This window comes from Nostocoides sp. HKS02, from assembly GCF_009707485.1.
Lineage (GTDB): Bacteria > Actinomycetota > Actinomycetes > Actinomycetales > Dermatophilaceae > Pedococcus.
Genome location: NZ_CP046121.1, coordinates 2,788,033 through 2,843,935, shown reverse-complemented (window position 1 = coordinate 2,843,935; position 55,903 = coordinate 2,788,033). Strand labels below are relative to the sequence as shown.

The window sequence follows — 55,903 nt, the reverse complement described above, 5'->3', positions numbered from 1 at the left end:
TCCTGCGGGGTGGAGTAGAGCTTCTCGTCGATCTTGCCCTCGACGCCGTCCTCCTCGCCGCCGACGACCCCGACCTCGATCTCGAGGACCACCCGCGCCGCCTGACAGGCCTCGAGCAGTTCGCGCGCGATGACGAGGTTCTCCTCCAGCGGCACCGCCGAGCCGTCCCACATGTGCGACTGGAACCACGGCGTCCCACCGGCCTTCACCCGCTCGGTGCTCGCCGCGAGCAGCGGCCGGACGAAACCGTCGAGCTTGTCCTTGGGGCAGTGGTCGGTGTGCAGGGCGATGTTCACGTCGTACTTCTTGGCCACCTCGTGGGCGTATGCCGCGAGGGCCAGCGACCCCGAGACCATGTCCTTCACGGTCGGGCCGGAGAGGTACTCGGCCCCACCCGTGGAGACCTGGACGATGCCGTCGCTACCGGCCTCGGCGAACCCCCGGATCGCGGCGTTGAGCGTCTGGGAGGACGAGACGTTGATGGCCGGGTACGCGAAGGAGCCAGCCTTCGCGCGATCGAGCATGTCGGCATACACCTCAGGGGTGGCGATGGGCATGGAAGTCTCCTTCGACTGGTCCGTGGCGTCGCCGCCGATCCTTCCATGCCCGTCGCGTCCGTGGACACCCACGTCTCAGGGCGTCAGGACGAAAGGAGTCGTCGTGGCCACCTGGTGCAGCCCGAGCCGCTGCAGGATCGGCCGGGAGTTCGGCGACGCGTCGACCCGCACGTACCTCGCGCCGCGGGCGAGCGCCAGGCGCGCGCGGTACCCGACGCTGGCCCGGTAGAGCCCTCGCCTGCGGTAGGACTCGAGGGTCGAGCCGCCCCAGAGGCCGCAGAACTGCGTCTCCGGGGTGAGCCGCACCCAGCTCGCCGTCACCACCACGCCGTCGTCCACGCGCTCGACGAGGCACCCCTGCATGTGGTCGGGGTCGGCGGCGAGCTCACCGAAGTGCTTGCCGGTGACCCACGAGCTGCCAGCACCCCAGATGCTGTCCTGGAACTGCGCCACGCGCGGCAGGTCGTCGGCGACGATGGCGCGCAGCCGCAGGCCGTCGGGCACCGACTCGGCGAGGTCGGCGAGCACCTCGAGCTCCCCGAGGATCAGCGCCTCCACCTCCTCCGCCTCGAACCCGGCCGCCGCAAGCCGGGCCGGGAGATCGGCCGGCTCGTCGTAGGAGTACGTCTTCCACTCGACGCTCTGCCCCCGCTCGGCGAAGAAGGTCCGCTGCGCCGCGATGACCGCACCCGGGTCGTCACCGAGACCCTCTGGCGACTCGATCATCGCGCCGCGCTCGGCGGGGTCACGCGGGTAGTTCCGGTGCACGAGCCCGTCGCGCTCGACCACGTGCCCGGTCTCGGCGTCGCGGTCGGCAAGCCGGATCTGGGCGTGGAACGTGGCAAGGAGCTCGTCAGGGGTCACGGGGCGATTGGACCCGACGCAGCGCTCGGCGTCCACCGGATTACCGCGGTCAGCCGGAGCCGACCGACTGGCCGAACACGTGCCGGCGCACCCACGCGTGCATCGCCACCGCGGCCGCGGCACCTGCGTTGATCGAGCGGGTCGACCCGAACTGCTCGATGTGGAGCACGACGTCGCAGGCTGCGCGCATGTCCTCGGACAGCCCCGGCCCCTCCTGGCCGAACACCAGGACGCACTCGCGGGGCAGGTCGTAGGTCTCCAGCGGGCGCGAGCCCGGCAGGTTGTCGATCCCGATGAGCGGTATGCCGTGGCCCTCCCTTCCCGCGGAGGCCGCCCAGGCGACGAGGTCGGCCACCTCGGCGTGGTGGTGCTCGTGCTGGTAGCGGTCAGTCACCATCGCACCGCGACGGTTCCACCGGCGCTTGCCGACGATGTGGAAGGCCTTGGCGTTGAAGGCGTTGGCGGTGCGGATCACCGAGCCGATGTTGAAGTCGTGGCCCCAGTTCTCCACCGCGACGTGGAAGTCGTGTCGCCGGGTGTCGAGGTCGGCGACGATCGCCTCGTGGCGCCAGTACCGGTACCGGTCCACGACGTTGCGGCGGTCGCCGTCGCGCAGCAGCTCGGGGTCCCAGTGGTCACCGACCGGCCAGTCCCCCTGCCCACTCGGCTGCCCGTTTCCCGGCCAAGGACCCACGCCGACCTGCTCGTTCACGACGGTCACCCTACGGCGGCCTCGACAGCGCGCCCTCAGGCGCCGCTCAGGCCGAGCGGACCCACACGGCATACGCTGGGTGGGTGATGCACTCCCTGAGCACCAACTGGATGGACCCTCAGTGGCTCCTGACCCACTTCGGCAGCCAGTTCTTCTGGGTCGCTGCCGCGATCGTCTTCGTGGAGTGCGGGCTGCTGTTCCCGCTGCTGCCCGGCGACTCGCTGTTGTTCGCGATCGGGCTGTTCATCAGCACCGGTGACTTCAGCATGAACCTCGTGCTCGCCATGGTGCTGCTGAGCATCGCCGCCTTCGCGGGCAACGTCGTCGGCTACGAGATCGGGCGGGCGGTCGGCACGCCGCTCTATCAGCGCGACGGCCGCGTGCTCAAGAAGAAGTACTTCGACCAGAGCCACGCCTTCTTCGAGAAGCACGGCGCCAAGGCCCTGGTGATCGGCCGGTTCGTGCCCGTCGTGCGCACCTTCATCACCCTGGTCGCCGGCGTGAGCCGGATGGACCGTCGGCACTTCCTCGTCTGGAGTGCCGTCGGCGCCGTCGGCTGGGTGTGGGCCGTCACCCTGCTGGGGTACTTCCTCGGCAAGTCCTTCCCCGCCCTGAAGGACCACCTCGAGCTGGCGATCCTGGGCATCGTCCTGCTGTCCCTGGTGCCGATGGTCGTCGAGGTCGTCCGTGCCCGGCGGTCCGGGTCCGAGGCTGAGACCCTCGCGGACGAGCGCCCCGCCCCCGAAGAGGTCGGCGACGGGCGGGCGTAGCCCCGCTCCTCGCGCGCGCAGCCACGCGCCGGGCGGGAGCGCGGGTCAGGTCGTGCCGCGTCGGGTCCAGCGGAACGTCGTCGCGCACAGCACGAGCCCAGCCAGGCACCAGGCCCCGAGGACCAGCGCCGTGCGCCCCGGTTCCCACGCCCGAGCCATCTCCTGGGTGCGCCAGTCGTCTGGATAGAACACCGAGCGCATGCCCTGGGCGATCCACTTGAGCGGGAACACCGAGGCGACCTGCTTGAGCCACACCGGCAGGTCCCGGAACGCGAAGTAGACCCCGGAGATGAACTGCAGGATCAGCATGGGCGCGATGACGATGGCCCCCGCTGAGCGCGCCGACGACGCCAGCGAGGAGTAGGCGATCCCCAGCACGGTGCCGGTCGCGACGCCCAGCAGGAACACCCACGCGAAGCGCAGCCAGTGCGCGCCGTCGGACGGCAGGTGCACCCCGAACGCCGCCGCGGCCAGCCCGACCAGCAGGGCGAACTGTGCGAGCGAGGTGATCGCGACCAGCCCGACCTTGCCGAGGAAGTAGGACAGCGGCGGCATCGGGGTGGCGCGTAGGCGCTTGAGGGTGCCGTCGTCGCGCTCGGCGGACACGCTCAGCGCCATCGACTGGAAGCTCGTCAGCATGACGCCCGCCGCGGTCATCCCGGGCAGGAAGAACCGCGCGGCGTTGACGTCGCGTGAGTCCGTGAAGGAGTTGCCGAAGATGGTGGCGAACATCGCCAGCATGAGGATGGGGAAGACGAACGAGAAGAACACCGCCTCCTTCTCGCGGAAGTACATCTTCAGCTCCAGGCGGGTCCGGTCCCAGCCGATCGCGACGACGTTCACGCGACGACCTCGTGCGGGGCGATGAGGGCGAGGTAGGTGTCCTCCAGCGACGGCCTGGTGACGGTGAGCTTGGGGACCTCACCACCCAGCTGCGCAGCCAGCGTGGCGACCAGCCGGGTGGGCGACGTCGTCCGCTCGGTGTGGCGGATGCCGGCCCCGTCCTCCCAGCTCACCGTCGCCTCCGACGACGCGCGCCCGCCCAGGTTGGCGGGGGTGTCCACGGCGAGCATGCTCCCGGCCGCGATCACGCCGACCCGGTCGGCGAGATGTTCGGCCTCGTCGAGGTAGTGGGTCGTCAGCAGCATCGTGGTGCCCCCGTCGGCCAGGCCGCGGATGAGGTCCCAGAAGTCACGCCTGGCCTGGGGGTCGAAGCCGGTGGTCGGCTCGTCGAGGAACAGCAGCTCGGGCGCCCCGATGATGCCCAGCCCCACGTCGAGGCGGCGGCGTTGCCCGCCGCTGAGCTTCCCGACCCGGTCGTCGGCCTTGTCGCGCAGGCCGATCGCCGCGAGGACCTCGTCGACGTCGCGCGGGGTGCGGTAGACCTTCGCCGTGCTCGCGAGCGCCTCACGGGGCGTGATGAGGTCGAGGCCGGTCGAGGTCTGGAGCACGATGCCGATCCGGTTGCGCCAGTCGAGACCCCCGTCGTCGGGGTCGCGTCCGAGCACGCTGACGGTGCCGGCGTCACGCCGACGGAAGCCCTCGAGGATCTCGACGGTGGTCGTCTTGCCCGCACCGTTGGGGCCGAGCAGGGCGAAGATCTCGCCCGGCTCGATCTGCAGGTCGAGCCCGTCCACCGCCGGCCGCCCGGCATACGTCTTGCGCAGCCCGGTCACGCTGATCGGGGCGTCCACGGACCCACCTCCTCGCGCCACCCTTCGGCGACCGTATGCCGCGGGGCTCAGGCCCGCGGCGGTCCGCCCTGAGGGGTGAAGTCGACCTTCACCGGCTCGCGCTCCTCGCCCTCGGTCTCGAAGTACTCGGCGCGCCCTACGTGGAACAGGGAGGCCACGACGTTCGACGGCACGGTCTCGACCCGAGTGTTGAGCTCGCGCACAGTGGCGTTGTAGTACCGGCGGGCCGAGGCGATCCGGTCCTCGGTCGAGGTGAGCTCGCCCTGCAGGGCCAGGAAGTTCTGGTTCGCCTTGAGGTCGGGGTACGCCTCGGCCACGGCGATCAGGCGACCGAGTGCGGCCGAGAGCAGCCCCTCACTCTGGGCCTGCTGGGCGGGGCTCTGGCCACCAGCCATGGCCGCCGAGCGGGCCTTCATGACGTCCTCGAGGGTGCCGCGCTCGTGGGCGGCGTAGCCCTTGACCGTCTCGACGAGGTTGCCGATGAGGTCGTGGCGGCGCTTCAGCTCGACATCGATCTGCCGCCAGGCCTCCTGGACGAGGTTGCGCAGCCGGATCAGGCCGTTGTAGACCCCCACGGCCCAGAGCACGAGCAGCACGACCACCGCGCCGATGACGATCCACGCGATCATGGGACTCCCCCTGTCGTTGTCGGTCCTGTCGCTGTCGGTGCCGCCGATCCTAGTCGCGTCGGGTCAGGCGAGGCCGAGCTCGTCGAGACCGTAGACGAAGCGGTACTCGAATCCCGCCTCCGCGAACTTCTCGGCAGCGCCCGTCGCCCGGTCGGCGATGGTGGCCACGGCTACGACCTCGGCGCCGGCCTCGCGGGCGGCGTTGGCGGCCTCGAGGGGAGAGGCCCCGGTCGTCGAGGTGTCCTCCACGACCACGACGCGGCGCCCGGCGATCGAGGGGCCCTCGATGCGCTGCTGCAGCCCGTGGGCCTTGCCAGCCTTGCGGACCACGAACGCGTCGGTGCGCCCACCGGCTGCGGCACTCGCGTGCAGGATCGCCGTCGCCACGGGGTCGGCCCCCAGGGTGAGCCCGCCGACGGCATCGAACTCGAGGTCCTTGACCAGGTCGCGCATGACCACCCCGACCAGGGGCGCGGCCTCACCGTCGAGGGTGATGCGGCGCAGGTCGACGTAGTAGTCGGCCTCGCGACCTGAGGACAGCGTCACCCGGCCGTGCACGATGGCCTTGTCCTTGACGATCTCGAGCAGTCGGGCGCGGGCGGCGGCGGTTTCAGTCGCGATGTCAGTCACGGTCGGTCAGCCTAGACGAGCCCGCGGTGCGTATGCCGTGGCTCAGCCCTTGGGGCGGTGGACGGTGCGCGCCCGCTTGCGCACCACGGACCTGGGGAGCACGCGCAGGGCCGCGACGACCAGCTTGTACTGAGCGCCCGGTACGGACACGACCTTGCCCTTGGCCACGTCCGCAAGGCAGTCGCGGACCAGCCGGTCGGAGTTGAGCCACACGAATCCCGGCAGCCGCGACATGTTGAGACCTGCGCGGTCGTGGAACTCGGTGCGGGTGAACCCCGGGCACAACGCGGTGGCCGTCACGCCGGTGCCTGCGAGCTCACTGGACAGGCTTTCGGTGAAGACGGTGACGAACGACTTCTCGGCGGAGTACGGGCCCGCGGTGATGAAGGAGGCAACCGACGACACGTTGATGATGCCTCCGTGGCCGCGGTGGCGCATCGCGTTGGCGGCGGCGTGCGACAGGACGAGCACCGCGCGGCACAGCACGTCGAAGACTGCCTCTTCCTCGGCGATGTCGTTGTCGAGGAAACGCTTCTTGAGGGAGTACCCGGCGTTGTTGACCAGCAGGTCGACCGGCCGCGCCTGGTCCGCCACCCGCTCGGCCACCTTGCCGGTGTCCGCCCGGTCGGTCAGGTCGGCGACGAGAATCTCGGTCGAGACGCCGTACGTGGCCTGGAGCTCGTCGGAGACGTTCTCGAGCCGCACGCGGTCGCGCGCGACGAGCACGAGGTCGTGACCACGTTCGGCGAGCTGGTGGGCGAAGGACAGGCCGATGCCGGCGGTGGCGCCAGTGACGAGGGCAGTGCTCATGCGCCCACTGTAAGGGCGGCCCCCTAGGCTTGCCCGGTGCGTATTGCGACCTGGAACGTCAACTCCATCCGTTCCCGCATCGACCGCCTGGAGGCCTGGCTGCAGCGCAGCGACGTCGACATCCTCGCCATCCAGGAGACCAAGGCCACGGATGCGCAGTTCCCGTTCGAGCGACTTCGGGCCCTCGGGTACGAGGTCGCCCACCACGGGCTGAACCACTGGAACGGCGTCGCGATCCTGTCGCGGGTGGGCCTGGCCGACGCGGAGGCGTCGTTCGCCCAGGCCCCAGCCTGGGGTGAGCCGCCGGTCGTCGAGGCGCGCGCGCTCACCGCCACGTGCGCCGGCATACGGATCACGTCGGTCTACGTGCCGAACGGACGCCACATCGGCGACCCCCACATGGCCTACAAGCTCTCCTGGCTCGCGGAGCTGCGCAACCACGCCGAGCAGTGGGTGGCGAGCGGGCAGCCGGCCGCGATCATGGGCGACTGGAACATCGCGCCGCAGGACGAGGACGTCTGGTCGATGGAGTACTACCTCGACAAGAGCCACGTGTCGCCGCCGGAGCGTGCGGCCTTCCAGGCGATCGTCGACACCGGGTTCGTCGACGTCGTGCGGCCCCACACACCGGGGCCGGGCACGTACACGTACTGGGACTACACGCGACTCGCCTTCCAGAAGCGGCGCGGCATGCGGATCGACTTCATCCTCGGCTCCCCGCCGTTCGCCGCGCGGGTGACCGGGGCGGCCATCGACCGCGAGGAACGCAAGGGCCAAGGCGCCTCCGACCACGCGCCCGTCGTCGTACAGCTGGAGGACTGAGATGACCCGCACCTTCACCGTGGCCGCTCCGGACGGCGCCCGGCTCCAGGTCCAGGAATGGCCGGCGACCGGACCGGCCGACGCTCCGACCGTGGTGCTCGCGCACGGCTGGACCCTCACCCGCGCCTCGTGGCTGCCGGTCGTCGAGCAGCTCGTGGCTCGCGGATTGCGGGTCGTGGCCTACGACCAGCGGGGGCACGGCGGGTCGGGGCCGCTGCGGGGTCAGCCATCGGTGCGCGCGCTCGGCGACGACCTCGCCGCGGTGCTCGACGTCGTCGCCCCGACGGGGCCGGTGGTGCTCGGTGGCCACTCGATGGGTGGCATGACCGTGATGGCGTATGCCGGGCTGCACCCCGAGTCGTTCGCCTCGCGGGTGGCGGGGGTGGTGCTCGTCGCGACCTCTGCGGGCGACCTGAAGGGAACCGGGCTCGGGTCCGTCGAGGCGTGGGCGATGCGGTTCGCCGCGCGGCTGCCTCAGCTGCGGGCCGGGCGCCTGGTGACCACCCGGGGGCAGCGCGCGCTGCTGTTCGGCGCCGATGCCGACCCCGAGCACGTGCGCCTCACGCGGCAGCAGGTGGCTGACACGACGCTGCCGACGATGGGCCGGTTCTTCAGCGCGCTGGCCGAGCACGACGAGGCCGAGGCGCTGGCGCAGTTCGAGGGGGTCCAGACGGTGGTGCTGGTCGGCGACCGCGACAAGCTCACCCCGAAACGGCACGCGATCCGCCTCGCGGAGCTGGTGCCGCACGCCGAGCTCCAGGTGCTGCCGGGTCGCGGACACATGCTCGCCTACGAGGCCACCGACGAGGTGGTCGCGGCCTTCACGACCCTGCTCGACGGCCTCCCCGACACCCACTCGGCCGACCGCTCCTGACGGCACCGCGCTCAGGACACGACGCGCCGCAGACCCAGGCCCACTGACGCGAGCGCGCCCAGCAGGGCGGCCACCGCGGCGCCCGTGAACACCGTCTGCACCTGGACGACTCCAGCGGCGACGAGCGCCCGGGTGTCGGTCTGGTCCGGCAGGGCGGCAACGGTCAGGTAGTAGCGGTGCAGGCCCAGCGCAGTCAGCAGCGCGAGTCCGACGACCATCCCGACCATGCGGGCAACCACGACCAGCGCACTCGCGGTCGCGTGCGCAGTGTCGGGCGCGCTGGCGAGCGCCGCGTTGTTGACCGGGGCCACGGCGAGTCCCACCCCCAGACCGACCGCGACGAGGACCACCGTGGCGGTCGGGCTCGCCAGCGACCCCGCGCCCCAGTGACCCATCGCCCACAGCCCGGACGAAGCCAGGGCGAGGCCGCCACCGCTGACCACGCCGTCACCCAGGCGGCGCAGCGACCAGCCGCCGAGCAGCGCCCCGATCGGGACCGCGACGAGGAACCGCACGAGCACGAGAGCCGCGACGGTCTGGCTGCTCGTGTACGTCAGCCGGGCGAGGACGGGGACGTCCACGACGACGGCCACCAGCGCCGCGCCGGCGAGCAGGCTCACCGCGAGTGCGGCGCGCGCCCGTCCGCGCACCACCCCTCGCGCGACGAGGGGCTGCTCGGCGGTGCGGTGCCGCCAGAGGTACAGGCCCAGCGCCACCGCGCCCAGCGGCAGGAGCGCCCACCCCGCCGGACCGACCACGTCGCGCTCGGGGTCGCTCGCGGCGAAGGTGAGGATGACGCTGCCCAGCGCCAGCCCGAGCAGCGCCGCCCCGGGCAGGTCCGCTCGGCGCAGCAGTGGCCAGGAACGCGGCGCCACGAGGGCGAGCCACAGCGCGACGAGGACCAGCGCCGCCACCCCGATCGGGGTGAACACCCTGCTGCTCGAGCCCCCGAACGGCACGAACGGCACGCCCAGGGTCACATCCGTCGCCAGTCGTGCGGGGGCCACCAGGGCGAGCAGGCTCACCGCCGCGGCGAGGCCGCCCACGGCGAGAGGTATGCCGCGCGGGCGGCGTCGGCGCGGCATACCGAGGGCCAGCAGCACGCCGGTCAGGACCACAGCCACCGCGACGTTGAGCCAGAAGATGGCGCGCCAGCCGGAGACCGCCAGGACCGCCGCGCCGAGAACGGGGCCGAGGACGCTGCCGAGCTCCTGGACCGCCCCGACCACTCCCAGCGCGGTGCCGCGACGTCCGCCGGGCCACAGGTCCGCGACGAGCGCCAGCGTGGCCGGGACGAGCCCGCCACCCCCGACCCCCTGCAGGATCCGGCCGGTGACCAGCACGGGGAGTTCGACGGCCAGCGCGGTGATCGCCGAGCCGACGATGAATACCGCCAGGCAGGCGACCAGGATCCGTTGCCTGGCAACGAGATCGGCGAGGCGACCTATCAACGGCAAGACCGCGACATACCCCAGCAGGAACCCCGAGATGATCGGCGTCGCCCTTTGCAGGGCGTCGATGCCCAGGCCGACCCCCGTCATCATGTCCGGGAGCGCCAGGACCACGACGTAGGTGTCTGCCGCGGCCAGGGCCACCGCCACCGACGCGGTGGCGAGCAACGCCCTAGGGGCGGGTGATCGCAACGGCCTGCGACAAGCTCGTGAGGTGGAGCGTGTAGGTCGAGGTTGACCCCGCGTAGAACGGGCCCTTGAGCACGACGCTGCGCAGCTGTGAGGTGGTGTCGGTCAGGCCGTAGGTGACCTCGAACGTGGCCGTGCGGTCGCCGACGACGAGCAGGTCCGCGATCGCCGCACCGGGGAGGGTGCCCGTGATGGTCTGGAGGACGTCGGAACCCTCACGGACCTTGCCCCCGGCGGCCAGGTGCACGGTCTTGCTGATCAGACTGGTGATCCCGGTCTGGGGGTTGAACAAGCTGAGCCGGGTTGGGCGCGCCATACGTTTTCGGGTCGATCTTGGCGTAGCCGGGCGTGAAGAACTTCAGGTAGACGTCCTGGTCCACAGCGATGACGTCCACGGTGCCGGTGATCCCGCTGACCGTCGCGTTGAGGGTGCCCTTGAACGACGGCGGGCTGAACAGGCCGGTGCCCTTCGCCGCTGACACACCGACGGCCTTGCTCGGCAGTCCGGTCGCCTCGAGGTCGAGGGAGACGGCCGGGCTCTGCTCGAGCGTGGTGCGGGCGGCGGCGAGCTGCTGGGCCGGTGAGGCGGTCGATGACGGTGCCGGGGCAGCGCTGGAACATCCCGCGAGCGCCAGCGCCACGACGCCGGCGGCTACTACCCGAACAGAGATCACCCGAACAGACATCACCCGCACAGACATGACACCACCGTAGTTGTCGCGACAGCGGTCTCAGGGAAGGCGGGCCGATCCCTCTGGATGCAGCCGGAGCCAGCGATACCCGTAGCCCTCGAGGGCGACAGTCACCCGGCCGCGGTCGTCGGTGGCCAGGTCGTCGGACCCGAGCAGGTCAGCCAGGCCGACGGCCTCGTCCGCCGCCTGCACCTCGACGGTCACCGGCTCGGGGCCCAGGTTGTGCAGCGCCACGACCGCAGCGTCGTCGGTCGCGCAGCGGTGGGCGAGCACCTGGGCCTGCGGCTGGTCGAGCACCTCGAACCTGCCCCACCCGAGCTCGGGGCAGGCGCGGTATGCGCGGATGAGGCGGTGCATGAAGCTCCAGAGGGAGTCGGGGTCGCGACGCTGGTCTGCGACGTTGACGTGGTCGGGTCCGAAGCCGCCCGGGGTCACCCGTGCGACGAGCCGGCTGGGCCTCGCGGTGGAGAACCCCCCGTTGCGCCCGTCGGTCCACTGCATCGGCGTGCGCACCGCCATCCGACCCTCGGCCTCGAGGTCCTCGCCCATGCCGATCTCCTCGCCGTAGAAGAGCGTCGGAGTGCCGGGCAGGGCGAACAGCAGGCTGTAGGCCATCCGGATCCGGCGCGGGTCGCCCCCCATCATCGTGGGCAGCCGACGCTTCAGCCCCCGGCCGTAGATCTGCTCCTGCGGCTCGGGCCCGAAGGCGGCGAACACCTCCTGCTTCTCCTCCTCGGTCAGCTTGTCGAGGGTGAGCTCGTCGTGGTTGCGCAGGAACGTCGCCCACTGGCACGACGGGTGGATCGGCGGCCGGTCGAGCAGCGCCTCGACGAGCGGCCCGGCATCGCGGCGCGCCATGGACAGGTAGGCGTTCTGCATGCCGATGAAGTCGAACATCATGTGCAGCTCGTCGCCCGCGGCGCCGCCGAAGTACTTCTCCTGCTGCTGGTGGGACACGTTGACCTCGCCGAGCAGGATCGCGTTGCCCCTGCGGCGGTTGACGAAGGCCCGCAGGTCCCGCAGGTGCTGGTGCGGGTCGGCCGGCACCTCGGGATGGGCCTTGCTCTCGGCGAGCGTCTCGACGTCCTCGACGAAGAACGGCACGGCGTCGACCCGGAACCCGTCGAGGCCCAGCTGCAGCCAGAACCCCAGCGCTCGGTCGATCTCGTCGCGGACTGCGGGGTTCGCGATGTTGAGATCCGGTTGGTAGGAGTAGAAGTGGTGCAGGTACCACTCGCCCGTGGCGTCGTCCTTGGCCCAGACGCTGTTCTCCTTGTCGGGGAACGCGACCTGGTCGCTGGTGTCGGGCGGCGGGTCGGAGCGCCACACGTAGTAGTCGCGGAAGGGGTTGTCCTTGCTGCGGCGCGCGGCCTTGAACCACGGGTGCTGGTCACTGGTGTGGTTGATGACGACGTCGAGGATGACGCGCAGCCCACGGTCCTTGGCGGTCCGGATGATCTCGACGAGCTGGCCGTGGTCGCCGATCCGTGGGTCGACGCCGTAGAGGTCGGTGACGTCGTACCCGTCGTCGCGGCCGGGCGTCGGGTAGATCGGCATGAGCCAGAGGCAGGTGACGCCGAGCTCGGCGAGGTAGTCGATCCGCTGCGCCAGACCTGCGAGGTCGCCGATGCCGTCGCCGTCGGAGTCGTAGAACGTGTCGACGTGCAGGCAGTAGAAGACGGCCGTCTTCCACCACTGGTCGCTGGTGTCGGTGATGCGCATGGTCACTCCCCCACTTCGGCCGGCGTCGCCTCGTGACCGGGCCGCCCGGGCGTGCGACGCGCGGCCTTCATCTCGGCCTCGTAGACGTGCGGCCGGCCGTCCATGAGCTCGTCGCACACGAGCTTCTGGATCCGTTTGAAGTCGGCGTAGTAGCCGGCGTCGAACTCCTCGATCACCTGGAACGTCCACCGTCCGGGCAGGACGTTGCGGCCGACCATCTCGCGGTCGATCGTCTCGGCCAGCTCGGCGTGACCAGCGGCCCGGAGCAGGTCCACGGCATCTCCAAGCGCGAGGTCGGCCGTCCCGACGAGGCGGTGCGCGGCATACAGCTTGCCGCGCACCTCCTCGATGCACTCGAACGCCTCACTCACCTTGCCGGCGGCCGCGACGGTCGCATCGCTCACGCCCTCAGGTCGCCGGTCGATCCCCTCGGTGCCAGTACGCATGGGTGCCAGTCTGCGCTCAGGCGCGCTGGTCCACCACCTGCGGCTGGACGACGAGGGTGTCGGCCTGCTCGTCCAGCTCCACGAGGACGGTGTCACCGTCGTGCACCTGGCCGGAGAGGACGGCCCTCGCGAGGCGGTCCCCGATCTCCTTCTGCACGAGGCGGCGCAACGGTCGGGCACCGTATGCCGGGTCGTAGCCGGTGATGGCCAGCCACTCGCGGGCCGCGTCGCTCACCTCGAGGGTGATGCGCCGGTCGTGCAGGCGCGAAGCCAGCTCGCGCACCTGCAGCTCGACGATGTGGGCGAGCTCGTCGGAGGTGAGCGGATCGAAGATGACGACCTCGTCGAGCCGGTTGAGGAACTCGGGCTTGAAGCTCGCGCGCACCAGCGCCATCACGGCGTCCTGCTTGGCCGGGTCGTCCATGGTGGGGTCGACGAGGAACTGGCTGCCGAGGTTGCTGGTCATCACGAGGATGACGTTGCGGAAGTCGACCGTGCGGCCCTGGCCATCGGTCAGGCGCCCGTCGTCGAGGACCTGCAGGAGGATGTCGAAGGTCTCGGGGTGGGCCTTCTCCACCTCGTCCAGCAGGACCACCGAGTAGGGCCGACGGCGCACCGCCTCGGTCAGCTGGCCGCCCTCCTCGTAGCCGACGTAACCGGGGGGCGCGCCGACGAGGCGGGCCACGGAGTGCCGTTCGGAGTACTCGCTCATGTCGAGGCGGACCATCGCCCGCTCGTCGTCGAACAGGAAGTCCGCCAGGGACTTGGCCAGCTCGGTCTTGCCGACGCCCGTCGGCCCGAGGAACAGGAACGACCCGGTCGGCCGGTTCGGGTCGGACAGGCCGGCCCGTGCGCGGCGCACCGCATCGCTGACGGCTCGCACGGCACGCTCCTGGCCGATGAGCCGGGCGCCGATGATCGACTCCATGGTGAGCAGCTTCTCGGTCTCACCCTGGAGCAGTCGCCCGGCGGGGATTCCGGTCCACGCGGCGATGACCTCAGCGATGTCCTCGGCACCCACGCGGTCCTTGACCATGAGGTCCTGGTCGGCCGCGGCCGCCTGCTCCTGGGCGTTCGCGGCCGCGAGCTGCTTCTCCAGCTCGGGGATCTCGCCGTAGAGCAGCCGCGACGCCTTCTCGTAGTCACCGTCGCGCTGGAGGCGCTCGGCCTGGGTGCGCAGGTCGTCGATCCTGGCCTTGAGCTCACCGACCCGGTTGAGGCCGGACTTCTCGGCCTCCCACCGGGCGTTGAGGGCGGCCAGCTGCTCGGACTTGTCGGCGAGATCCTTCTGCAGGGCTCGCAGGCGCTCCTTGGAGGCCGCGTCGGTCTCCCGCTCGAGGTGCAGCTCCTCCATCCGGAGCCGGTCGACGGCGCGACGCAGCTCGTCGATCTCGACCGGGCTCGAGTCGATCTCCATCCGCAGTCGCGAAGCAGCCTCGTCGACGAGGTCGATCGCCTTGTCGGGCAGCTGCCGCCCACTGATGTAGCGGTGCGAGAGGGTGGCTGCCGCGACCAGCGCGGAGTCCTCGATCTCCACCTTGTGGTGCGCCTCGTAGCGCTCCTTGAGGCCGCGCAGGATCGCGATGGTGTCCTCGACCGACGGCTCGCCGACGAACACCTGCTGGAAGCGGCGCTCGAGGGCAGCGTCCTTCTCGATGTGCTGGCGGTACTCGTCGAGGGTCGTCGCGCCGACGAGCCGCAGCTCACCGCGCGCGAGCAGCGGCTTGAGCATGTTGCCGGCATCCATGGCGCCCTCCCCGCTCGCGCCCGCGCCGACGACCGTGTGCAGCTCGTCGATGAAGGTGACGACCTGCCCGTTGCTGTCCCTGATCTCCTCGAGGACCGCCTTGAGCCGCTCCTCGAACTCGCCGCGGTACTTCGCGCCGGCGACCATCGCCGCGAGGTCGAGGCTGATCAACCGCTTGTCGCGCAACGACTCCGGCACGTCGCCGTCGACGATGCGCTGGGCCAGCCCCTCGACCACGGCGGTCTTGCCGACGCCGGGCTCGCCGATGAGGACGGGATTGTTCTTGGTGCGGCGCGACAGCACCTGGACCACGCGCCGGATCTCGGAGTCGCGGCCGATCACCGGGTCGAGCTTGCCGTCCCGGGCCGCCTGGGTCAGGTCGGTGCCGTACTTCTCGAGCGCCTCCGCGCTGGCGACCGGGTTCTCCGAGGTGACCTTGTGGCCGCCGCGCAGCTGCGGGATCTGGGCCTCGATCGCCTTGGCGTCGGCCGTGATGGCGCGCTTCTCGACCAGCGCCAGCAGGAGGACGTCGGTCGACAGGTAGGTGTCGCCCATCGCCTGCATGAGGGTCTGGGCGTGCTGCAGCACCTGGAGCGCCTGCTGCCCGAGCCCTGGCGTCTGCACTGACGTACCCGAGGTGCGGGGCAGGGAGCTGAGGGTATGCCGCGCCGCCGCAGCGACCGCCTCGGCGGACGTGCCGCCGGCGGCCAGCAGAGCGGGCGTCGTCGTGTCGGGCTGCTCGGCGAGCGCGAGTGCCAGGTGGGCCGGGGTGATCTCGGGGTGGCCGCTGCCCTGCGCCTCACGTTGCGCGAGGGCGAGCGCCTCCCCCACCTTGGTGGTGGGCTTGAGCTCCATGCGGGATGGTCTCCTGTGGTCGGGTGGTGGTGTCCTCAGGTCCAACTGGGCCAAAGTTGAGTGTATTCCGCTCAACCTTGAACCCGCCAGTGGACGATCCCGCTTCTCGGGGCGGCGGCATACCGTGGGTGCATGCCCATACCGCTCGCGGTCGGCGAGCTCAACCGCCGTGTCCTCAACAAGGCCACCAGGCCGATCCTGCGCTGGCTGCCGGGTTTCGGGGTCGTGCACCACCGCGGGCGGCGATCAGGCCGCCCGTTCCAGACGCCGGTCAACCTGTTCCCCGTCGAGGGCGGGTTCGTCGTGGCGCTGACGTACGGCACAGGCACGGACTGGCTGAAGAACGTCCTCGCGGCCGGGGGCTGCGAGATCGAGACGCGCGGCCGGCGCGTGCGTTGCGAGGCACCCGAGGTCTTCCATGACCCCACCCGCCACCTCATCAGGCCGCTGGAGCGCGAGATCCTGGGGGTCCTGCGGGTCGAGGACTTCCTGCGGTTGACGAGGGTGGACGGATCGGGTGACCGGCGGTAGCGCTGGCTTGGTCTCGTCGGCCTCTCGTCGGTCTCTGGGCACTCAGTCTCGCGGCTCGGGGTCCGGGTCGTACCAACCGCCGTGCTCCTCGGCCAGCGCTGAGAAGCGGTCGCGCAGGCCGCTCTCGACCGGCCCGGTCTCGTCGGCGACGTTCTCCTCCACGACGTAGACCGCCCACTCGTGGTCCTCGGAGTCGTCTTCGCCCGCCAGCGCCTCGCGGACGACGCGGACCTCGCTGAAGCCTTCATGGGCGAGGTCGGCGGCGACCTCCTCGGCGGTGTCCTTGGCGGGAAAGACCAGCAGGTGCTCACTCATGGACGCGAGTATGCCGCGTGGCCCAGCCGCGCGGCATACCGACCGCCGGCCGTGGTGACTCGCCACTCGGCAGCCCGCACGGGCCGCACCTGAACGGTGCGCGTCAGGCCGCTTGAGGTCAGTACTCAGGCGTCCGTCAACCGGAACTGGTTGCGTCAAAATCACATGGGGACGGCCCAGCGGTTGCCTAGGACCCTCCATCATCGACTTTCCACCATCGCGTACATCGCCCGCCGGCAGCCGCGTTGAGCCCGCCCAACCCTCCGTAGGTGCTCTTCATTGCAAGTCAGTCCGAGGGACGAAAGAATTCGTAGGAAAAGGCCTCGATGCGCGGGATAGCCAGCCATAAGGGCAAGGCAATCAGGTCAACGACCTGATGATGGCCGAGCACCGGCAGAGTCCGTGCGAAGCCGATGAGGCATCCAACCACGACGAAGTACTGTCGCACGCGGCCACCAAGGGACCTCCGATCGACCAGGTCACTGGCGTTGAGCCAGCGCAGCGTCCGAACAATTGTCGGCGCGAGGGCACGCGCCCGGTTGAGAGCCGCCATCAACGCGCCCACGGCACGACCCACGTATTGGTCAAGGCGCCAACGCCAGCGGCGGCTGAAGGTGGTGACGTGGAATGAGTGCGTTTCGGTGCTCCGTCACCATCGATCACGGTCACCGCCCCGCAGTTGGGTCGCACCACGCAAGCCGGCCCGCGGCTCCCGCGGGCCTCGTCGACGCCGCCCGGAGAAAGTCACGATCGGTCGGACATGGTTGTCATCGGAAACACAGACCTTCTCCACGTCTCTACTGCGTCCAGCTCAGCAGATCGTCGCGTTGCCGGAGAAGTTCCGGTGGCGCGTGATATCGGGTGATCAGCACGTCGAGGGCTCGTAGGGTCAGCGTCGTGCCCGGGTCGTCTATGCGCCCGGTGAGCCGCAAAAGGGTGAATCCGGCGGCGACGACGAAGGTGGCAGCGTCGATCTGGCCGCCTGGCTCGGGGATCATCCCGGGTTCGTCGGCGTCGAGCTGGCCCAGGAGGTCGTCCAAGCCACTCTCGGTCAGGAGCCACGCCAGGGTCGTCGTCGATGACAGGTGCTCTCGGCGGTCGGCCCATACCTGGAGCAACTCGAATCCCTCGTCGGTGCCGAACGGCGCAAACTCGCCGGCGACGTCCGAATAGACGGGATCTGTGAAATGCGCAGCGAAGGCCGGGTGTTCAGCAGGAAGTTCGTAATGGTCGGTCGCGTCAGGTGGAGGCTCGCCCTCGCTGTGGGCGCCGACGTACATGATCTCCGGGGCCGGCTGCAGGTCCGCGAGGTCCGTGTCGCCGATCAGCGCTTGGAGCGCGTCCGGATCCAGAGGGTCCGACGCAGGCGTCCACCTACGGCGCAGAAGGGCATTCAGCAGCTCTTCTTCGCGGGGCGTGGTTGCGATGCCTCCCAAACCAACATGGCGATCGATCGCCTCCGCGATCCCGGCGCGCCAATTGCGAGCCTTTTCACTCTCAAGACTTTGGACGAGCCACTGAGGAAGGCGATCTCTTAGAAGAGCCAGAAGCTCCATCTCCTGCAAGTGAGAAGCTCGCAGCTGACCTTCCTTGCGCTCGACTCGTGCCACACTTTCGACGAGCGAAGGCACGGGTGGATACGACTCCAGACGGAAGCGATTCCGCACGGCATCCAGGATCACATGCACATCGCTGAGGGCGAGCTCGCTCGCATCCGGCGCCCCTTCCCAGACGTGTGCCCTCACCAACCGCGCCCAAGGACCGTCGCTCGCCTTGCGCCACATGACTCCCGGACGGTCACGGCCCTCAACGAACCAATACGTGACAGTAAGATTTCCGGCGCCCGCAGACGCCCACCAATCCACATGGCTCGTGCTGATTTGGGACATGAGGTCGCGCAGGACACCGAGGTACACAGGATCGATGTCGTTGTTCATCCCTCCGCTGATGGCAAAGATCTGCACCTTGTCCTTCACGCCGCTCCTTGCTTCATTAGTCTTCCGGGCATCGTGATCGGCCACTACTTGCATGAAGTCCACTGTCCAATGGGACAATGGCCATGAGTGCCTACGTAGGATGAAATTAGCCCGTATTCGATCACCCTCGCGGCGTAATAGCCACGAACCGCGCCGGTGAGAAATCGGCTCCCACAGATGTTGGAGCGCATCATCTTGTCGCAGACCGCCGTCCCTTGTTCTGGCCGTATATCTCCGGGTTGCGACGTAATTCCGTACTTGAATACGTCCTCGCGCCCATTCCGTTTTGGATAGACGACCTCGTACACCCGGTACTCCAAGTGGGACCGGTAATGGGTCGGCTTCGCGCGCGGAATAGTAATGGCGTGTCGCCCAACCTTGCCTGCAAGGCTCGTCAGTATCCCGGCGGCGGCGGCACCCAGAATCCCGACCACAACTCTGGGACTTAGGCTCGGCGCTGCGAGGCCCCCGCCCACCGCGACACCCCCGCCGCCAGATCCAATGCCAGCGTACTGCTGGTGGCCCGTTGAGGTCGTAGGCGTTGATCGGGTCTGCTGGATATGAATAGGCGTTCGCGTTGCCGCCGGGTTCGGGATCGAGGCTGGTGAACCGGCCGGTGGCCGCGTTGTAGAGCCGGTCACCCATCAACGTCAGTCCGGCGGTATCGGTGGTGGTGGAGCGCTGCTTCGCTCCGAGCCAGCCGTACCCGACAGGCCCGGCCACCGCGGCGGTCCCGGCCGCGTCCCGGGGTGCCCCGTACTCGGTGTAGTCCGACCAACCGGTGATCGTGGTGCACGCCGTACCGGTCGCTTGAGCGGACGGGATGGCCGCCGCGGTGACCACGTCCCCGTGCAGGGTCGACAACGGCAGGGTGGCGGACCCGTCCGCGCCGATGGTGACGGACAGGTCCCCACCCAGCGACTCGGCATACCGGGTCACCCCGCCACTGGAGCTGACCGTCCACGCCGGGTTGTCCGAGCCATCGCTGTAGTGCCGCTCGAGGCTAGTGGTCCCCGACGGCGAGGTGGTGGTCGCGGTGATCCGCCGACCGCCCGAATCCACGCCGAGCGTCGTGGTGGTGCCGTCCTGGCTGATGGTCCTGGCCAGGTCGTCGTCGTAGTACCCCAGGGCGACGTCGTGACTGCCCGACGGGACGGTCGTGCCCGCGTACTTTGGGGTGTCCACCGCGGGCATGACCGTCTGCCGTCCGAACGCGTCGTAGCTGTAGGCGCCTACCCCGCCCACCCCAGTGGTGGGCCGGTCTGCGGTGTCGTAGTGGTTGGAGTCGGTCGTGGTCGTGCTGTCCGCGGTCGCTGCGCAGTCGCCGCCCACGTGGGTGGCGGTGACCCGCGCCGTCCGTCGCCCGTTGCCGTCGAACGAGTACGTCCGAACCGTGCACGGGGCTGCGCTGGTCGGCGCCGTGGTCGGGTCGAGGGTGTCGCCGGTGGTGGTCGCGGTGCGGTCCTGCACCGAGGTCAGCCGCGCTGTGGAGTCGTAGGTGTACTGCCGGTCATAGGCGACCGCGTTCCCGGTCGGGGCAACCTGGTCGACCCCGCTCACGCCCGCCGCGGTGGGGTCGAACGAGGACCCCTGCCCGGTGTAGTCGAGCCGCACCCGCCCGGCGATGTCGTTGGCCTGGGTCCACGCCATCCAGGTCCCGGTGGTCGGGGTGCCGCCGGTCGGGGTGACCTGCCCGCTGTAGGCCAGCCCGGTCGGCTCGCCGGCCAGGTCGAGGGTGGTGGTCTGGGTGAGCCCGCCGGGCAGCTGCTCGCGGGTGAGCGACCCGTTGGCGTCGTACGCGCCGGCGAAGTCCAGCGTGCCGGTGCCCCCGGACGCGCCGGCGCGGCTGACGGTGACCTTGGTAGCCAGCCCGCGCCGCTCGGTCGCTCCGGTGGCGTCCGTGCCATCCCAGGTCGTGGTGGTCGTGCCCTTGGGGTCGGTCACCGTCGCAACGCGACCCGCGGTGTCGTATGCCGTGACCGTGGTGTCGTACACCCCGGCGGTCGGGGTCTCGGCGCGGGAGGTCGTGGGACGCGCCCACGCGTCGTACACGGTCGTCTTCTCCGCGTCGGTGATCGCACCCGCGGCCTTGTTGACCGTGCCGGTGTAGTCGGCCAGGCCGGTGGACGGGTCGTAGTGGGTGTACACCGCGGGGCGGGCGGTCGACCCGGGGATGGTGGACGTGGTCTGGGTCATCGTCGTGCGACCGGCCGCGTCCGTGCTGGCGGTGCTGGTGCGCGTCGCCGACCCGGAGGTCTCCACCGTGGTCGTCGGCGCCAGCCAGGGGTTGTACCCAGTGGTCAGCGACGACGGCAGGGTGCCCGCCCCGGCGGCGAGGGTGGTGCCGGCATCCGCGACCGGGTCCGCGGCCGGGCCGACCAGGCAGGGCAGACCGGCCCACTCGGGCCTGTTGTCGCAGCGCGAGTCGGTGGCCGCGGCGTCCGCGGTGTAGTAGACGGTCCGGGTGATTCCGGCACCGCGGCTGCCGTCGGCGGACAGCGGCTGTCGGGTCTCGCTGACCCGGCCGACACTGTCGTACACGGTGACGCTGGAGATGCCGGCGGTGGTGACCTTGGTCGGCTGGCCGAGGGTCCACCCGTCACCCGTGCCAGCGACCTGGGCGTCGTACGCGGTGGTGGTGCTGCTGACCGTCTGTCCCGTGATGTCGGTGCCGGCCGAGTCCGCGGCCGTGGTCGTCACGGTCGTGGGCAGGCGCCATGGCTGGCCGGTGGTCGGGTTGGTGGAGCTCGGTGCGCCCTGGTCATAGGTGGTGTGGGTGTGCGCGCGAGCCGGGACCACCGTGTCGTCGGCCATCACGGTGTTGTGCAGCGGACCGAGGGTGTCGGTCACCAAGATGCCGGCTGCGTCGTAGGTGGTCGTGGTGGCGTACTGGTCGGCGATGCCGGGGTTGCGGCCGCCGCTGGTGATCGCGTTGAGGGCGCGGGCGTCGAGCTGGCGGACCACGTTGCCGTTGGCGTCGTAGTCGGTCGCGGTGCGCTGCCATGCCCCCGCGCCGAACGACGCGGTGTTCACGGTGTACCCGTCCGCCGTCGTGTACGACAGGTCGGCGTACGACCAGTCCGATGCGGTGGGGGTTGACCCGTCGGCCTGGGTGATCGTGCCGGTGTAGTCGGGGCCGAACACGGCCGCGGCATACGTCGGCGCCTTGGTCTGCGCCCAGGCGGCCGTAGCTGTGCCACTGAGATCCGGAAGCCCCGTGCCCGAAGTGGGTATGCCGTACGCGAACCGGGCGAGGTTCGCGGTCCCGCTCAGTGGGGCCGGCTGTGGGCGGGTCACGGCGGTGAGCTTGAGCCGCTGCTCGAGGGTGGAGTAGGCGAGGGTGACCGTCGACTGCCCGGGCGGGGTGATCGCGGTGAGCTGGTTGGCCGACCCGTAGGCGTAGCCGGTGGCCAGTCCGGTGCGCGGGTCCTTCACGGAGGTGAGCCGGTTGGCCGCGTCGTAGCTGTAGCAGGCGACGGGAACCGAGGCCATCCCGACCGCGACCGTCAAGGCGTTGCCGGCGCAGTCCTTGGTGGCCAGGGCCGTGGGGTTGTACAGCTCCGCAGTCACCTGCTGCACGAGCGTCGGCGTGACGCTGTTGACCGGCGTGCCAGCGGCATAGGCGATGCGCAGCGCACGGCACCCCTTGTCCAGCCCGGAAACCGGGCCGTCGGGACACGCCACCGGTCGGCCCGTGGCAGTCACCGTCCCCGGCGGGATCGGGGCCAGGATGCGGGTCACCCGGCCAGCCCCGTCTCGGGTGTAGGTCGTGGTCAGGCTGCCGGGCTCCGTGACGGCCTTGGGTGAGAACAGGCCGGCGGTGGTCGCGGTCGGTGCTTGGGCGCTGGTCTCGGCCGAGAAGACGGTGCTGGTGCCGTCGTCCTGCTTCAGCGTCAGCGTGGTGGCGGTACCGGTGCCGGCGACGGTGAGGGTCGTCCCGGACAACGTGGTGTCCTCATCGACCGGGGCGTAGGTCCCGACAGCGAGGGTGGCGCCGGTGCGACGCGGGGCGGCACCCGGGGCAAGGTAGGTCAGGGCGGTGCCGTCCGCGTCGAGGAAGGTGACGGTGCCGTCGGCGCGGGTCGAGTCGATCGCCTGGAGGCCGCCGAAGCCGGCGTCCGACCCCGTCAGGTTCGCCGTCCAGCCGGGCCCGAAGACCCCGGTCACGGCGTCGGTCGCCGCGGTGGGGGCGTTGCCGTAGGTGGAGTGCGACCGGCCCAGGGTGAGGGACCCGGCGTACCCGGGGACGGCGGCGTCGGTGACCGCGGTCGTGAACTCGCCGGTGAACAACGCGGCCTGCCCCGGCCCGGCCGGCGCGGTGGGGAAGCCGTTGCCGAAGGCGTGCGGGACGCGCATCACCGAGGTCTTCGTCGCCGACCAGGTGCACTGGGTGCCGGTGCTGTAGGTCAGGCACACCTGCACGTCCAGCAGCACCGGCACCCTCGGGTTGAGCGCGATCGCCGGGATCACGGTGGCGTCGGCGGTCTCCTTGGTGGTGTCCCACGACCCGGCCACCGTCACCCCGGCCGAGCCGTGGTCGGTCACGGTGAGCGGCGCGCTGGTGGCGTCGTTCCAGTACGGCGCGCTCTCGTCCTGCCCGGAGGAGGCGACGCGCCAGCGGAGCTTGGCCGTTGGCAGCGAGGACACGCCGCGCGGCGGGCCGGCGGCGGCGATCGCCAGCGCACCGGTGGTCGTTGCCCGCGGCGAGACCGCCGGCGCCGCCAGCGCCGCGGTCCCGTACCCGAACCCGTAGGACGGGGTGCTCGTGGACTGCACCAGGCTCGGGGACTGGGTGTACGCCGACAAGGTGTGCGCACCCGCCGTGGCGGGCACCGAGACCGTGATCTTGGCGATGTTCGGGTCGCTGGACGGGGTGATCGCCTTCTGGACGTAGGCCGCGCCGTCCAGGGAGTAGTCGATGTATGCCGGGTCGTGCATCGTGTTCGTCACGAACGTCCCGGTGATGGTGCACACCACCGGCGTGGTCGGCGTCGTGTCGGTCCACGACCCGTTCGCGTACGGCGAGGGACAGGAGATGACCGGGGCATCCGGGGCGGCGATCGAGGTGCGGAACGTCGTCCACGCCGACCAGGTCGCGTTCGAGACCCCTTGGTCGTCGGTCACCGACGCACGCACGTAGTACACGCCGCCATCGGCCAGCGCGGTCGTCGGCGCACACGACGCGGTGGCGCCGGACGCGGCATACCCGGTCGTGCAGGACGCCTTCAACGAGCTCGAGCTGCCGGTGGTGTCGCTGTGCACCTCCACCGTGTACTTCACACTCGACGCGTCCGGGTCGGTCGCCGTGGTCGAGAACAAGCGGCGTCGAGTCGGAGGTGTACATCTTCGTGCTGGAGTCACCGGGGTTGAAGTACGCGACGTTCGGCGGCGACTGCAGCGTGGGGGCCGTCGCCACGTTCGGGGCGCGGTCGTAGGTGTAGGTGATGTACGGGTCCTGCGCGGTCTCGGTGGAGGAGAACTTCTTGTACGCGTAGTTGTCGCTCTCGGAGCCGGCCTGCAGCATCACCCCGATCGTGGGGGACGACCACGCCGACAGGCCCTGCATCACGCTGGTCAACGGCATGGCCACCCAGCCGGCCCCGCACCCGGTGTACCCCTTGGCGAACGAGGACGTGTCCGACCTGGTCAGGTCCGCGCTCGGCTGGCTGGCCCAGGTCGTGCCCGAGGTGGCGTACCCCACCCCGTACGCGATGACCGACCTGGCCGTGCACGACCACGACGACACCTCGTACAGGTTCAGCTGGGCCGACATCACGTGCTGGCCCCGCATCGCGTTCGGGAAGTTCAGGTAGGTCCGGGTGATGTCCGACCCGCCGTTGTACGTGCCGACCTTGAGCTCCGTCGACGACGCGTATGCCGCCGTGGAGTACGTCGACGACACGTACGTGTCGAACGTCGCCGTGATCTGGTTCGAGGCGTACGTCGGGTCGATCGTCACCGGGAACACCCGCGCGGGATCGCTCAGCCACCCCTGGTCCGGGGTCAGCGTGAGCACCGCTCTGCCGTTGCCCTGCTGGGTCACCGTCATCGCCACCGGGGAGACGTTCGGGTGGTCACCGGTGTGCGGGTCCACGGTGGCGTCAAAGGCCACCGGCGCCGTGAGCTTCGAGGCCACCGTCCCGTCGGCGGCGACGAACGACACCGACCCGTCCTGCTCCGGCCGGGCCGTCAGCCCGTTGGTCTTCACGGGGATCTGCCAGGACACCGGAGCGCCCGCCGTGGTCCCCTCAGTGAGTCCAGCAAGCGCCGCCCGGCTGGCGACAACCAGGTGCTCCTCGAAGCCGGTGCGGCGCGCGTCGACCACCAGGTCAACCCCGGGCTTCACGGCCGTGTAGGTCGCGGTCGTCCCCGACAGTATCGGCGTGGCCAGCTGCCCCGGCCACCCCAGCGTGACCCCGCGCGGCGTGGCGTTGCCGTCGCTGTCCTTGCCCGGCTTCTCCTGCGCCGCAACGACATCCGTCGACACGCCACCCTTGGCCGCCCGGCCGGCGGCCCTGCCCGACCCAGCCAGCGACAACTCCTGGGGGTGTCCCTTCGGACCCACGGTCCCATCAGGGTTCGCGGCCATGGTCAGGTCCACGTCACGCCACCCGCCCTGAGCCGCCGGGTCGCGGAACCGGATCGGCACCAGGTGCTGCTGGGTCGTCAGGGTCCCGTCCGGGTTCACCCACGTCGTCGACGTCTCCGAACGCAGCGGGGTGACCTCGACCCGCGACCCCTGCGCCCGCGCCGTGACCCGCGCAGAGACCAGGTCGGGACGCGAGTCCGCCCGCGCTGCCTTCGACGTCAGGGCCGTTGCCACCGGGCGGACCCCGGCCGCCGACGCCGCGACCGGCGGCGCCACCAGTCCCACCGTGACCACCAAGGCTGCCCCGACGGTCGCACCAATGACGCGACCGCCACGAACACCACGGACACCACGGACCGTCAGAGGACCGCAGACAGCAGAACGCTCGAGCACGACGCATGCCCCCGCAACGACTCAGAGCCAACCACTACCCCCGCGCAGCACAGCGCGTCACGGCGACGCGCCTTGGGCTCGGAGGCAGGCTTCAGCCCCGGCTCCACGCGACGCAAGCAGCTATTCCAATCTCGAATAGCCGCTGGCCTCAGTGCAGTTCGATGTGCTACAAGCCCGCTCGGCGGGTCCAGATCCGGGCCGTCAGGACCCGTGAAAGATCCCCGTCAGGTGTTGGGGCGCCAGACGACCAACGCCTGGGGCGGGCGCGTCTGGCGCGGTCGCTCACCGGCCCGCAGTGCGATGACATCGCCTGTCGGACCGACGGCGAAGACCCGGTGCTGGCTGGAGCCGGTCACCGAGGCACGGGTGCGCTGGAGCTCTGCGGCGAGCTCGCCGACCCGAGCGCGCAGGGCGCTGACCTGGTTCTCCAGCTCGAGGATGCGCTGGATGCCGGCCAGGCTCACGCCTTCCTGTGAGAGCCGCTGCACCTCGCGCAACAGGGCGACGTCACGCCCGGAGTAGCGCCGACCCCCGCCCCGGGTGCGCGACGGCGTGACCAGTCCGAGGCGGTCGTACTGCCGCAGGGTCTGAGCGTGCATGCCGGCGAGGGTCGCGGCCACGGAGATGACGAACACAGGCGCGTCATCGTCCGGCGAGAACCCGTACCTGTCGGCCATCGACGCCTACCTCCGTGCCTCGGCGAACAAGCTCGGCCCGGGGGTCGTGCCCGGCATCCTGGGTCTGGAGCACCTCGACGGCCGCCCTGGCCTCATCGGAGAGCCGTTGGGGCACGATGACAGCGACCTTGGCGAGCAGGTCGCCGGGCTTGTCGGGCCGGGGAACTCCGCGACCCTTGACGCGCAGGACCCGACCGCTGGGAGTGCCCGGGGCGATGCGCACCTTGACCGGCTTGCCGTCGAGGGTAGGAACGGCGACAGTCGCCCCGAGTGCCGCCTCGGCGAAGGTCACCGGCAGCTCGAGCGTCAGGTTGTCGCCCTCGCGGGCGAACACCGGGTGGGACTCGACGGAGACGGTGAGGATCAGGTCGCCCGCGGGCGCCCCGGCGTCGCCGGGCTGGCCCTTGCCGCGCAGCCGGATCTTCTGGCCATCCTTGACACCAGCGGGAATTCGCGTCGTGATCTGGCCGCCGTCTGCGGTGCCGAGCGTTACCGTAGCCCCGGTCACGGCATCGCGGAACGACAGTGAGGTGCGGGCGGTGAGGTCCGCACCCTTGCGGGGCCCGCGCGTCGAGCCGAACCCGCCGTATGCCGGGCCGCCACCTGCGCCGAACATCCCGCCGAGGATGTCCTCGAGGTCGGGTTGTGCACCGCCGCCCGCGGTGGAGTACCGGACGCGCGGCCCGGCGCCACCACCCCCACCGAACATCGTGGAGAAGATGTCCTCGAAGCCGCCGTTGCCCTGGCCACCCGGACCACCCGCGGTGAAGCGCGCGCCGCCGCGCGCCATCTGGCGCACCGCGTCGTACTCGCGCCGCTGCTCGGGATCGGACAGGACGGAGTTCGCCTCGCCGATCTCCTTGAAGCGCTGCTCGGCCGCCGAGTCCCCGGGGTTCTGGTCGGGATGGTACTGGCGCGCCAGCTTGCGGTAGGCCTTCTTGATGGCCCCTGCATCGGCATCCTGGGGGACGCCGAGGATCGCGTAGAAGTCCTTCTCGAACCAGTCCTGGCTAGCCATGTCGACGCCCTCCTCTCAGCTTGGTGTGTGCGGCGATGGTGCGGTCACTCAGGATCGGCGACGGCGACCCGCGCTGCACGCAGAATCTGCTCACCCGCGCGGTAACCGGGCTGGAGCACCTTGACGACCGTGGTCGAGCCCGTCGAGGCGACCGAGCCGTCCTGCGGCCACGCGGTGTGCATGAGCGCCTCGTGGAGCATCGGGTCGAACTCCTCGCCGGCCGCGCCGTAGCGCTGCAGCCCGAACTTGCCCAGCACGCCCTCGAGCTTGTCGGCGATGGATGCGAACGGGCCGTCCGCGAGGTCGCCGTGCTCACGGGCCGCATGGATGTCGTCGAGCACCGGCAGCAGAGCCTCGATGACGGACTGGGCGGCGCGCTCCTGCACGAGGGCCCGATCGCGGTCGACCCGACGCTTGTAGTTGACATACTCGGCCTGCAGTCGCTGCAGGTCGGCGAGCCGTTCCGCCGCCAGCCCGGCGTCGTCGGCGACCGGTGCATCGTCGGCCAGGGCCGCGACATCGGCGAAACCGCCGTCGCCACTAGGCCCGGGTTCAGTGGAGGCCGCCTCGGCGGTGGTGGCCGCCTCGGCGGTGGTGGGCTCGGAAGACTCCTCACCCACCACCACCTCGGGGTCCTGGGCAGAGGTGCTCTGCTCAGCGTGGCTCTGCTCGGTCACTTGGTGTCCTCGTCGTCCTCGACGACCTCGGCGTCGACGACATCGTCGGACGAGCTGCCCGCAGCCCCGGCGTGCGGAGCCTCGCCCGCCCCGGCGGCGCCGGCCTGCTCGGACTCGGAGGCTGCGGCATACATCGCCGTGCCCACCTTCTGCGACTCCTCCGAGAGCTTCGCGCTCTTCTTCGCAATGTCCTCGGGGCTCACGCCGGAGTCCGCCTTGAGCGCCGACTTGAGGTCCTCGAGGGCCGCGTCGAGGTCGCCCCGGCCGTCAGCCGGGATCTTGTCGGTGTTGTCGGCGAGGAACTTCTCCGTCGAGTAGACCAGCTGCTCCGCGGTGTTGCGGGCCTCGGTCTCCTCGCGGCGCTTCTTGTCCTCCTCGGCGTGGGCCTCGGCCTCCTTGATCATCCGCTCGATGTCCTCCTTGGCGAGGGCCGAGCCGCCGGAGATCGTGATCTTCTGCTCCTGGCCGGTGCCCCGGTCCTTGGCGGAGACGTTCACGATGCCGTTGGCGTCGATGTCGAAGGTGACCTCGATCTGCGGCACGCCTCGCGGCGCCGGTGCGATGCCGGTCAGCTCGAAGGTGCCCAGCTGCTTGTTGTGCTGCGCGATCTCACGCTCGCCCTGGAACACCTGGATGAGCACGCTGGGCTGGTTGTCCTCTGCCGTCGAGAACACCTCGGAGCGCTTGGTCGGGATGGCCGTGTTGCGCTCGATGAGCTTGGTGAACAAGCCGCCCTTGGTCTCGATGCCCAGGCTCAGCGGCGTGACGTCGATGAGCAGGACGTCCTTGCGCTCGCCCTTGAGGACACCAGCCTGGAGCGAGGCCCCGACCGCGACGACCTCGTCGGGGTTGACGCCCTTGTTGGGCTCCTTGCCGCCGGTGAGCTCCTTGACCAGCGAGGACACGGCGGGCATGCGGGTCGAGCCGCCGACAAGGACCACGTGGTCGATGTCGGACAGCGAGATGCCGGCGTCCTTGATGACGTTGTGGAACGGCTGCTTGGTGCGGTCGAGCAGGTCCTTGGTCAGCTGCTCGAACTGCGCGCGGCTGATGGTCTCCTCAAGGTGGATCGGGCCGTTCTCGGACATCGAGAGGTACTGCAGGCTGACGTTGGTGCTCGTCGAGGAGGAGAGCTCCTTCTTGGCCTGCTCGGCGGCGTCGCGAAGGCGCTGCATGGCGATCTTGTCCTTGGACAGGTCGACACCCGAGGTGTTCTTCACGGTGGTGAGCAGGTGGTTGACGATGCGCTCGTCCCAGTCGTCACCACCGAGCTGGTTGTCGCCGGAGGTGGCGCGCACCTGGATGGTGGAGAACCCGTCCTCGGGGTCCTTGCCGACCTCGAGGAGGGACACGTCGAACGTGCCGCCACCGAGGTCGAAGACGAGGATGAGCTCGTCCTCCTTGCCCTTGTCGAGGCCGTACGCGAGGGCCGCGGCGGTGGGCTCGTTGATGATGCGCAGGACGTTGAGGCCCGCGATCTCACCGGCCTCCTTGGTGGCCTGGCGCTCGTGGTCGTCGAAGTACGCGGGGACGGTGATGACCGCGTCGGTCACGTCCTCACCGAGGTAGGCCTCGGCGTCGCGCTTGAGCTTCTGCAGGATGCGGGCGCTGATCTCCTGCGCGGTGTAGGTCTTGCCGTCGATCTCCGGCGACTTCCAGTCGGTGCCGATGTGGCGCTTGACGGAACGGATCGTCCGGTCGACGTTGGTGACGGCCTGGCGCTTGGCGATCTCGCCGACCAGGACCTCGCCCCCCTTGGAGAAGGCCACGACGGACGGGGTCGTGCGACCACCCTCCGCATTGGCGATGATGGTCGGCTCGCCGCCCTCGAGGACGGCGACAGCCGAGTTGGTGGTGCCGAGGTCGATGCCGACCGCACGTGCCATGGTGATCTCCTGAATGGTGCTCGGGTTGAGTTTCCTTCACTCAAGTTAAGAGCTGGTATGCCGCGTGGCAAATCCACGCTCTCAAACTTGCGTTCACTCGACTCAACTTTGGTCTCGGCAGAAATGTTCCCGATCTGCTGGACTGCCTGCGGGATATCGTCGCCGACATGGACGAGGCCGGGTTTGTCGCGACCGTCGCCGAGCTGGTGGCAGGTGACGGCGACCTGGCCCGGCTCGTCGACGGGTGCGGGGTACCGACCCTGTGGCAGCGGCCCGCCGGGTTCCCCAGCCTGGCCCTGCTCATCCTCGAGCAGCAGGTGTCGCTCGCCTCGGCGGCCGCGGCATACGGCAAGGTCGTCGCGCGCATCGGCGCCATGACACCGGCCGCGCTGCTCGCGACCACACCGGAGGAGCTGCGGCTCGACGGGGTATCGCGGCAGAAGGACCGCTACCTGCGCGCGCTGGCCACCGCGATCGTGACCGGCACCCTCGACCTCGACGCCCTCGCCGACCTCGACGACGAGGCGGCGCGCCGGGCCCTGGTCGCGCTGCCGGGCGTCGGGCAGTGGACAGCGGACGTCTACCTGCTGGCGTGCCTCGGGCGTCCGGATCTGTGGCCGGTCGGGGACCGCGCCCTCCAGGTGGCCGTCGCCGAAGCACTCGGACTCGCGACGGCGCCGAGCGCCACCGAGCTCGAGGCACTCGGCGAGCGGTGGCGGCCCCACCGGTCCACGGCCGCGCGACTGCTCTGGCACGGCTACCTCACCCGACGCGGCCGGGTCGAGACGCCGGCATCCCTCCTGGCGTGAGTTCCACGGCATCTCGTGGCTGGGATCCTCCGGGTCATCGCACGGACGATCCCACCCACGAGACCGGCACGGCCATCCATGGCATGATCGTGGCATGATCGTGGCATGGCCAAAGCACGACTGAGCACGACCGTGGACTCCGAGCTGCTGAACCGGGCGCGCACGGTCCACGGAAAGCACACCGACGCTTCGCTGCTCGAGGCGGCGCTCACGGCATACCTGGCGCAGCATCGCGACGCCGAGATCGATGCTGCGTATGCCAAGGCATACGCGGAACACCCGATCGACGAGCCCGACGCCTGGGGCGACCTGGCGTCCTGGAGCGACGCCCTGCGGGTGGCGGACCCGCGGTGACCTCGCTTCCCCAGCGCGGCGAGGTGTGGTGGTGCGAGCTTCCTCAGGTCGGGCGTCGCCCGGCCCTGGTCCTCTCCCGCGATGCAGCCATCACAGGCCGTCGACGCGCGATCATTGCTCCCTGCACCACGACCGTTCGCGGCCTGCTCACGGAGGTCGAGCTGCACCCAAGCACCGACCCGGTCCCACGACCATGCGTCGCCAGCCTGGACGCCGTCGAAAACGTTTCGGTCGCGCTCCTCGTCGACCGGATCGGCCGCGTCTCCGAAGCCCGCATGAGCCAGGCCTGCGCGGCACTCGCGGTCGCCACCGGTTGCGCTCTCTGAGTCGCCGGGTCTCTAGACCGGACCGGCAGCCACGATCCGCTCGACCACCCAGGCCACCTCGGCAGCGACCCGTTCGGGCGGCGAGGTCGGCTGCACCACGTGGCTCAGCACCAGTCGCACGACGATCTCCACCAGCCGCGCGACCTCCGCGTCGCTGAACTCGGCCGCCTCCGGCCGCACCTCGACGGCCGCGCCGACCACGGCACTGGCGCGCGCAAGCAACAGCTCGGAGTCCGTGGTGAGCAGGGGCAGCAGCGAGGCGCTGCCACCCTGCGCCGAGACGAGCACGTCCTTGAGCAGCGGGTTGTCCGCGGCTGCGCGCATGACCGACTCCACCGCCCGGCCGACGGCGTCGACGAGCACGTCTCCCGTCGTCAGCTCGCCGGTGACGAGCTCGAGGAACGACTCGAGCTCGCGCATGACGAGGGCCTCGCCCAGCGCCGGTTTGCCGCCGAACTCGTTGTAGACCGTCTGCCGGCTCACGCCCACGAGGTCTGCGACGGCCGACATGGTCACCGATCCCCAGCCCCGACCGACCGTCAGCTCCGCCGTGGCGTCCAGGACCCGAGCCCGCAGTCGCTCGCGCGTCTGGTCAGCGAACCGGGCCGCACTCACCGCGAGTCCGCGTCCGCGGGCACGGCCACCGGCTCGAAGTCGACCTTGTCGCGCACCGCGCAGTCCGGGCAGGTCCAGTCATCCGGAACGCTCGCCCACGGGGTGCCAGGCGGGAACCCCTCCCGCTCGTTGCCGACGGTCTCGTCGTAGACGTACCCGCAGCCCGGGCACCGGAACTCGCTCACGCCGCCAGCCTGTCAGAGCCACCGGGGCGCGCCCACCCGGCATACCGGCGCAGCATGCGGTCCCGGTTGCGGGGGTGGAGGTTCGCACGGGTGAGGTCGCCCTCGAAGTGGGCCAGGACGAGCGGGTCCATGACGCGGCGCCACGCCCACGGGACGAGGGCGAGCACGATCATCCCGGCATACCCGGTCGGCAGCACCGGGGACTCGGGGAAGTCGCGCAGGGCCTGGTAGCGACGGGTGGGGTTGGCGTGGTGGTCGCTGTGCCGTTGCAGGTGGTAGAGCAGGACGTTCGTCGCGAGGTTGTTGCTGTTCCACGAGTGGCTGGGGTCGACCCGCTCGTAGCGCCCACCGTTGACCCGCTGCCGCCGCATGCCGTAGTGCTCGAGGTAGTTGACCGTCTCGAGCAGCAGGACGCCCATGACTGCCTGGATCATCAGGTAGGGCAACAGGTTCCACCCGAACGCGGCCAGCAGCGCACCCCAGAGCACCACCGAGAAGGACCACGCGTTGAGGATGTCGTTGCGCAGGGTCCAGGGCGTGCCGCCGCGGCGCGACAGCCGAACCCGCTCGAGGCGCCACGCGTTGCGCAGGCTGCCCACGACGGTCCGCGGCCAGAACTCGTAGACCGTCTCGCCGAGCCGGGCGCTGGCGGGGTCCTCGGGGGTCGCGACGCGAACGTGGTGGCCGCGGTTGTGCTCGATGAAGAAGTGGCCGTAGAAGGTCTGCGCGAGCGCGATGCGGGCGAACCACCGCTCGTGCTCCTCGCGCTTGTGCCCGAGCTCGTGCGCGGTGTTGATGGCGATGCCGCCGACACAGCCGAGGGTGACGGCGAGGCCGATCTTGTCGACCGTGGAGAGACCCAGGTGGGTGAGCGCCCAGCAGCCCCAGACCAGGGTGCCGTACTGGAGGGGGGAGGAAGAGATAGGTGATCCAGCGGTAGAACCGGTCCTCCTCGAGCCAGTCGAGCAGCTCCTCGGGCGGGTTCTGGGCGTCGCGGCCGACGAGCACGTCGATCACCGGGATGACGCCGAAGACGAAGATCGGCCCGAACCACCAGAAGACCCCCCACCCGGTGAGGTGCACCCACAGCCCGCCCACGGGGCCGAGCAGCGGGATCACCAGTCCGAGCACCCACAGGTGCCGCTTGGGGTCCGTCCACTGCGGTGCGTATGCCGTCGAGTCGCCAGCCGGGGTGCGGTCACCGTTCATGGACACGATGGTAGGTATCGTCCATGGATTTGACAATAGCTCTTGGTTTGTAAATTCCTCCACTCGGCCTACTGCGCGGTGACCTCGCGGGCCAGCGCCGGGGGCATGTAGTCGTAGCGCACGAACTGGCGCGTGAACGTGCCGGTGCCGTGCGACACCGAGCGCAGGTCGACGGCATACCGCGACAGCTCGTGGGCGGGGATCTCCGCGTGGATCACGGTGCGACCGCCGAGCTCGGACGGCTCGGTGCCGTGCACCTGGCCGCGTCGCCCGCGCAGGTCGGCCAGCACCCCGCCGACCGCGTCGTCAGAGACCTCGATGCGCACCTCGTCGATCGGTTCGAGCATCGACACCGTGGTGTCGTTCGCGGCCTCGCGCAACGCCATGCCGGCAGCGGTCTGGAACGCCATGTCGGAGGAGTCGACCGAGTGGGCCTTGCCGTCGAGCAGGGTGACCCGGACGTCGACCACCGGGTAGCCGGCCAGGACGCCCTTCTCCAGCTGGATCCGCGCACCCTTCTCCACCGAGGCGATGAACTGGCGGGGAACCGCGCCGCCCACGACCTTGTCGACGAACTCGATGCCCGCGCCACGCTCGAGCGGGTCGATCTGGAGCTGGCAGACCGCGTACTGACCGTGGCCCCCCGACTGCTTGACCAACCGACCCTGCACCGTCGTCGGGCGCACGAAGGTCTCCCGCAGGGAGGTCCGCATCGGCTCCACCTCGACCGGAACGTGGTAGCGCGACTCCAGGGTCGAGATGAGGTGCTCGACGTGCGCCGGGCCCATCGCCCACAGCACCAGCTGGTGCGTCTCGGCGTTGTGCTCGAGCCGCATGGTGACGTCCTCGGCGACCAGGCGTTGCAGGGCCGAGGCGAGCTTGTCCTCGTCGCCCTTGGAGCGGGCGTGGATGGCGACCGGCAGCAGGGGGTTGGGCAGCAGCCACGGCTCGACCAGGGCGGGTCGGTCCTTGCGCGAGAGGGTGTCGGAGGTCTCGGCGCCGGCCAGCTTGGACACGAGCACGATGCTGCCGGCGATCCCGGCAGAGAGCGGTCGGCTCTCCTCGACCACCGGAGCGGCGAGCGGCCCGATCCGTTCGTCGTCGGTGTCGTGGTCGGCGTGCTCCTCGACCAGGTGGGCGGCGAAGTGCTGCAGGTGGCCGGACAGGTGCACCGGCTCGTCGGGGCGCAGCGTGCCGGAGAACACCCGCACCAGCGACTGCCGCCCGACGAACGGGTCGGTCGCGGTCCGGACCACCTCGGCGACCAGGGGGCCGTCGGGGTCGCAGGTGACCGGCCCGAAGTCACCACCCGCGGGTGTGTAGACCGTCGGCACCAGGGCGTGCACGGGCGACGGGAACCCCTTCTCGAAGAGTTCGAGCAAGGCCTCGACGCCTACCCCTGACGGGGCGTGGGTCGGGAGCACGGGGAAGAAGCGGGCGGTGGCGATGGCGGCCCGCAGGTCCAGGGCAACGGCGTCGGTGTCGACCTCCTGGCCGCCCAGGTAGCGCTCGAGCAGGGTCTCGTCCTCGGACTCCTCGATGACCGACTCGATGAGCTCCCCACGCTGGGCGTCGATGAGCTCACCCTCGTCGACGGTGGGCTCCCGGTCGACTCCCTCCCCGGCGCTGAACTCGGTCACGGTGCGTCGCAGCAGGTTGAGCAGGCCCCGCACCGACCCGTCCTCCATCAGGGGCAGCGCGAGCGGCTGCGCGTCGCCGAACGCACGTCGACACGCCTCGGCGGTCGCCTCGAAGTCGGCCCGTGCCTGCTCGAGCCGCGTGACGGCCACGGCACGCGGCATACCGAGGACCTCGCACTCGCGCCACAGCAGGCGGGTGGCCTCGTCCACCCCGTCGGCGGCGGACACGACGAACAGCGCGGCGTCGGCGGCGCGCAGCCCGGCGCGCACCTCACCGACGAAGTCGGGGTGCCCGGGGGTGTCGAGCAGGGTGACCACGAGTCCCCCGGTCGGGACGGCCGCGGCGGTCAGGGCGAGGGTCGACGCACTGTCGCCTTCACGAGAGCGGCGGCCCGGAATCCGGGCCGCCACCATCGTCTCGAACAGGGCCGTCTTGCCGCCCCCGCTGGCCCCCACCAGCACCACGTTGCGAATCTCCTCGGGCGATCCCGGCCCCTCAGCCTCGGTGAGACGGTTCATGAGGTCACCTTGCTCTTGCAGGCGAGACGGCACAAGGGGTCAACCGCGCAGGGCGACCGCCAACGGCAGCAGCGCCGCCACCACCAGCAGCGTGTCGGCGCGACGCCACGGGGCCGGCTGGGCCCACGAGCGCCGCTGGGCGGACGCGAAGCCCCTGGCGTCCATGGCCACCGCGAGCTCCGCGGCCGACTGCAGGGAGCGGACCAGGATGCCGACGGTCAGGGCCGCGAGCTCAGAGAGCACCGACTTCGGCGAGCGCAGCGTGGCGCCGACCCCGCGGATCCGCCGGGCCCGGCCGATCTCGGACCAGAGGTCGCCGAAGATGTGGATGCGCTGCAGCGCTGCGGCGAGGGCCACCACCGGTCGTGGGGGCAGGCGCAACCGCTGGGCCAGGTGGTCGCCGAGGGCGTCGGCGTCGACGTGCTGGATCAGCACCGCCGACGGCAGCACGATGATCAGCACCCGCAGTCCACCGGTCGCGGCCAGGGCGAGATCTCGCGTGCCCAGCAGCCACGTCGACCACGCCACGGATCCCGCGGCGAGCAGACCGGGCGCCAGCCGCACGGCCACGGCGCGGAGCCGACCGGGGGGCGCGGGTCCGGATCCGGGGGCCCAGAGCCCGAGCACGCTGAGGGCCAGCTCGACGGCCAGTACGACCACGCTCGTGCGCCAGTGCGGGGAGACGACGCCGGCGGGGATCGCCAGGCCAGCGGCAGCGAACAGCGAGAGCGGACCGCACCGCGCGACGAGGGGGCGGCGCGGCGCGGGCGGCTGCGGTGGCTGGGTCGGGCGGGTCACCGGCGTGACGCGGTCGGCGCGCGCGACCACGGCGTCATCGTGGGTGGTGAGGACGACGGCCGACCCGGCATCACGCAGGGCCTCGACGACACCCATCACGGCCGCCCACGTCAACCGGTCCTGGCCGACGGTCGCCTCGTCGGCCAGCAGGACGCTCGGCTGGTGCACGACGGCTGCCGCCATCGCCAGCCGGCGCTGCTCGCCGCCCGACAGGTGCCGGGGATCGGCGCTGCGCAGGTGGCTCAAGCCGAGAGCGTCGAGCAGCAGGGTGGCGCGGGCGAGCGACTCGGACTCGACCAGCCCCACGGCGCGCGAGGTCGTCATGGCCTCGTCCAGCACGGTGCGCGCGACGATCGTGGCACTGGCCCACTGGGGCACCCAGGCCAGCGCGCGGGCGAGCTCCACACTGGACCAGGCCGTCGGCTCACGAGACCCGTGCGGCGCGAGCTCGGGGTGGACGCGCACGGGTCCACCCTCGTGGTCGAGCAGACCCGCCAGTGCGAGCAGCAGGGTGGACTTCCCGGACCCGCTGGGGCCCACCAGCGCGTGGACCTGCCCCGCCCTCGCCTGGAACCACTGGTCGTCGACCGCGACCGTGCGGCGAACCGAGCCGTCGAGGCGTCGGACCGCGCGCTCGACCGTGACGCCCGCGGCGTCCAGGGCCACGACATTGGCGCCGAGCCGTCCAGGACCGAAGGTGGCCGCCGGTATGCCGCGCGGCTGCGGATCGGGGCATCCAGGCACCCAGATGCCCTGGGCGGCCAGCGCCTCACCGCGTTCGCGCAGCACGCAGTCGGGGTCGCCGTCCGCGACCACTCGGCCCGTGCGGTCGAGCACGACGAGGCGGTCTGCGAAGTCCACCCACGGCCCGAGCCGGTGCTCGACGACCACCGTCGTCAGGCCGCGAGCGCGCACGACCTCCTCGACGCTGGCCCGGACGGAGGCCGCGTTGTCGGGGTCGAGCATGGCCGTGGGCTCGTCCAGCAAGAGCAGTGTGGGTTCGAGCGCGAGTGCTCCCGCGAGCGCGAGGCGCTGCTGCTCTCCCCGGAGAGGGTGTGGGTCGGGGTGTCCTGGGGCATGGTGAGCCGCACCGCCGCGAGGGCGGCGGCGACCCGCGCGGGCATGGCGGCACGCGGCATACCGAGGTTCTCGAGGCCGAAGGCCACGTCGCGCCCGATGGTGGCCGAGACGATGCCTGCCCCGGGCTCCTGGAGGACCAGGCCAACGGTCCCGGCCCGCGAGCCGGGCTCGGCCCCGTCGACGAGCACGGTGCCGCTGCGCTCGCCCGCATCAGCGACCTCGAGGACTCCGGCGAGCCCACGCAGCAGCGTGGACTTGCCGGAGCCGCTGGGCCCGACGAGCAGCACCCGCTGGCCTGCCGGGAGGTCGAGGTCGAGGCCCGGGATGACCGGGTCGAGGCGACCGAACGGCCGCCAGGTCAGGCCCCGGACCTCGACGTGGCCCGGGCCCTCAGACAGCGCGGGACTCCCTGGCTTCCTGGCCGGGTGGGAACGCGCCGAGCGCACCAGCCTTGGCGAGGGCGGTGGTGAGCGCCCAGCCGAGGCCGCCCGCGACGAGCGCGCCCGAGATCGTGAGGATCACGCCGTAGACGAGCTTGTAGGCCATGCCCCAGTCGGTCCAGTAAACGAACCACTCGTAGACCGCCTCGAAGGGCGCCGACAGGGCGCCCGCGAGCAGCGCCGCGCCGATGCCGAACGCTCCATAGCCCAGCACGACGAAGGCGAGCTCGGCGCCGAGCCCCTGCAGGATGCCGGAGATGAGGGCGGTGAACCCCCACTGGCTGCCGGGAAGCATCTCGACGAGGGCCGCGATCACCTCGCACAGGAGGGCTGCGCCGGGGCGCCGGATGACCAGGCCACCGACGACGCCGGCCATCAGCCACGGGCCGCCGGTGAGACCCTGCAGCGGCGGAAAGAGGTTGCCCAGGGCGGTGGCGGGCGCCAGGTAGGCGAGCCCCCAGCCCCAGTAGGCGATGCCGAACGCGGCGCCGAGGAAGGCGACGGTCAGCAGGTCGACGGTGCGCCAGCCCAGGAGTGGGCTGGACGCTCGGATACTGCGGCGTCGAGGCGCGGCAGCAGGGTCGGCCGAGGTGGCCGGGGTGTTGGTGGTGCTCATGTTTCCTTCTCCCGTGGAATCCGGTGGATACCTCGGGGAGACACCAGTCGGGAGATCGCACCGGGGCGCGGCCGCCCGACAGGTGCCTGAGAACTCGACTCCCTACGCCGGTGCGAACCGGATCAGGTGTGAGGGTCTGCGGTTGCCCGCACTCTCAGCGCTCGCGCGCTCCCCTGTCGTGACGCGTCGAAGACTACTCCAGCCTGTGGCAGGGTGGAGGCGACAGGCAGGGCGACTTCTGAGAGGTGACAACCATGGGCGCACTCGTGTGGCGGGTGATGGGCACGGGATCGGCGGTCCTGGCGGGGATCATCGCCAACAAGGTCGTGACGCAGATCTGGAAGAAGGCCGGTCGCGACGCGGTAGTCGACCCGAGGGACCCGCGCACCCCGTGGCTCGACGCAGTCTTGTTCGCAGCGCTCACCGGGCTCGCCGTGGGCGCGGCCCGGACCATCACCACCCGCAAGGCGGCCGAGTACTACCAGAAGTCGGCGGGACACCTGCCCAAGGCCATGCAGCAGGGCGACGCCTAGGACTTCGCGGAACCCATGCTCCAGGAACCTCGCGGCTCGAGGTCGAGGGCACGGGCGATCGGTACGCCAGCGCGGTAGGACAGGTGGACGTACGACGGCGCATCGAGCACGGCCAGGTCTGCGCGGGACCCGACGACCAGTCGCCCGATGTCGGTGCGCCGCAACGACTTCGCCGATCCGGCGGTCGCGGCATACACCGCTTGCGCGGGCGTGAGGCCCATCTCGCGGACGGCGAGGGCGATGACGAACGGCATCGACGAGGAGTAGCAGGTGCCGGGGTTGCAGTCGGTGGCGAGCGCGATCGAGACCCCCGCGCGCAGGAGCCCCGCCGCGTCGGGGTACGGCGACCGCGTCGAGAACTCCACCCCCGGCAGCAAGGTGGCGACGGTGGCGTCGGAGGCGTCGGCGAGAGCGGTCACATCGGCGTCGGAGAGGTAGGTGCAGTGGTCGACGCTGGCTGCCCCGAGCTCGACGGCGAGCTGCACTCCTGGCCCGTGGCCCAGCTGGTTGCCGTGGACGCGCAGGCCCAGGCCCGCGGCCCGACCCGCCTCCAGCACGACCCGTGCCTCCTCGCCGGTGAACGCGTGGGCCGACGCCGGCTCGCAGAACACGTCGATCCACAGCGCATGGGGACGGGCCGCCTCGAGCATCGGCCCGGTGACCAGCTCGAGGTATGCCGCGCGGTCGCCGGCATACTCGCTGGGCACCACGTGCGCGCCGAGAAACGTCGTCTCGGTGGTGACCTCGCTGGCCAGGCGCAGCGCCCGCGCCTCGTCCTCCACGGTCAGCCCGTAACCGCTCTTGATCTCGATCGTGGTGGTGCCCTGGGCGCGCATCTCGGCGACGCGCTCGGCGAGCAGGACCCGCAGGACGTCGTCGTCGGCGGCTCGGGTTGCCGCGACCGACACCCCGATCCCGCCGCCGTCATAGGGGCGACCCGCCATGCGCGCGGCGAACTCCTCGCCCCGGTCGCCGGCGAACACGAGGTGGGCGTGGGAGTCGACGAAGCCGGGCAGCACCGCGCGCCCGCCGACGTCGATGCTGTGGTCGGCGGCGGGTGCACGCGAGGCCGGACCGATCCACACGACAGACCCGTCCTCGACGACGACCGCGGCATCCCGACGGATGCCGAGCCGGTCAGGGGTGGAGTCGTCGCAGGTCACGAGCTCGCCGATGGCGGTGACGACGGTGCTGCTCACTGGTGTTCCCGGACGTCGGCGAGGGCCTTGGCGAGCAGCTCGGCGACGTCACCGAGCTGGTGATGGGCGCCATCGACGACCGGCCGACCCCCCACGACGACGCGGTCGACATCGGCCCTGGTCGCGCAGTAGAGGATCTGACCGGGCTTGGTGCCCATGGTGTTGACGGTGTCGGCTCGCACGACGACGAAGTCGGCGACCTGCCCCTCGACGATGCGGCCGGCGTCGGACCAGCCGAGGCTGCGGTAGCCCTCCACCGTGGCCGCCTCGAGCAGCTCATCGGGGCTGAACCGGCCGCGCTCGTTGCTGAGGAGGCGCTCGTGCATCTCGAGACCGCGCAGCTCCTCGAACGGGTCGATCACGGCGTGCTGGTCGGACCCGAGCGAGAGGCGTGCGCCGGCCTCGGCCAGCGCGCGGGCGGGGCCGATGCCGTCAGCGAGGTCGCGCTCGGTGGTCGGGCAGAAGCAGGCCGTGGCCCGGGCGTCGCCGAGCAGCGCGATGTCGCCGTCACTGAGGTGGGTGGCGTGGACGGCGCTGAACCGCTCGTTCACGAGCCCGGCCTCGGCCAGCAGCTCGGTCGGGGTCGCGCCGTAGAACATCTGGGTCGCGAGGTTCTCGGCAGGCTGCTCGCTGACGTGGGCGTGGACCACTCGCCCCCGGGTGACCTCGGCCATGGGTGTCAGCTGCTCACGCGGCACGGCGCGCACCGAGTGGACCGCGGCGCCGATGCGGGTCGTGGCGTCCGGGGCGAGCGAGGCGACCCGGGCCGCCCAGGCATCGACGTCGTGGTCGGCGAACCGGCGCTGGACGTCGTCGAGGGGCAGGTGGCCGTCGCCGCTCAGACCCCCGCTGAGGTAGCACGTGTCGAGCAGGGTCAGCCGCACCCCGGCCTCGCGCGCGGCCTCGATCAGCGCGTGCCCCATGGCATTGGGATCGGCGTAGGGACGGCCGTCCCGGTCGTGGTGGACGTAATGGAACTCGCCCACGGCCGTGATGCCCGCCAACGCCATCTCGGCGTAGACGGCGCGCGCGAGCGCGAAGTAGCGGTCGGGGTCGAGCTGGCGAGTCACGGCATACATCTGCTCGCGCCAGGTCCAGAAGTTCCCGCCGTCGCCGTGGGTCCGACCGCGCAGGGCGCGGTGGAAGGCGTGGCTGTGGGCGTTGGCGAAACCGGGCACCACGACGCCGCGCAGCACCTCGTCGCCGGGCTGGGCTCGCACCTTGGCGTGGACCGCACCGAAGCTGCCGTCGACGACCTCGAACCGCACGTCGTGGGCGAGGCCCGCGGGCAGCCAGGCGTGCTCGGCCCAGTAGTGCGTCATCGCACCTCACCTGCAAGGTCCTCGAGGACCGTCGCGAGCGCCGCGACTCCCTCGAGGCAGTCGGACAGCTCCGCGTGCTCAGCGGGCGAGTGCGAGATCCCGGTCGGGTTGCGAACGAACAAGCATCGCGGTCGGGACCCCCGCGTTGGCGAGGATGCCGGCGTCGTGGCCCGCACCCGTGCCCAGCACCGGTATGCCGCCGAGCCGGGTCTGGAGGCGGGCGGACAGGGGGCTCGTCGAAGGCGGTGGAGGGCGTCCAGGACTCCTCGACGATGTGGCCGCCGGACTGCTCGACCATGGCCGCGATGTCGGCGACCGCGCGGCGGACCGCCCGGGGGCTGGCGCCTCGCGCGTCGAGCCACCCCGTGACGGCGCTGGGGATCGCGTTGACCCCGCCCGGCACGACCTCGACCTTGCCGACCGTTGCCACGCAGCCGTGCGTGATGGCGGCCTCGCGGGCGGCCAGCACGGCGCCGGCATACCCGAGCATGGCGTCCTGGCGGTCCTCGAGACGCGTGGTGCCCGCGTGGTTGGCCTCGCCGGTGAACTCCATCCGCCACCGGCCGTGGGGCCAGATCTCGGAGCCGACGGCGACCGGGTGATCGAGGTCGATGAGGCCGCGGCCCTGCTCGACGTGCAGCTCGACGAACGCACCGATCCGGCCGACGGTCTCGTCGTCGCGACCGAGGTGGTGGGGATCGCGCCCTGCGGCGGTGAGCGCCTCGGCCATGGAGACGCCGTCGGCGTCGGTGAGGCTGCGCGCGCGCCGGGCGGTCATGGCGCCGGTGATGACGCGCGAACCCGCACAGGCGACCCCGAACCGCGCACCCTCCTCGTCGACGAAGTTGACGATTCCGACCGGGCGGACGGGGGCAAACCCCTTGTCGCGCAAGACGTCGAGCGCGGCGAGGGCGCTGACGACGCCGAGTGGTCCGTCGAAGGCACCCCCGTCGGGGACGCTGTCGAGGTGGGACCCGGTGACGACGCCCTTGTCGCCCCGCCGGACCGCCTCGTCGGGGTCGCCCCACCACGCCCACTGGTTGCCCATGCGGTCCTCCGTGAGGTCGAGGCCCCGCTCGGCGCACTCGGCGGCAAACCACTCGCGCAGGTCGTGGTCCGCACGGGTCCACGCGAACCGTCGGTAGCCGCCGGTCTGGGGAGTGCGTCCGACGGGCTCGAGGTCAGCCCACATCGACTCGAAGCTCACGGTGCCCTCTCTGCGACTCATTGCGGAACCACCAGACCATTCCACACCAGTGCGTGGACTGCGGGGCCGGGTCGCGCCCCAATTCGTCTCGGATTCCAGACTGCGTATGCCTGGACCAGGCCCAGTGCCCGGTCCAGGGGTGGGGTTTAGGGTGACCAAGGTGAGCGAGTCAGAGCCAGCAGCGGCAGCGGCCGAGGCCGGCGAGCAACGGGCCGCCACCGCCCTGCTCGCCAGCGGTATCGAGCACACCTTGACCCGGCACGGCCGGGTCGGGTCCCTCGAGGAGGCCGCCGCCGCGCGCGGGGTCACACCCGCAGACATCGTCAAGACCCTCGTCGTGCGCCGGGCGGAGGACGACTACCTGTTCGTGCTCGTGCCGGGTGACCGCGAGATCTCCTGGCCCAAGCTGCGGGCTCACCTGGGGGTCAACCGGCTCTCCATGCCTGACGCTGCGACGGCCCGAGACGTCACGGGCTACGAGCGGGGCACCATCACGCCGTTCGGGTCGCTGACCGCGTGGCCGGTGGTTGCTGACACGACCCTCACGGGTCGCACCATCTCCATCGGAGCGGGCGCGCACGGTGTTGCCGCCACGGCATACGCCGATGAGGTCGTGCGCGCCCTCGCCGCCGACGTCGCGGACGTGACTGATCCCCGCTGACGTTCCGCGGGTTTGCGCGGCCTCGATCTGGGTAGGCACCCCGCAAACCAGGTGCATGGCGGCAAAGCCGTGCACGGCCATTGCAGGGGGCACGCAGGGCGTGCCGGAGACGGAGTGAAGATGAGCGCCGCAGACCAGCCACTGTCCGCCGAGGAACTGGCCGCCGAGGGGGGTAGCGCCCTCCCTGACAAGGAAGTGATGTCGCTGCTGGACCTCAACGCCGACCTCAACCTCGCGCTCGACGTCGCGGCCCCGGTGGACCTCGCCGTCGCCGCGAACGCCAACGTCGCGGCGCCGATCGACGCCGCAGTCGGGGCGAACATCCTGTCGGTGGGTTCGACGGACGCCTCACTGGCCCACCAGGACGTCAGCATCGACCAGGGCCTGACCGGCTCCGCCGTCGCCCACGCGCCGCAGCACAGCGGGATCGACCAGACCGGCACGACGACGGGCAGCACGACCGGCACCACCACGCCCGCGCCCGCCCCGGCGCCGGTGCCCGACACCACCGCGACGCCCGCGACGCCGACCTCGGCGCTCAGCGGCGATCTGCTCAAGGTGGACGTCAACGTGGCCGCCGACGCCAAGCTCGCCGCGCCGATCGACGGGGCGGTCGCAGCCAACGCCAACGTCGCGGCTCCGATCGACGCCTCGGTGTCCGCCAACATCGGCTCGGTCGCGTCCGATGCGACCGCCATCGCCGACCAGCACGGCTCCATCACCCAGCACCTCGACGGCACCGCCCAGGCCACCGCCGACCAGACGTCACAGATCAACCAGTAGTCGGCGCTGGGTGAGCCTGACGTCGTCGTCACCTGACACGTCGGAGGCAGTGCGCGGTGTGCCCGTGCCTGCCTCCGGCCTTGTCCTGCTCGGAGAGATGCGGGGATCCGGCTACCGGACGCCCCCTGCCCTGGTCCAGCGCCCGAACGGGCAGACGGTCCAGCTGACCAGGTTGCTCTACCTCGTCCTCGAGGCCATCGACGGACGCCGCACGTACGCGCAGATCGCCGAGGTGACCAGCGCGGCATACGGTCGGCAGGTCGCGGCTGCCGATGTCCAGCAGCTCGCCGAAGCCAGGCTGCGCCCCCTGGGGCTGTTGCGCGCCGCCGACGGCTCCGAGCCGCAGGTGCAGAAGTCGAACCCGTTGCTCGCTCTGCGGCTGCGCTGGGTCGTCTCCGACGCCGCGGTCACCCGCCGCATCACCGCACCGTTTGCGCGGCTCTTCGCACCCGTCCTGGTGGCGGTCATCGTCGCGGCGTTCCTGGTGATCTCGGCCTGGCTGCTGTTCACCAAGGGGCTGGGGTCAGCGACGTACCAGGCGTTCGACCAGCCGCTGCTGTTGCTCGTGGTCTTCGCCATCACCGTCTTCTCGGCGGGCTTCCACGAGTTCGGCCACGCGTCGGCCTGTCGCTACGGTGGCGCCACGCCGGGTGCGATGGGCATGGGGCTGTACCTCGTGTGGCCGGCGTTCTACACCGACGTCACCGACAGCTACCGCCTGGGGCGGCCCGGCCGACTGCGCGTCGACCTGGGCGGTCTCTACTTCAACGCCCTGATGGGCGTGGCGATGTATGCCGTCTGGTTCGCCACCCGGTGGGACGCCCTGCTCCTCATCCTCGCCGCCCAGCTGCTCCAGATGGTGCGCCAGCTCGCGCCCATGGTGCGGTTCGACGGCTACCACACCCTGGCCGACCTGACCGGGGTGCCTGATCTCTATGCGCGCATCGGCCCGACGCTGCGCAGCCTGGTCCCGGGCCGACCGACCGAGCCCCGAGCCGCCGAGCTCAAGCCGTGGGCGCGCGCGGTGGTGACGACCTGGGTGCTGCTCATCGTCCCGCTGATGCTGTTCACCCTGGCGCTCATGGTCCTTGCCCTTCCGCGAGTGTTGGGCAGTGCCTGGCACAGCGTGCAGGCCCAGGCGCACGACCTGTCCGTCGACTGGTCCGGCGGCGATGCCACCGGGGTGGCCGTGCGGCTGCTGGCAGTGGTCGCGGTCGCCCTGCCCATCCTCGGGACGCTGCTCATCCTCGCCCGTCTGGTGCGACAGCTGACCACGACGACCTGGAAGCGCACACAGGGTCGGCCGGGTCGCCGAGCCGTCGCAGGGGTACTGGCGGCCGCGCTGGTCGCCGGCCTCGCGTGGGCCTGGTGGCCGGACGCCAACCGCTACCGGCCCGTCCAGCCGTTCGAGCGAGGCACGGTGCTCGACAGCATCCCGGCGGCCGGGATCGGCAACCCTCAGCTGCGAGACGGTCAGATCGCGTCGGCGCCACACACCGTCTGGGCATCGGCCACCGCTCCGCCCACCAAGGACCACCCCGAGCTCGCCCTGGTGCTCGTCCCCAAGGGCTCCGGTGGCACCACGGGCTCACGCCCGGCATGGGTCTTCCCCTTCAACCGACCGAGCGCTCCGGGGGCAGGTGACACCCAGGCGCTCGCGGTCAACACGACCAACGGCTCGTCCCTGTATGACGTGGCGTTCGCCCTGGTCTGGGCCGACGGCCCCAGCGTGACCAACCGCAACGAGGCGTACGCCTTCGCCAGCTGCACGAGCTGCCAGACCGTCGCGGTGGCCTTCCAGGTCGTCCTCATCGTCGGTCATGCCAACGTGGCGATCCCCCAGAACCTCTCCGGAGCGGTGAACTACTCGTGCATGAAGTGCGTGACCTACGCCCTCGCCCAGCAGCTGGTGCTGACGGTGCCCGGTGAGCTGAGCAGTGACGCCCGCGCGCGGCTGGACGCCCTGTGGCAACAGATCACGGCGTATGCCGCGCACCTCCGTGACGTGCCGCTGGACCAGATCCGCACCCAGCTGCTCGCGTACCAGGAGCAGATCACCACGATCGTCACGGCCGCGGCCACCTCTCCGGGGGCGACGCCCGGCCCGGGTCCGACGGATGGCGCGTCGGCGTCCCCGACCCCCGGGAGCCCTGGCGCGGTCTCGTCCTCACCGACCGCCAACGCCACCGGGGCGCCCGCTCCGGCGACCGCGCCGGCCGGCGGGACCACGGGAGCAGGTCAGTCGGGACCGGTGCCGAGCCCGACGGTCGATGCGTCACCGACGACGGCCGTCGATCCCACCCCGACGGCGACCGCGACCACCACGCCCTGAGGGAGGGTGCCGGGCCACCTCGTGACCCGGCATCCTCGCGGGGTCAGCCCTCGCGGGGTCAGCCTTCGCGCATCGGGATGCGCACGCCCTGCTCGCGCGCCGTCCGCTCGGCGATGTCGTAGCCCGCGTCGACGTGGCGGATGACGCCCATCGCCGGGTCGTTGGTGAGGACCCGCGCAAGCTTCTGCGCGGCCAGCTCGGTGCCGTCGGCCAGCGAGACCTGTCCGGCGTGCAGCGAGCGACCGATGCCGACGCCGCCGCCGTGGTGGATCGAGACCCAGCTCGCCCCGGACGAGGTGTTGACGAGGGCATTGAGCAACGGCCAGTCGGCGATCGCGTCCGAGCCGTCGAGCATGGCCTCGGTCTCGCGGTAGGGACTGGCCACCGACCCGGTGTCGAGGTGGTCACGGCCGATGACGATCGGCGCGCTCACCTCGCCGGTGCGGACCAGCTCGTTGAAGGCCAAGCCGGCCTTGTCGCGCTCACCCTGACCCAGCCAGCAGATGCGGGCAGGCAGGCCCTGGAACGAGATCCGCTCCTGCGCCCCCTTGATCCACTTGTGCAGCCGATCGTTGTCGGGGAAGAGGTCGAGCACGGCACGGTCGGTCGCCGCGATGTCCTTGGGGTCTCCGGAGAGCGCCACCCAGCGGAACGGGCCCTTGCCCTCGCAGAACAATGGGCGGATGTAGGCCGGCACGAACCCGGGGAACTCGAACGCGCGGTCGTAGCCGCCCTGCCGCGCCTCGTCGCGGATCGAGTTGCCGTAGTCGAAGACCTCGGCGCCGCCGTCCTGGAACTCCACCATCGCCTGGACGTGCTTGGCCATCGACTCGCGCGCCCGGTCGGTGAACTCTTCGGGCTTCTTCGCGGCGTACTCGTGCCAGTCGCCGACCTCGATGCCCTCGGGCAGGTAGGAGAGGGGGTCGTGTGCCGACGTCTGGTCGGTCACGATGTCGATCGGCACCCCGCGCCGCAGGAGCTCGGGGAACACCTCGGCTGCGTTGCCGACCACGCCGACCGACCATGCGCGCCGCTCGTTCTTCGCGGCCACGGCCTTGTCGATCGCCTCGTCGAGTGAGGACGCGACCTCGTCGAGGTAGCGGTGCTCCACCCGGCGGCGCAGCCGCGACTCGTCGACGTCGACGATGAGGCACGCGCCCTCGTTCATGGTCACCGCAAGCGGCTGGGCGCCACCCATGCCGCCGCACCCGCCGGTCAGGGTGAGCGTGCCCGCCAACGTGCCACCAAAGCGCTTCTCGGCGACGGCGGCGAACGTCTCGTAGGTGCCCTGGACGATCCCTTGGGTGCCGATGTAGATCCACGAGCCCGCGGTCATCTGGCCGTACATCGTCAGGCCGAGCTGCTCGAGGCGACGGAACTCCGGCCAGGTGGCCCAGTCGCCGACGAGGTTGGAGTTCGCGATGAGCACCCGGGGCGCCCACTCGTGGGTCTGCATGACGCCCACCGGGCGACCGCTCTGCACGAGCATGGTCTCGTCCGGCTTGAGCGTCGTGAGGGTGCGGACCATGGCGTCGAACGACTTCCAGTCGCGCGCCGCCCGGCCGGTGCCGCCGTAGACCACGAGGTCGTCAGGGCGCTCGGCGTTCTCGGGGTCGAGGTTGTTCATGAGCATCCGCAGCGGAGCCTCGGCGCCCCAGTGCTGGGCGGTGAGCTGGCTGCCGCGGGGAGCGCGGACGGGGCGTGCGCCTTCCATGTCGTTCTCCTTCACTACGTCTGTTCGGTATGCCGGTGGGTTCAGTTCAGGGTGCCTGTGACGGCTTCGGCGGCGGTGACGACCGCTCCGCTGGCGACGAGCTGCACGGCGGTCTCGATCTCGGGCGCGAGGAACCGGTCGGTGCCGGGAGCCGGAGCACCCGCCTCGCGCAGCGCGCGGACCACGGCAGCAGTGGCGGGCGACGGCTCGAGCGGCGCCCGCAGGTCGAGCGCGCGAGCGGCGGTGAGCAGCTCGACCGCCAGCACCCGGCTCAGCCCGTCGACGGAGCGGCGCAGCTTGCGCGCGGCCGACCACCCCATCGACACGTGGTCCTCCTGCATCGCGCTGGACGGGATCGAGTCGACCGACGCCGGGCTGGCGAGCCGCTTCATCTCCGAGACGATGGCGGCCTGGGTGTACTGGGCGATCATGTGGCCGCTGTCCACGCCGGGGTCGTCGGCGAGGAACGCGGTGAGTCCGTGGTTGCGGGCCACGTCGAGGAAACGGTCAGTGCGCCGCTCGCTGATCGAGGCGAGGTCGGCGGCGACGATCGCGAGGAAGTCCAGCACGTAGGCCACGGGAGCTCCGTGGAAGTTGCCGTTGGACTCCACCCGCCCGTCGGGTGTCACGACCGGGTTGTCGACCGCCGAGGCGAGCTCGAAGCCGGCCACCTGCGCGGCATACTCCACGGTGTCGCGGACGGCACCGGCCACCTGCGGCGAGCAGCGCAGCGAGTACGCGTCCTGCACCCGGGTGCACGCCTCGGGGTCACGGTGGCTCTCGCGGATCTCGCTGTCGCGCATGAGCTTTCGGAGGTTCTCGGCAGACCGGGCCTGGCCGGGCTGGGGGCGCAGGGCGTGCAGGTCGGCGGCGAAGACGTCATCGGTGCCCAGCTGGCCCTCGACACTCATCGCGGCGGTGACGTCGGCGACCTTCAGCAGCATGCGCAGGTCGGTGATCGCCAGGACGAGCATGCCGAGCATGCCGTCGGTGCCGTTGATGAGGGCCAGGCCCTCCTTCTCGCGGAGCTCGACCGGGGTGATGCCTGCCGCGGTGAACGCGTCGGCCGTCGCCATTCGTTCGCCGCCGCGGTCGCGCACGACGCCCTCGCCCATGAGCGCCAGCGCGCAGTGCGACAGGGGGGCGAGGTCACCTGAGCAGCCGAGCGAGCCGTACTCGTGGACGACCGGGGTGATGCCAGCGTTGAGCATGGCGACGTAGGTCTGCAGCGTCTGCTCGCGGATGCCGGTGCGCCCGGTGGCCAGGGTCGAGATGCGCAGGAGCATCAGCGCGCGGACGACCTCACGCTCGACCTCCGGGCCGGAGCCGGCGGCGTGCGAGCGCACGAGCGAGCGCTGGAGCTGGGCGCGCAGCTCGAGCGGGATGTGGCGGGTGGCCAGCGCGCCGAAGCCCGTCGAGACGCCGTAGTGCGGGATCACGTCGTCGGCCAGCGCCTCGATCACCGCGCGCGTCCGGCGCACCTCGGCGAGGGACGCCTCGGCGATGACCACGTGGGCGTCGTGCCGGGCCACCGCCACGACGTCGTCGAAGGACACCGGGCCGGTGCCGACGGTGACAGTGTGCGTGGAGGTGGTCTGCGTCATGCCTCCATTGCAGCGGAGGTATGCCGCCCCGGCGCGCCTTGGGACCCCCATTCCGTCTCAGGTCTGAGACGATGCCACCATGGCGAATGCACCCGCAGCAGGGCAGGCGCTCGCGCTGCTGAGCCTGCTGGCCCGGCATACCGAACCGCTTCCGGCGGGAGCCATCGCGCGCGACCTGGGCCTACCCCGGTCGACGACCTACCACCTGCTCACCGTGCTGCGCGACCACGGGTACGTCACCCACCTCGCCGAGGAGCGGCGGTACGGCCTCGGCGTGGCCGCGTTCGAGCTGGGCTCCGCCTACCAGCGGCAGGCACCGCTGCAACGCATCGCGCGACCGCTGCTCGGGCGGCTGGTCGACAGCACGACGCACAACGCCCACCTCGCTGTGCTCCACGGACGCGACGTGCTCTACGTCATCGAGGAGCGCGCGCCCGGCCGGCCGCTCCTGGTCACCGATGTCGGCGTCCGGCTACCCGCCTCGCTCACGGCGAGCGGACTGGCCATGCTCGCCGAGCTCTCCCCCGCGCAGGTACGCGCGTTGTTCCCCCACCGCGACAGCCTCGTCCAGCGCGACGGAGCGGGCCCCACGTCCGTCAGCGAGCTGCGCCGTCAGCTCACCGAGGTCCGCAACCGGGGTCATGCGGTCGAGGACGGCAGCATCAGCCCTGGCCTGGCATCGGTGGCCCACGCGGTGCTGGACCACACCGGGCACCCGGTGGCGGGCGTCGCCGTCACCTTCCCCAGCGACCAGGTCGACGAGGCGGAGCGCGCCCGGTTGGTCCAGGCCGTCACCCGGACCGCCGTCACCCTCACCACGCGCATCGGCGGGCGACCTCGGACGCGACCGGCGCCGTCACCGTGATCCGATGACCACACACCACGCCCCAGCCGTGACCGTGGTGGTCCTCTGCGGGGGCTCTGCGCGGCGCTTCGGCAGCGACAAGACGCGCGCCGACCTCGCCGGCACCACCGTCCTCGACCGCCTGCTCGGCGGGCTGCCGGGTCACTGGCCAGTGATCTGCGTCGGCGCACCGCGTCCGGTGCCGCGCGAGGTCACCTGGTGCCAGGAGCATCCTCCGGGTGGCGGACCACTCGCCGCCCTGGCCGCGTCGCTGCCGGGGGTGAGCAGCCCGGTCCTCGTCCTCCTCGGCGGCGACATGCCGTATGCCGCCCACGCGGCTCCCAGCCTCGTCTCGGCCCTCGACCTCGCGCCGGACGCGGACGCGGCGGTGGGCCGCGATGGCGCCGGGCGTAGCCAGCCGTTGCTCGCGGCATACCGGACGGCAGCGTTGGCAGGTGCACTGCCGAACGATCCCGTGGGGATGCCGCTGATGCGCCTGCTCGACACCCTGCGAGTGCTGGACGTCCCGGTGGACCCGGTCGCGGCCCTCGACGTCGACACCCCCGAGGACCTCGAGCGGGCGCGGCATAGGCTCGAGGGATGAAGGCCATCACGATTCCCCAGCCCGGTGACGCCTCGGCGCTCGTCCTGGCCGACGTCCCCACGCCCGAGCCCACCGAGGGCGAGGTGCGTGTGCGGGTGGTCGCGGCCGGGGTCAACCGAGCCGACGTGATGCAGCGGATGGGCTTCTACCCGCCTCCGGCGGGCGCTCCCGAGTACCCGGGCCTCGAGGTCAGCGGGACGATCGACGCGATCGGTTCTGGCGTGCAGGGCTGGGCCGTCGGCGACGAGGTATGCGGCCTGCTCTCCGGCGGGGGGTACGCCGAGCTCGTGTGCGTGCCCGCCGAGCAGCTGCTGCCCGTCCCGTCCGGTGTGGCGCTGGCGGACGCAGCGGCACTGCCCGAGGTCGTCAGCACCGTGTGGTCCAACGTCTTCATGACCGCGAACCTCCTGCCGGGGCAAACCGTCCTCGTCCACGGCGGGTCATCGGGGATCGGCACGATGGCGATCCAGCTCGCCCGCGAGGTGGGTGCCCGCGTCGCCGTGACCGCAGGGTCGGCCGAGAAGCTCGAGATGTGCCGCTCGCTCGGTGCCGAGATCCTGGTCAACTACCGCGAGCAGGACTTCGTCGACGTGGTGTTGGCGGCCACCGGTGGCGCCGGTGCCGACGTCATCCTCGACAACATGGGCGCGGCATACCTGGCTCGCAACGTCGATGCGCTGGCGGTCAACGGGCGTCTCGTGGTGATCGGCCTGCAGGGCGGCGCGAAGGCCGAGCTCGACCTGGGACAGCTGCTGCGCAAGCGGGCCGCCGTCATCGCCACGTCCCTGCGGGCTCGACCCGCCGCGGAGAAGGCAGCCATCGTCGCCGCGGTCCGCGAGCACGTCTGGCCACTGATCGAGTCGGGCCGGGTCAAGCCCGTCATCCATTCGCGCCACGCCCTCGGCGACGCCGCCGAGGCCCACCGCGAGCTCGAGGCCAGCGGCCACGTCGGCAAGATCCTGCTCACCACCTGACGACCGCTCTGCCAGTCTGGGCCCCTGACCGCCCTCGCCACGGCCCTCGTCGCCCTCGTCGCGCTGATCCACGTCTACATCCTCGTGCTCGAGATGTTCCTCTGGACGACGCCGCGTGGCCGGGCGGCGTTCGGACTCGAGGAGGAGTTCGCCCGCCAGACGAAGGTGCTGGCCGCGAACCAGGGGCTCTACAACGGCTTCCTCGCAGCCGGGCTGGTCTGGGGCCTGGTGGGTCCGCAGCACCTGCGCTTCGGCACGCAGGTGTTCTTCCTGCTCTGCGTGGTCGTCGCCGGGGTCTACGGCGCCGCCACGGCCAGCCGCAGGATCCTGCTCGTCCAGGCCGTGCCTGCGGCGGTGGCCCTGGCGGCCGTCCTGCTCTGGCACTGAGGGCCGCGCTCCTGTCGTCCGGACCTGTAGCAGGATGGAGGTCATGACCGAGCAGCCACAGCAGCCCCAGCCCGACGACTCCGGTGCCGACCAGCCCCGCGTCGTGGTCGTGACCCAGGACGGCATGGGCGTCGCCCCGCACTCCGAGGAGCACGACGGTCCGACCAACCCCGCCGACCTCGTCGAGCAGCCGGCCAAGGTGATGCGCATCGGCTCGATGATCAAGCAGCTGCTCGAGGAGGTGCGCAACGCCCCGCTCGACGACGCCGGCCGGGTCCGCCTCGCCGAGATCCACCGACGCTCGATCAAGGAGCTCGAGGATGGCCTGGCCCCCGAGCTGATCGACGAGCTGGAGCGGATCGCGTTGCCCTTCAACGAGGACCACGCCCCGACGGACGCCGAGCTCCGGATCGCCCAAGCCCAGCTGGTCGGGTGGCTGGAGGGGCTGTTCCACGGCATCCAGACGGCGCTGTTCGCCCAGCAGATGGCTGCCCAGCAGCAGCTCGCCCAGATGCGGCGGGCCCTCCCGCCGGGCCACGCTCCCGACGGCACCCAGGGCATGCCAGGCATGCCTGGTGGGCCGGGCGCCCCTGGTATGCCGGGCGACGACCAGCACAGCGGACCCACGGGCCAGTACCTCTGACCGTCCCGACGCGCGCAGTTCCCCGTGCAGCAACCTCTGCTGCTGAGGTTCCTGCAGGTCGTCAGCCGACGGCGGCCGCCGCAGCGCGCCCAGCGGCTCGCCCCGAGAAGATGCACCCGCCCAGGAAGGTGCCCTCGAGCGCGCGGTACCCGTGCATCCCTCCGCCGCCGAACCCGGCCACCTCACCCGCGGCATACAGCCCGGGAACCGGCTCGCCGGAGTCGGACCGGACCCGCGACGAGAGGTCGGTCTCGAGCCCACCCAAGGTCTTGCGGGTGAGCACGTGCAGCCGCACCGCGATGAGCGGCCCGGCCTCGGGGTCGAGGATGCGGTGCGGGCGCGCAGTACGAATCAGCTTGTCACCGCGGTAGTTTCGCGCGCCGCGGAGGGCCGTCACCTGGGCGTCCTTGGAGTACGGGTTCTCGAGCTGACGGTCCCGGTCGACGATCTGGCGCTCGAGGTGGGCCAGGTCGAGGGGCGCGTGCGGGGTGAGCGCGTTCATCTTGGCGACCAGCTCGGGCAGCGTGTCGGCAGAGACGAAGTCCGCGCCCTTGTCGAGGAAGGCTCGCACCGGCGCAGGCATGTCGGCGCGGGCGCGGCCGAGCACGTCGCGCACGGACTTGCCGGTGAGATCAGGGTTCTGCTCCGAGCCCGACAGGGCGAACTCCTTGCCGATGATCTTCGCGGTGAGGATGAACCAGCTGTGGTCGTGGCCGGTCTGACGCAGGTGGGCGAGCGTGCCGAGGGTGTCGAAGCCCGGGAACAAGCGGCGCGGGCAGCCGATCGCCGTTGCCGTCGAACCACAGCGAGCTCGGCCCCGGCAGGATGCGGATCGCGTGACCGGGCCACAGCGGAGCCCAGTTCTCGATGCCCTCGACGTAGTGCCACATCCGGTCGCGGTTGACGATGCGCCCGCCGGCCTGCTGGGTGATCGCCAGCATGCGACCGTCGACGTATGCCGGGACGCCGGTCAGCAGGTGCTGCGGCGCCGTGCCGAGTCGTTCGGGCCAGTTGGCGCGGACCAGATCGTGGTTGGCCCCGATGCCGCCGCTGGTGACGACGACAGCCTGGGCGGAGAGGTCGAACTCTCCGACGGCGTCGCGGTTCGTCGCTCGGCCGCGCTCCGCGGGGTCGGGGGCAAGCAGCGTCCCGCGCACCCCGGTCACGGCTCCACCGGAGGCGACCAGCTCATCGACCTGGTGACGGTGCCGGATCTCGACGCGCCCCGCCGCCACGTGCTCGGCGACCCGACGCAGGAAGGGCTCCAGGACGCCAGGCCCGGTTCCCCAGGTGATGTGGAACCGCGGCACCGAGTTGCCGTGCCCTGAGGCGGAGCCGTCCCCCCGCTCGGCCCAGCCCACCACGGGGAAGAACCGCATCCCCTGCTGGTGCAGCCAGGACCGGCTCTCTCCTGCCGCGAAGTCGACGAACGACCGCGCCCACTGCACCGGCCAGCGGTCCTGGTCGTCGAGGCGGTCGAACCCGGCCGTGCCCTGCCAGTCCTGCCACGCCAGGTCGACCGAGTCCTTGATGCCCAGGCGACGCTGCTCGGGGCTGTCGACGAAGAACAACCCGCCGAACGACCAGTGCGCCTGGCCGCCCAGATTCGCCGGACTCTCCTGGTCCACCACGAGCACCCGCCGCCCCGCGTCCGCGAGCTCGGCAGTGGCCACGAGCCCCGACAGACCTGCTCCGACCACGATGACGTCAGCGTCCATGCGCTGAAACTACCGGTCGGTAACCGCCGGCGTCACCCACACCTGACCATCGGACACCCGGAACCGCACGTCCGCCAACGTCTCGACCACGGCGTCGGCGATGAGGTCGGCGAGCGCCGTGGTGGTCGTCACGGCCAAGGTCGCACACCCGGCCGCCCGCGCCGCCTCGAGCCCGCCGGGCGCGTCCTCGACGACGAGGCACCGGCCGGGGTCGACGCCCAACCGGGCGGCGGCCAGCAGGAACGGGTCGGGGTGGGGCTTGCCCCGCTCGACGTCGCTGGCCGTGACGACGACCCTGGGAACCGGTAGCGACGTCGCCGCGATCCGGGCATCGGCCAGCGGGGTCGTGCACGAGGTCGCGATGGCGCAGCGCTCGACCTCGCCCATCAGGGCGGCGAGCGCCTCGAGCGCGCCCGGCAGCACGGTGATGCCGTGGGTGTCGGCGACCTCGATCGCCTCGATCCGGTCGACGGCCGCGTCCACCCGCTCGGGCGGCAGCAGCCGCTCGGCGATGCCGCGCGCCGGAACGCCGTGGAAGCCGGCGAGCCGACGGGGGTCGACACCCTCCTCGTCAGCCCACCTCAACCAGCTGCGGACCACCGCAGGGATCGAGTCGATCAGCGTCCCGTCCATGTCGAACAGCACCGCGTCGAATCCACCGTCCTCGACGATTCCCAAGGTGCGTCCGAAGGCGTGTTCCGTACTGCGTCCCACGGTGCCCGGCATACGGGCCAGCCTAGGACGAGGCCCTTCGGCCGTTACGGTGGGCAGGTGAGCAGGCCCGCCGCGCGCCCCCACCGCAGGTGGCGTCTGTCTCGAATCGGTGGGTGGGCGTGGCGACTGCTGGCGCTGACCGCCCTCTTCGTCGCGTGCAACTCCGGCGGGGTCGCGGCCACCACGCTGTTCCCTGGCGACGCGAGCACGCTCAACTACGGGGCGACGCTGCGGCTGTCGATCAACCCTGCCGACATCTCCGCCATCCAGAGCCCGACGGTGTTCGGTGACATCCGCCTCGACTTCGGCGGTCCCCTGCCTGCCCCCGGAATCCTCGCCCAGGTGCAGGTGAAGGAGCGGATCACCGACCTGCTCGCCCGACCCCACATCTCGGTGCGCTCCCTGGAGCCGGGGCCGCTCGAGCTCGAGAGCGCGGCCCGCACCGCGGCAATCGGCCTGGGGTGGCGATTCGCGCTCGGCGCGCTCTTCGTCGCCCTGCTCGCCCTGACCGGGTATGCCGCGTGGCGCGGTCACCGTCCGGCCGTGC

Annotated in this window: 53 protein-coding genes, 3 pseudogenes and 1 riboswitch (2 of these 57 running past the window's edge); of the genes and pseudogenes, 19 read left to right on the top strand and 37 right to left on the bottom strand. The window is 71.2% G+C overall.

Going from position 1 to position 55,903, the window contains the following annotated elements; translation table 11 throughout:
- The 3 genes from fbaA to GKE56_RS13685 all read right to left on the bottom strand — a co-directional run.
- Window positions 1-557 carry the 5' portion of a class II fructose-bisphosphate aldolase gene (gene fbaA / locus GKE56_RS13695; RefSeq protein WP_154685005.1) on the bottom strand. It extends 469 nt beyond the left edge of the window, so 557 of the gene's 1,026 nt are visible here — the first part of the coding sequence; its start codon is at window positions 555-557; its stop codon lies beyond the left edge, outside the window.
- Between the two features lie 75 nt (window positions 558-632).
- Entirely contained in the window at window positions 633-1,421 is a 789-nt protein-coding gene (locus tag GKE56_RS13690; protein ID WP_154685004.1) for a GNAT family N-acetyltransferase, read from the bottom strand.
- Window positions 1,422-1,470: 49 nt separating this feature from the next.
- On the bottom strand, window positions 1,471-2,133 hold the full coding sequence (locus GKE56_RS13685) for a TrmH family RNA methyltransferase (protein WP_230208977.1): 663 nt from the start codon (window positions 2,131-2,133) through the stop codon (window positions 1,471-1,473).
- Between the two features lie 86 nt (window positions 2,134-2,219).
- Here GKE56_RS13685 and GKE56_RS13680 point away from each other — a divergent pair, with 86 nt between their 5' ends.
- Entirely contained in the window at window positions 2,220-2,903 is a 684-nt protein-coding gene (locus GKE56_RS13680; RefSeq protein ID WP_154685806.1) for a DedA family protein, read from the top strand.
- 45 nt (window positions 2,904-2,948) lie between these two features.
- Here GKE56_RS13680 and GKE56_RS13675 read toward each other — a convergent pair whose 3' ends face one another.
- From GKE56_RS13675 to GKE56_RS13655, 5 genes are all read right to left on the bottom strand, one after another.
- A complete protein-coding gene (locus tag GKE56_RS13675; RefSeq protein ID WP_154685002.1) occupies window positions 2,949-3,746 on the bottom strand; it encodes an ABC transporter permease in 798 nt (265 codons plus the stop codon).
- Window positions 3,743-4,597 carry an ABC transporter ATP-binding protein gene (locus GKE56_RS13670; RefSeq protein WP_154685001.1) on the bottom strand — a complete coding sequence of 285 codons (855 nt, stop codon included), beginning with the start codon at window positions 4,595-4,597 and terminating at the stop codon, window positions 3,743-3,745. Before GKE56_RS13670 ends, GKE56_RS13675 begins: the two co-directional genes overlap by 4 nt.
- A 47-nt stretch (window positions 4,598-4,644) precedes the next feature.
- Window positions 4,645-5,226 (bottom strand): LemA family protein, encoded by a 582-nt coding sequence (locus tag GKE56_RS13665; protein ID WP_154685000.1) that lies wholly within the window; start codon window positions 5,224-5,226, stop codon window positions 4,645-4,647.
- Between the two features lie 63 nt (window positions 5,227-5,289).
- Window positions 5,290-5,847, bottom strand: coding sequence for an orotate phosphoribosyltransferase (pyrE, locus tag GKE56_RS13660; protein ID WP_154685805.1), 558 nt, complete (start codon window positions 5,845-5,847; stop codon window positions 5,290-5,292).
- Between the two features lie 51 nt (window positions 5,848-5,898).
- Window positions 5,899-6,666: an SDR family oxidoreductase gene (locus GKE56_RS13655; protein WP_154684999.1), complete on the bottom strand. Its 768-nt coding sequence runs from the start codon at window positions 6,664-6,666 to the stop codon at window positions 5,899-5,901.
- 36 nt (window positions 6,667-6,702) lie between these two features.
- Between GKE56_RS13655 and GKE56_RS13650 the strand changes: the two genes are divergently transcribed.
- Complete coding sequence (locus GKE56_RS13650; protein ID WP_154684998.1) at window positions 6,703-7,488, top strand: exodeoxyribonuclease III; 786 nt, start codon at window positions 6,703-6,705, stop codon at window positions 7,486-7,488.
- Window position 7,489: 1 nt separating this feature from the next.
- Window positions 7,490-8,362 carry an alpha/beta fold hydrolase gene (locus GKE56_RS13645; protein WP_154684997.1) on the top strand — a complete coding sequence of 291 codons (873 nt, stop codon included), beginning with the start codon at window positions 7,490-7,492 and terminating at the stop codon, window positions 8,360-8,362.
- Between the two features lie 11 nt (window positions 8,363-8,373).
- Here GKE56_RS13645 and GKE56_RS13640 read toward each other — a convergent pair whose 3' ends face one another.
- Genes GKE56_RS13640 through clpB form a run of 6 tightly spaced genes read right to left on the bottom strand, consistent with a single transcriptional unit; the run spans window position 8,374 to window position 15,464 of the window.
- On the bottom strand, window positions 8,374-9,981 hold the full coding sequence (locus GKE56_RS13640; RefSeq protein ID WP_230208976.1) for an MFS transporter: 1,608 nt from the start codon (window positions 9,979-9,981) through the stop codon (window positions 8,374-8,376).
- Between the two features lie 4 nt (window positions 9,982-9,985).
- The gene (locus GKE56_RS17880) at window positions 9,986-10,249 is read right to left on the bottom strand and encodes a hypothetical protein (RefSeq protein WP_255424970.1); all 264 of its coding nucleotides are present in this window, start codon (window positions 10,247-10,249) and stop codon (window positions 9,986-9,988) included.
- Window positions 10,218-10,703 (bottom strand): LppX_LprAFG lipoprotein, encoded by a 486-nt coding sequence (locus tag GKE56_RS17875; RefSeq protein WP_154684994.1) that lies wholly within the window; start codon window positions 10,701-10,703, stop codon window positions 10,218-10,220. Before GKE56_RS17875 ends, GKE56_RS17880 begins: the two co-directional genes overlap by 32 nt.
- Before the next feature lie 30 nt (window positions 10,704-10,733).
- On the bottom strand, window positions 10,734-12,416 hold the full coding sequence (locus GKE56_RS13625) for an alpha-amylase family protein (protein WP_154684993.1): 1,683 nt from the start codon (window positions 12,414-12,416) through the stop codon (window positions 10,734-10,736).
- Window positions 12,417-12,418: 2 nt separating this feature from the next.
- The gene (locus GKE56_RS13620; RefSeq protein ID WP_154684992.1) at window positions 12,419-12,862 is read right to left on the bottom strand and encodes a hypothetical protein; all 444 of its coding nucleotides are present in this window, start codon (window positions 12,860-12,862) and stop codon (window positions 12,419-12,421) included.
- Between the two features lie 16 nt (window positions 12,863-12,878).
- The gene (gene clpB, locus GKE56_RS13615) at window positions 12,879-15,464 is read right to left on the bottom strand and encodes an ATP-dependent chaperone ClpB (RefSeq protein WP_154684991.1); all 2,586 of its coding nucleotides are present in this window, start codon (window positions 15,462-15,464) and stop codon (window positions 12,879-12,881) included.
- A 132-nt stretch (window positions 15,465-15,596) separates the two neighbouring features.
- On the opposite strand from clpB, the gene GKE56_RS13610 reads away from it, so the two are divergent.
- Window positions 15,597-15,995: a nitroreductase family deazaflavin-dependent oxidoreductase gene (locus GKE56_RS13610; protein WP_154684990.1), complete on the top strand. Its 399-nt coding sequence runs from the start codon at window positions 15,597-15,599 to the stop codon at window positions 15,993-15,995.
- 42 nt (window positions 15,996-16,037) lie between these two features.
- On the opposite strand, the gene GKE56_RS13605 is transcribed toward GKE56_RS13610, so the two are convergent.
- The 4 genes and pseudogenes from GKE56_RS13605 to GKE56_RS18345 all read right to left on the bottom strand — a co-directional run.
- Window positions 16,038-16,310 (bottom strand): ribonuclease E inhibitor RraB, encoded by a 273-nt coding sequence (locus GKE56_RS13605; protein WP_154684989.1) that lies wholly within the window; start codon window positions 16,308-16,310, stop codon window positions 16,038-16,040.
- A 286-nt stretch (window positions 16,311-16,596) separates the two neighbouring features.
- Window positions 16,597-16,875, bottom strand: coding sequence for a hypothetical protein (locus GKE56_RS13600; protein WP_154684988.1), 279 nt, complete (start codon window positions 16,873-16,875; stop codon window positions 16,597-16,599).
- Between the two features lie 232 nt (window positions 16,876-17,107).
- Window positions 17,108-23,605 carry an RHS repeat-associated core domain-containing protein gene (locus tag GKE56_RS13595; RefSeq protein ID WP_154684987.1) on the bottom strand — a complete coding sequence of 2,166 codons (6,498 nt, stop codon included), beginning with the start codon at window positions 23,603-23,605 and terminating at the stop codon, window positions 17,108-17,110.
- Between the two features lie 181 nt (window positions 23,606-23,786).
- A pseudogene (locus GKE56_RS18345) lies at window positions 23,787-24,188 on the bottom strand (DNRLRE domain-containing protein); the annotation flags it as partial.
- Between GKE56_RS18345 and GKE56_RS17630 the strand changes: the two are divergent.
- Window positions 24,109-24,642: a hypothetical protein gene (locus GKE56_RS17630; RefSeq protein ID WP_230208974.1), complete on the top strand. Its 534-nt coding sequence runs from the start codon at window positions 24,109-24,111 to the stop codon at window positions 24,640-24,642. The pseudogene GKE56_RS18345 and the gene GKE56_RS17630 overlap by 80 nt on opposite strands.
- An 850-nt stretch (window positions 24,643-25,492) precedes the next feature.
- On the opposite strand, the gene GKE56_RS13585 is transcribed toward GKE56_RS17630, so the two are convergent.
- From GKE56_RS13585 to dnaK, 4 genes are read right to left on the bottom strand one after another with little or no spacing between them, the layout of a single operon-like run.
- Entirely contained in the window at window positions 25,493-25,945 is a 453-nt protein-coding gene (locus tag GKE56_RS13585) for a heat shock protein transcriptional repressor HspR (RefSeq protein WP_154684986.1), read from the bottom strand.
- Window positions 25,911-26,963, bottom strand: coding sequence for a DnaJ C-terminal domain-containing protein (locus tag GKE56_RS13580; RefSeq protein ID WP_154684985.1), 1,053 nt, complete (start codon window positions 26,961-26,963; stop codon window positions 25,911-25,913). Before GKE56_RS13580 ends, GKE56_RS13585 begins: the two co-directional genes overlap by 35 nt.
- A gap of 44 nt (window positions 26,964-27,007) precedes the next feature.
- Entirely contained in the window at window positions 27,008-27,640 is a 633-nt protein-coding gene (gene grpE, locus GKE56_RS13575; RefSeq protein ID WP_154684984.1) for a nucleotide exchange factor GrpE, read from the bottom strand.
- Complete coding sequence (gene dnaK, locus GKE56_RS13570) at window positions 27,637-29,526, bottom strand: molecular chaperone DnaK (RefSeq protein ID WP_154684983.1); 1,890 nt, start codon at window positions 29,524-29,526, stop codon at window positions 27,637-27,639. The genes grpE and dnaK overlap by 4 nt, the downstream gene beginning before the upstream one ends.
- Window positions 29,527-29,693: 167 nt before the next feature.
- Between dnaK and GKE56_RS13565 the strand changes: the two genes are divergently transcribed.
- From GKE56_RS13565 to GKE56_RS13555, 3 genes are all read left to right on the top strand, one after another.
- A complete protein-coding gene (locus GKE56_RS13565; RefSeq protein WP_154684982.1) occupies window positions 29,694-30,335 on the top strand; it encodes a DNA-3-methyladenine glycosylase in 642 nt (213 codons plus the stop codon).
- A 105-nt stretch (window positions 30,336-30,440) separates the two neighbouring features.
- Window positions 30,441-30,689 carry an antitoxin MazE5 gene (locus GKE56_RS13560; RefSeq protein ID WP_154684981.1) on the top strand — a complete coding sequence of 83 codons (249 nt, stop codon included), beginning with the start codon at window positions 30,441-30,443 and terminating at the stop codon, window positions 30,687-30,689.
- Window positions 30,686-31,015, top strand: coding sequence for a type II toxin-antitoxin system PemK/MazF family toxin (locus GKE56_RS13555; RefSeq protein ID WP_154684980.1), 330 nt, complete (start codon window positions 30,686-30,688; stop codon window positions 31,013-31,015). Before GKE56_RS13560 ends, GKE56_RS13555 begins: the two co-directional genes overlap by 4 nt.
- Before the next feature lie 12 nt (window positions 31,016-31,027).
- On the opposite strand, the gene GKE56_RS13550 is transcribed toward GKE56_RS13555, so the two are convergent.
- From GKE56_RS13550 to GKE56_RS13540, 3 genes are read right to left on the bottom strand one after another with little or no spacing between them, the layout of a single operon-like run.
- A complete protein-coding gene (locus GKE56_RS13550) occupies window positions 31,028-31,630 on the bottom strand; it encodes a TetR/AcrR family transcriptional regulator (protein ID WP_154684979.1) in 603 nt (200 codons plus the stop codon).
- Window positions 31,627-31,815 carry a rubredoxin gene (locus GKE56_RS13545; protein ID WP_154684978.1) on the bottom strand — a complete coding sequence of 63 codons (189 nt, stop codon included), beginning with the start codon at window positions 31,813-31,815 and terminating at the stop codon, window positions 31,627-31,629. Before GKE56_RS13545 ends, GKE56_RS13550 begins: the two co-directional genes overlap by 4 nt.
- Window positions 31,812-32,612, bottom strand: a complete 801-nt coding sequence (locus GKE56_RS13540) for an alkane 1-monooxygenase (RefSeq protein ID WP_230209338.1) — start codon at window positions 32,610-32,612, stop codon at window positions 31,812-31,814. Before GKE56_RS13540 ends, GKE56_RS13545 begins: the two co-directional genes overlap by 4 nt.
- Between GKE56_RS13540 and GKE56_RS17625 the strand changes: the two genes are divergently transcribed.
- Window positions 32,508-32,744, top strand: a complete 237-nt coding sequence (locus tag GKE56_RS17625) for a hypothetical protein (protein WP_230208973.1) — start codon at window positions 32,508-32,510, stop codon at window positions 32,742-32,744. The genes GKE56_RS13540 and GKE56_RS17625 overlap by 105 nt on opposite strands.
- A gap of 348 nt (window positions 32,745-33,092) precedes the next feature.
- Here the strand turns inward: GKE56_RS17625 and GKE56_RS13535 are convergent, their stop codons facing one another.
- From GKE56_RS13535 to GKE56_RS13525, 4 genes are read right to left on the bottom strand one after another with little or no spacing between them, the layout of a single operon-like run.
- On the bottom strand, window positions 33,093-35,183 hold the full coding sequence (locus GKE56_RS13535; protein WP_154684977.1) for an elongation factor G-like protein EF-G2: 2,091 nt from the start codon (window positions 35,181-35,183) through the stop codon (window positions 33,093-33,095).
- 39 nt (window positions 35,184-35,222) lie between these two features.
- Entirely contained in the window at window positions 35,223-36,968 is a 1,746-nt protein-coding gene (locus GKE56_RS13530) for an ATP-binding cassette domain-containing protein (protein WP_304650402.1), read from the bottom strand.
- On the bottom strand, window positions 36,878-37,507 hold the full coding sequence (locus tag GKE56_RS17940) for an ATP-binding cassette domain-containing protein (RefSeq protein ID WP_304650401.1): 630 nt from the start codon (window positions 37,505-37,507) through the stop codon (window positions 36,878-36,880). The genes GKE56_RS13530 and GKE56_RS17940 overlap by 91 nt, the downstream gene beginning before the upstream one ends.
- Complete coding sequence (locus GKE56_RS13525) at window positions 37,452-38,117, bottom strand: ECF transporter S component (RefSeq protein WP_154684976.1); 666 nt, start codon at window positions 38,115-38,117, stop codon at window positions 37,452-37,454. The genes GKE56_RS17940 and GKE56_RS13525 overlap by 56 nt, the downstream gene beginning before the upstream one ends.
- A gap of 82 nt (window positions 38,118-38,199) precedes the next feature.
- A riboswitch (TPP riboswitch) is annotated at window positions 38,200-38,302 on the bottom strand.
- Window positions 38,303-38,371: 69 nt separating this feature from the next.
- Between GKE56_RS13525 and GKE56_RS13520 the strand changes: the two genes are divergently transcribed.
- The gene (locus tag GKE56_RS13520) at window positions 38,372-38,650 is read left to right on the top strand and encodes a DUF4235 domain-containing protein (RefSeq protein WP_154684975.1); all 279 of its coding nucleotides are present in this window, start codon (window positions 38,372-38,374) and stop codon (window positions 38,648-38,650) included.
- Here the strand turns inward: GKE56_RS13520 and hutI are convergent.
- The 4 genes and pseudogenes from hutI to GKE56_RS13505 form a co-directional block, all read right to left on the bottom strand.
- Window positions 38,647-39,849 carry an imidazolonepropionase gene (hutI, locus tag GKE56_RS13515; RefSeq protein ID WP_154684974.1) on the bottom strand — a complete coding sequence of 401 codons (1,203 nt, stop codon included), beginning with the start codon at window positions 39,847-39,849 and terminating at the stop codon, window positions 38,647-38,649. The two genes, GKE56_RS13520 and hutI, sit on opposite strands and share 4 nt — an antisense overlap.
- Window positions 39,846-41,171 carry a formimidoylglutamate deiminase gene (locus tag GKE56_RS13510; RefSeq protein WP_154684973.1) on the bottom strand — a complete coding sequence of 442 codons (1,326 nt, stop codon included), beginning with the start codon at window positions 41,169-41,171 and terminating at the stop codon, window positions 39,846-39,848. The genes hutI and GKE56_RS13510 overlap by 4 nt, the downstream gene beginning before the upstream one ends.
- Window positions 41,168-41,293 carry a hypothetical protein gene (locus GKE56_RS18340; protein WP_370518406.1) on the bottom strand — a complete coding sequence of 42 codons (126 nt, stop codon included), beginning with the start codon at window positions 41,291-41,293 and terminating at the stop codon, window positions 41,168-41,170. Before GKE56_RS18340 ends, GKE56_RS13510 begins: the two co-directional genes overlap by 4 nt.
- Window positions 41,294-41,463: 170 nt before the next feature.
- A pseudogene (locus tag GKE56_RS13505) lies at window positions 41,464-42,363 on the bottom strand (allantoate amidohydrolase); the annotation flags it as partial.
- A 175-nt stretch (window positions 42,364-42,538) separates the two neighbouring features.
- Between GKE56_RS13505 and GKE56_RS13500 the strand changes: the two are divergent.
- From GKE56_RS13500 to GKE56_RS13490, 3 genes are all read left to right on the top strand, one after another.
- Window positions 42,539-43,039: an aminoacyl-tRNA deacylase gene (locus tag GKE56_RS13500; RefSeq protein ID WP_230208972.1), complete on the top strand. Its 501-nt coding sequence runs from the start codon at window positions 42,539-42,541 to the stop codon at window positions 43,037-43,039.
- Between the two features lie 120 nt (window positions 43,040-43,159).
- Entirely contained in the window at window positions 43,160-43,822 is a 663-nt protein-coding gene (locus tag GKE56_RS13495; protein ID WP_154684971.1) for a peptidoglycan-binding protein, read from the top strand.
- 64 nt (window positions 43,823-43,886) lie between these two features.
- Window positions 43,887-46,154 (top strand): hypothetical protein, encoded by a 2,268-nt coding sequence (locus GKE56_RS13490; protein WP_230208971.1) that lies wholly within the window; start codon window positions 43,887-43,889, stop codon window positions 46,152-46,154.
- Between the two features lie 58 nt (window positions 46,155-46,212).
- On the opposite strand, the gene hutU is transcribed toward GKE56_RS13490, so the two are convergent.
- Entirely contained in the window at window positions 46,213-47,868 is a 1,656-nt protein-coding gene (gene hutU / locus GKE56_RS13485; protein WP_154684969.1) for a urocanate hydratase, read from the bottom strand.
- A gap of 41 nt (window positions 47,869-47,909) precedes the next feature.
- Complete coding sequence (hutH, locus tag GKE56_RS13480) at window positions 47,910-49,472, bottom strand: histidine ammonia-lyase (RefSeq protein WP_154684968.1); 1,563 nt, start codon at window positions 49,470-49,472, stop codon at window positions 47,910-47,912.
- Between the two features lie 79 nt (window positions 49,473-49,551).
- On the opposite strand from hutH, the gene GKE56_RS13475 reads away from it, so the two are divergent.
- The 5 genes from GKE56_RS13475 (at window position 49,552) to GKE56_RS13455 (ending at window position 52,924) form a co-directional block, all read left to right on the top strand.
- Window positions 49,552-50,337, top strand: a complete 786-nt coding sequence (locus GKE56_RS13475) for an IclR family transcriptional regulator (protein ID WP_154684967.1) — start codon at window positions 49,552-49,554, stop codon at window positions 50,335-50,337.
- 4 nt (window positions 50,338-50,341) lie between these two features.
- On the top strand, window positions 50,342-50,920 hold the full coding sequence (locus GKE56_RS13470; protein WP_154684966.1) for a molybdenum cofactor guanylyltransferase: 579 nt from the start codon (window positions 50,342-50,344) through the stop codon (window positions 50,918-50,920).
- Window positions 50,917-51,894, top strand: coding sequence for an NAD(P)H-quinone oxidoreductase (locus tag GKE56_RS13465; protein ID WP_154684965.1), 978 nt, complete (start codon window positions 50,917-50,919; stop codon window positions 51,892-51,894). The genes GKE56_RS13470 and GKE56_RS13465 overlap by 4 nt, the downstream gene beginning before the upstream one ends.
- Before the next feature lie 93 nt (window positions 51,895-51,987).
- On the top strand, window positions 51,988-52,281 hold the full coding sequence (locus GKE56_RS13460) for a DUF1304 domain-containing protein (RefSeq protein WP_230208970.1): 294 nt from the start codon (window positions 51,988-51,990) through the stop codon (window positions 52,279-52,281).
- Window positions 52,282-52,324: 43 nt separating this feature from the next.
- A complete protein-coding gene (locus GKE56_RS13455) occupies window positions 52,325-52,924 on the top strand; it encodes a bacterial proteasome activator family protein (RefSeq protein ID WP_195908125.1) in 600 nt (199 codons plus the stop codon).
- Between the two features lie 61 nt (window positions 52,925-52,985).
- On the opposite strand, the pseudogene GKE56_RS13450 reads toward GKE56_RS13455, so the two are convergent.
- Window positions 52,986-54,642 (bottom strand): annotated as a pseudogene (locus GKE56_RS13450) (FAD-binding dehydrogenase).
- Between the two features lie 9 nt (window positions 54,643-54,651).
- The gene (locus GKE56_RS13445; RefSeq protein ID WP_154684962.1) at window positions 54,652-55,368 is read right to left on the bottom strand and encodes an HAD-IA family hydrolase; all 717 of its coding nucleotides are present in this window, start codon (window positions 55,366-55,368) and stop codon (window positions 54,652-54,654) included.
- A 45-nt stretch (window positions 55,369-55,413) separates the two neighbouring features.
- Here GKE56_RS13445 and GKE56_RS13440 point away from each other — a divergent pair, with 45 nt between their 5' ends.
- On the top strand, window positions 55,414-55,903 hold the 5' end (the start) of the coding sequence (locus GKE56_RS13440; protein WP_195908124.1) for a metallophosphoesterase. 1,136 nt of this gene lie beyond the right edge of the window; 490 of the gene's 1,626 nt are visible here — the first part of the coding sequence; it begins with the start codon at window positions 55,414-55,416; its stop codon lies beyond the right edge, outside the window.

Bases quoted from the DNA above. Each gene is read 5' to 3' on its own strand.
- clpB (WP_154684991.1), bottom strand. From the start codon at position 15,464: ATGGAGCTCAAGCCCACCACCAAGGTGGGGGAGGCGCTCGCCCTCGCG.
- GKE56_RS17875 (WP_154684994.1), bottom strand. From the start codon at position 10,703: ATGTCTGTGCGGGTGATGTCTGTTCGGGTGATCTCTGTTCGGGTAGTA.
- GKE56_RS13580 (WP_154684985.1), bottom strand. From the start codon at position 26,963: ATGGCTAGCCAGGACTGGTTCGAGAAGGACTTCTACGCGATCCTCGGC.
- GKE56_RS13655 (WP_154684999.1), bottom strand. From the start codon at position 6,666: ATGAGCACTGCCCTCGTCACTGGCGCCACCGCCGGCATCGGCCTGTCC.
- GKE56_RS13645 (WP_154684997.1), top strand. From the start codon at position 7,490: ATGACCCGCACCTTCACCGTGGCCGCTCCGGACGGCGCCCGGCTCCAG.
- GKE56_RS13665 (WP_154685000.1), bottom strand. From the start codon at position 5,226: ATGATCGCGTGGATCGTCATCGGCGCGGTGGTCGTGCTGCTCGTGCTC.
- GKE56_RS13525 (WP_154684976.1), bottom strand. From the start codon at position 38,117: ATGAGCACCACCAACACCCCGGCCACCTCGGCCGACCCTGCTGCCGCG.
- hutH (WP_154684968.1), bottom strand. From the start codon at position 49,472: ATGACGCAGACCACCTCCACGCACACTGTCACCGTCGGCACCGGCCCG.
- GKE56_RS13605 (WP_154684989.1), bottom strand. From the start codon at position 16,310: ATGAGTGAGCACCTGCTGGTCTTTCCCGCCAAGGACACCGCCGAGGAG.
- GKE56_RS13535 (WP_154684977.1), bottom strand. From the start codon at position 35,183: ATGAACCGTCTCACCGAGGCTGAGGGGCCGGGATCGCCCGAGGAGATT.
- GKE56_RS13470 (WP_154684966.1), top strand. From the start codon at position 50,342: ATGACCACACACCACGCCCCAGCCGTGACCGTGGTGGTCCTCTGCGGG.
- GKE56_RS13455 (WP_195908125.1), top strand. From the start codon at position 52,325: ATGACCGAGCAGCCACAGCAGCCCCAGCCCGACGACTCCGGTGCCGAC.
- GKE56_RS13475 (WP_154684967.1), top strand. From the start codon at position 49,552: ATGGCGAATGCACCCGCAGCAGGGCAGGCGCTCGCGCTGCTGAGCCTG.
- GKE56_RS13565 (WP_154684982.1), top strand. From the start codon at position 29,694: ATGGACGAGGCCGGGTTTGTCGCGACCGTCGCCGAGCTGGTGGCAGGT.
- GKE56_RS13510 (WP_154684973.1), bottom strand. From the start codon at position 41,171: ATGACGCACTACTGGGCCGAGCACGCCTGGCTGCCCGCGGGCCTCGCC.
- GKE56_RS13620 (WP_154684992.1), bottom strand. From the start codon at position 12,862: ATGCGTACTGGCACCGAGGGGATCGACCGGCGACCTGAGGGCGTGAGC.
- GKE56_RS13520 (WP_154684975.1), top strand. From the start codon at position 38,372: ATGGGCGCACTCGTGTGGCGGGTGATGGGCACGGGATCGGCGGTCCTG.
- hutU (WP_154684969.1), bottom strand. From the start codon at position 47,868: ATGGAAGGCGCACGCCCCGTCCGCGCTCCCCGCGGCAGCCAGCTCACC.
- GKE56_RS13680 (WP_154685806.1), top strand. From the start codon at position 2,220: ATGCACTCCCTGAGCACCAACTGGATGGACCCTCAGTGGCTCCTGACC.
- GKE56_RS13460 (WP_230208970.1), top strand. From the start codon at position 51,988: ATGTTCCTCTGGACGACGCCGCGTGGCCGGGCGGCGTTCGGACTCGAG.
- GKE56_RS13495 (WP_154684971.1), top strand. From the start codon at position 43,160: ATGAGCGCCGCAGACCAGCCACTGTCCGCCGAGGAACTGGCCGCCGAG.
- GKE56_RS13585 (WP_154684986.1), bottom strand. From the start codon at position 25,945: ATGGCCGACAGGTACGGGTTCTCGCCGGACGATGACGCGCCTGTGTTC.
- GKE56_RS13465 (WP_154684965.1), top strand. From the start codon at position 50,917: ATGAAGGCCATCACGATTCCCCAGCCCGGTGACGCCTCGGCGCTCGTC.
- GKE56_RS17630 (WP_230208974.1), top strand. From the start codon at position 24,109: ATGTCCGACCCGCCGTTGTACGTGCCGACCTTGAGCTCCGTCGACGAC.
- GKE56_RS13625 (WP_154684993.1), bottom strand. From the start codon at position 12,416: ATGCGCATCACCGACACCAGCGACCAGTGGTGGAAGACGGCCGTCTTC.
- GKE56_RS13560 (WP_154684981.1), top strand. From the start codon at position 30,441: ATGGCCAAAGCACGACTGAGCACGACCGTGGACTCCGAGCTGCTGAAC.
- GKE56_RS13445 (WP_154684962.1), bottom strand. From the start codon at position 55,368: ATGCCGGGCACCGTGGGACGCAGTACGGAACACGCCTTCGGACGCACC.
- dnaK (WP_154684983.1), bottom strand. From the start codon at position 29,526: ATGGCACGTGCGGTCGGCATCGACCTCGGCACCACCAACTCGGCTGTC.
- GKE56_RS13610 (WP_154684990.1), top strand. From the start codon at position 15,597: ATGCCCATACCGCTCGCGGTCGGCGAGCTCAACCGCCGTGTCCTCAAC.